Origin of the sequence: Vibrio cyclitrophicus (genome assembly GCA_023206055.1) — a bacterium.
In the GTDB taxonomy this organism is placed as follows: Bacteria; Pseudomonadota; Gammaproteobacteria; order Enterobacterales; family Vibrionaceae; genus Vibrio; species Vibrio cyclitrophicus_A.
On sequence record CP065366.1, the window covers coordinates 2,998,910 to 3,056,580 of the forward strand.

Below are 57,671 nucleotides of genomic sequence, written 5' to 3' on the forward strand. Positions count from 1 at the left end.
CGGTAAACAAGCTGGTGGTATTGACGGTACTTCAGTATACAGCTCAAACGGCACTTCTCTAGAGATCGGTGGTCGTGCTGAAGCTCGTCTATCTATGAAAGATGGCAAAGCCCAAGACAACTCTCGTGTACGTCTAAACTTCCTAGGTAAAGTTGAAATCCAAGACGGCCTATACGGTGTTGGTTTCTACGAAGGTGAATACACTACTGCAGACTCTGACGCGACAGCTACCGACAATGGTTCTGATATCGACCACCGTTACACATACGCTGGTATCGGCGGTACATTCGGTGAAGTAACATACGGTAAAAACGACGGTGCGCTAGGCGTAATCACAGACTTTACCGATATCATGTCTTACCACGGTAACTCTGCAGCAATGAAAATCGCTGTAGCAGACCGCACAGACAACATGCTGTCTTACAAAGGTCAATTCCAAGACCTAAGCGTAAAAGCAAGCTACCGTTTTGCTGACCGTTCAGAAAACGCTGCTGGTGAGTACGTTGATAATGGTGAAGATGGCTACTCTCTATCTGGTATCTACGCAATCGGCGATTCTGGCTTTAAGCTAGGTGCTGGTTACGCTGATCAAGACGATCAAAACGAATACATGCTAGCGGCATCTTACCGCACTGACGCTCTATACTTTGCTGGTACGTTCACAGATGGTGAACTATCGAAAGACAACGGTGATTACACTGGTTATGAATTCGCAACAGCATACACGCTAGATAAAGCTGCATTCACTCTAACGTACAACAACGCGGAAACAGATGGTGATACATCAGCTGACAACGTTGCTGTAGATGCAACTTACTACTTCAAGCCTAACTTCCGTACGTACATCTCGTACAACTTCAACCTTATCTCTGAAGGCGACAAGTTCGGTAAAGCTGATACTGCAGTAAATCTAGGTGCAACTAAAGCACAAGCTGACGACGAGCTAGCTATTGGTCTACGTTACGACTTCTAATTCTGATTATCTAATTGATTAATTAGTTAATTGAGAATCAAAACGCCCGCTATCTAGCGGGCGTTTTTTATATCTGTATACTGAAAACATCAGCCATCCATGAAATCTTCTATGCGCCTTCTATCCACGCTACTTGTATGTAGTTTTTCCATTAGCGCTTTCTCAGTTAACGCTTTCGCTTACGCCCCACTAGATAAATTGCCTGATGGCAGTAGCACCAGTGTTATTTTGGAATCTCTGAGTAGCGATTCAAACAAAATGAATTCCAACAGTGATAGCTTCTATCCACCCGCCAGTACTTTGAAGCTGGTGACGGCTTTAGCGGCTAAATTAGAGCTGGGAAACAACTTTCATTACACCACCAGCATTGTCCATTCTGGCAATGATTCGATCGTTTCATTTAGCGGTGACCCAACACTACAACGTGAACAGCTAAAAAGCCTGCTAGCTCAATACGCTAAGTCGCAATCTAGAACCATCAAGGGCAACTTATACCTCGATAACTCGGCTTATACAGGCTATCAACGTGCCGTTGGTTGGCCTTGGGACATTCTAGGGGTTTGTTACAGCGCGCCTTCGAGTGCGATGACACTGGACAGCAACTGCGCGCAAGCTTCTATTTATACAAAAGATAACGGCAGCACTCGTGTCTATATTCCCGCTCACTATCCGATAGACGTGACAACCACCGCTGCCACCGTAACTCGCTCAGGGCAGAAAGCCACACAATGCGACTTAGAGCTCATTACTACTCCAGACAACACTTACACGCTCTCTGGTTGCTTAGTAGAGCGTAAGAAGCCACTACCGCTCAAGTTCGCGATTCAAAATCCAGAGCTTTATACCTACCAAGTCGTGACCTCGCTTCTTAAAGAGCTGAAAATCCAAGTTAAAGGCGATGTAATTGTTGGTAAAAAAGATAAAGCAGATAAAACCAAGTTAGTCGCGAGCCACCATTCAGAAAAACTTCCTGAACTGCTCGATACCATGCTGAAGAAATCAGACAACCTCATAGCTGACAACCTAACCAAAACACTGGGTGCAACATTTTATGTCCAGCCTGGTAGTTTCAATAACGGTACCGAAGCGATAAAACAGATCTTACTGACTAAGGCTAATATTGACCTCAGTAAAGCGCAGCTAGTGGATGGTTCAGGGCTATCTAGAAATAACCGAATGAGATCGCAAACCATGGCGCAGGTGCTTCGTTATATCTGGGAAAACGACCAACAACTTAACCTGATTGAGGCTATGCCTACATCTGGTACTGATGGAACGCTCAAATACCGTCAAAGCATGCGAAAGGCACCAATCCAAGGCAACATTATCGCCAAAAGTGGTTCTCTATACGGAAGTTACAACATGGCAGGATACGGATTAGATAAGGCGGGAAAACCAAACTCTCTGTTTGTTCAGTTTGTCCGTGATTACTTCCCTGAAGAACAAGATCCAGACAAACCAGTAGAAGCGCCAATCACACAATTTGAACGTGCTTTCTACAAAGATGTGGTCGAATTTAGTCAAACACAAAGCAAATCTAAGTAATGCTTAGCTCTGTGTAAGCATCTACTTAAACAATAAAAATGGCGCTGAAAACTATCAATTTTCAGCGCCATTTTTATTGTTTAAGTTGTATTTAGCTATTTTTATCAGCTTTTAAGCGATTCCTAGGAATGAGTTCACGACAGTGAAGTAGATCCACATTCCTGAGATATCCACTATCGAAGCAAGCACAGGGCTCACTAACACCGCTGGATCAAGCTTAAATAGCCTAGCAACTATCGGTAACCCACCGCCGAGCACGGTAGATATGGTCACCTGAATAAACAGCGCTACCGCAATCGCTAATGCAATCATGTTGATGTCATAACCACCTGTCGATTGGTTGTCACTGAATAGTAAAATACGCCCAATCATCACCAAAGCAATCGCAAATGCCAAGCAAATAGCAACTCTAAACTCTTTCCATAGAACGTTAGCCCATTGGCGTTTTTTCAACTCTCCCGTGGCTAAGGCCCTAATGACCAAAGTCGCGGCTTGTGTTCCGGTGTTACCACCAGCAGCTGCGATTACCGGCATATAGATCGCCAGAAGTACTAGCTGACTAAGAATGTCTTCATACTGAGCAATGATAAGCCCTGAGACAATTCCCAATAGTGCTAACGCAATAATCCAACCGATACGCTGCCTAACATGGCTAAGCACTCCAGTTGAAAGGTAACCCTGTTGAGGCTCCACCTCTGAGTAAATCAGCCCTAGTTGGTGAGCTAGATGTCGAGAGCGCTTCTCAAAGCCCTGCTCTTCTAACTCACTAAGTAAAGTCTGAATCGTACTAAGAGAACATTGCCCTAGCACTAGCACCGCATCTTCGAGCGGCATTCGATTTAAAAGGTTAATTTGTTGCTCACGTCCGTACTGTTGAAATGCATTCGATACAGCTTGGATTTCTTGCTCTGAGTACAGAGCTTCAATAGATAAAAAAGTGTTGTTCATTACCGTCATGGCGAATCTCCCGATTGGCAAAGGTAACGACCATCAAAACAAATAGCATAGATTTATAGATTTATAGATTTATGCGCACCAAGAGCTGAAAGCTACTGGTGTGTCTACTTGTTAGAATCTAGAGTGTGGAAAAGAATGATGGGGAAAAACAAAGATACCCTACCTGAATGGCAGGACAATAGATCAATACCGAGACAGGTTATTCTTCTCCATTCAAACTAGGAGGATGGTCGGTATTGTTCATAAAAATCTCCAGAATTACTGTCAATATGACAGCGCGCACAGTGTAGCAATGCACGCTCAAAAACTTCGTCAACTTTGTGTCAATAAAAAAGGCATCCGTGGATGCCTTTTGTTCAATTATTGATGTGCGTTATTACTTAATAGTAATACGAGCAAACTTACGCTTACCTACTTGGTAAACCGCAGTACCTGCTTCAGGTACGAATCTGCTGTCTTCAATCTTCTCGCCTTCAAGCTTAGCCGCGCCTTGCTTGATCATACGCATCGCATCAGAAGTCGAGTTTACTAGACCCGCTTCTTTTAGAACGTTCGCAATTGGTAGACCTGCTTCGAATTCAAATTCAGGCATTTCATCAGGAACTTGGTTCTTAGCAAAACGGTTAACGAACTCTTGCTCAGCGGCTTCAGCATCTGCTTCACTGTGGAAACGCGCGATGATCTCTTTCGCCAGAAGTACTTTAACGTCACGCGGGTTTTTACCTGCATCAACGCCAGCTTTCAGTTCCGCAACTTCTTCAAGTGGACGGAAAGACAGTAGTTCGTAGTAGCTCCACATTAGATCGTCAGAGATAGACATGATCTTACCAAACATTTCGCTTGGTGCTTCGCTGATACCGATGTAGTTGTGCGCAGACTTAGACATCTTCTTAACGCCGTCTAGACCAACAAGTAGTGGCATCATCAGTACCGCTTGTGGTTTTTGACCTGCAGCTTTTTGCAGTTCACGCCCCATTAGAAGGTTAAACTTTTGGTCAGTACCACCAAGCTCAACATCACTCTCTAGTGCAACAGAGTCGTGACCTTGAAGAAGTGGGTACATAAATTCGTGGATTGCGATCGGTTGACCACCAGCGTAACGCTTTTTGAAGTCATCACGCTCAAGCATACGAGCAACAGTTTGGTTAGAAGCAAGACGAATCATGCCTTCAGCACCAAGCTCAGATAGCCATTCAGAGTTGAAACGAATTTGTGTTTTCGCAGGGTCTAGAATCTTGAATACTTGCTCTTTGTACGTTTCAGCATTCTTCAATACGTCTTCACGGCTTAGCGGTGGACGCGTTGAGTTCTTACCTGATGGGTCACCAACCATTGCAGTGAAATCACCGATAAGGAATGTCACTTCATGACCAAGCTCTTGGAAAGCACGAAGCTTGTTAAAGATAACCGTATGGCCTAGGTGGATATCTGGAGCTGTTGGATCGGCACCCAGTTTAATGCGTAAAGGACGACCTTCTTTTAATTTAGCAATCAGTTCGTCTTCTGGAATCAGTTCTTCTACGCCACGTTTGATCTCGGCTAGTGCAGCTTCAATACTCGCCATTCTTGTTCACTCCCACAGATTTGGCAAAAATACATTAATTAGACATCTTACTTGAATAGCGATGTATTTTGAAACCAGTTACACTATTCCGTCGTCGATTTTCATAATATTTACAGAACGAACCGGAACATGTTGTCTATTTTTGCACGCCTTCCTATTTTGCACCGGGCTTTTATCGCATTTTTTAGTGCCATAATTTTCGTCGCGATTTTCTTACTCCCCGACGTCAGCAGTTTACGTGACGATACGGACGCTTTAGTGGTGGGGAAACATTACCCGCTGACTATCAATGCATCTGCACTTGTTAGCTCAAGTGATGCACCGCCGACAGCTGTGCTCAATTGGGAGAAATACACTGTTCGTTCTGGCGAAAGCACCTCGGTTTTATTTGAGCGTATTGGCCTCTCATATCGCTTGCTGCTCACGCTACTCAATACCAATGACGATATTAAGAAACAACTATCGAATCTAAGACCTGGCGATGTATTGCAGTTCGGCTTCGATGAAAACAACGACCTTATTCAGTTAAAACGACAACTTAGTGCGTTTGAAAGCTTTAAGATCACTAAGTCTGGCGATTCATTCTCCTCTAGCTTCGACAAAAAAGAAGTGGCCTACCAATACAACTATGCCGAAGCCAACATCACCTCTAATTTCTGGAACGCTGGCGTAAGTGCAGGTTTAACCGCAAACCAAATTATGGAACTGGCGGGCATCTTCGGTTGGGATATCGACTTTGCGTTAGATATTCGTAAGAACGACAGCTTCAAAATCTTATACCAAGAAAAAGTAGTTGAAGGTGAAGTGGTTGGTCGCGGTAAGATCATGGCCGCCGTATTCAAAAACCAAGGTGATTCATTTACCGCGGTATTAGATGATAAGAGCGGCAACTACTTCGATGAAAATGGTCGAGCAATGAAGAAAGCGTTCTTGCGCTCACCGATTGATTTTCGTCGCGTAACATCGAACTTTAATCCTAACAGGAAGCACCCAGTAACCGGTAAGGTTCGAGCTCACCGAGGTACTGACTACGCAGCTCCTGTTGGCACGCCTATCTGGGCAGCCGGTGACGGTATTGTTCAGAAGTCGGGTTACAACCAATTTAATGGTAACTACGTGTTCATTCGACACAGCAACACCTACATCACCAAGTACCTGCACATGAAGCGACGCATGGTTAAGGCTGGCCAGCGCGTAAAACAAGGCCAAACCATTGGTACCTTGGGTGGTACAGGTCGAGTGACGGGCCCGCACTTACACTATGAATTTTTGGTCAATGGTGTACATAAAAATGCGCGAACCGTGAAATTGCCTCAATCTAAGTCGTTAACAGGTAAAGCAAAAGCAACATTTATTGCGAACTCAGAGATTCGACTGAATAACCTTGAGCGATACGGCCAGTTGCTCGCGACTAATTAGGTTAAGAACCCTATAAGCCAACGAAAAGAGCGCCCACCAAGGCGCTCTTTTTTATTTCCGTCGAACCTGTACTTATCGTTCATCGTCGTTGCTTTGGAGTATATCGGGTTTATTACCTCGCCCTAGCATCAGCAAACAAGGCGTCAGCACCAAGGTTAGTACCGTTGCAAATGCCAAACCTCCAGCAATAGCCGTAGCGAGTTGCGACCACCATTGCGTGCTCGGTGCACCAAACTCAATTTTTTGGTTAATCAAATCGATGTTCATCTCCAACACCATAGGCATCAAGCCTAAAATGGTGGTAACCGTGGTCAGCATTACTGGCCTTAAACGCTGAACTCCCGTTCTGAGAATCGCATCTCGCTTCTCCAAGCCGCGCTTTATCAGTTGGTTATAGGTATCAATCAACACGATATTGTTGTTTACCACAATTCCGGCCAATGCAATCACCCCAATACCAGACATCACTATACCAAACGGACGTTGGAAGATAAGCAAACCAACAAACACGCCAACCGTTGAGAACAACACCGCACTAAGAATTAAAAACGCTTGATAGAAACTATTGAACTGAGTAATCAAAATCAACGCCATTACCGCCAACGCCACTAAGAAAGCACTTTGTAAGAAGGCTGACGAGTTTTCTTGTTCTTCATTTTGACCACGGATACGAAATTCTACGCTACTCGGTAGCCCCAGTTCACTCAACGCTTGCTCAATCTTTGGCAGTTCGAGCGCAAGGTTATAGCCCTCTTCCATATCAGCCATGATGTTCACGACTCGCTTACCGTCAAGGCGCTTAATCGTATCTTGCTTATGGTCAGGAACAATCTGAGCAAAGTTGGTGATCGGTACTAAGCCTGCTGGCGTTTTCACTCTCAATTGATCAAAGCGTCCAATATCCCTCTTGTCATTCGGATAACGCACCAATATATCGACCTCTTCTGATGAGTCATCAGGCAGGTAATCACCAATCTTGAGACCATTGGTAACGAATTGAACGGTATTGCCTACCAAGGTCGCGTCTGCTGCAAAACGTGCGGCATCGTCACGGCGGATATCCACTTTCCAATCGATGCCATCTTTACTCGCGGTATCACTGATATTGGTCAGTGCTTGATTGCCATCGGCCCAACCTCTCACAATCTTTGCCGCCTGATTGAGTTGCTCAGGTGTTTTAGCCGATAGCTCAATCACTAAGTCATTTTCAACCGGAGGCCCAGCATCAGGGAACTTATATTCAATCTCAACACCAGCGTATTGATCGGTTTGTACCTTCAACTCATCAATGATCGCCTTAACGCTGCGGCGATATTGCCAGTCAACAGGCGTAATTGAGATCAAACCAATCTGGTCGTCACCACCAGTACGCGTGTAAACGGTATCGAACTCATCATGATTGAGCATCATCAGTTCAATATCGCGCATAATGTCATCCTTTTCTTGGATAGACAGATCACCATGAGAACGAACTTTGACGTTAAAGAATGGCGGATCAACTTCTGGGAAGAACTCAGCACCTAGACCCGCTTTTGAATAAGTCAAACCAACCGCAACTGCGAGTAAAATCGCACTGAAGAGAATCTTAAATGGGTGTTTAATCGCAATCGAAAGCGTGTGGTAATACGCCTTGGTTAAACCAGTCGCCTGTGAGAAATCACCATTGTGCAATGCCACCATTCGCGCTTGGCTTTGAGGCGATACGTATTGAGGTTTACCAATCAAACCACCTAGTACAGGGACAAACAACAACGCCATGATCAATGAAGCAGTTAACGTGGCAATCAATGTTAATGGTAGGAACTTCATGAATTCGCCCGTTACATCAGGCCAAAACAGTAACGGAGCAAATGCGGCTAAGGTTGTAGCCGTTGATGCCGTTATCGGCCATGCCATTCGTTTGGCTGCATCTCGGTAAGCGGCTTTGCGCCCTTCCCCTTCTTGCATTCTCCGGTCAGCAAACTCGGTGACCACAATCGCACCATCGACCAACATCCCCACCGCCATAATCAGCGAAAAAAGCACCACGATGTTTACGGTTAAACCAAACACCGATAGAACTAGTAACCCCGTGAGGAATGATCCAGGAATTGAAATTCCGACCAATAGAGCGGTTCGAACACCAAGAATGGCGATGATCACGATCACCACTAAAATGATGGCGGATAAGATATTGTTTTGCAGATCGTTGAGCATGATCTTCACATCTTTAGATTCATCCCAAGTGTATTTGACCAAAAGGTTGTTTGGCCATTCCGCTTGCTGCTGAGCACCTGCCATTACTGCCTTGACTAGCTCAACGGTTTCAATGATGTTTTCACCCGCTCGCTTCTTTATATCCAAGACAACCGCGGATTTGCCATCTAAACGGGCAAAGCTTTCAGGATCTCGAAACGCTCGACGAACCGTGGCCACATCACCAAAAGTCACCACTTGCTTGCCATCCACTTTGATAGGCAACTCAAGCACGTCTTTTAGGGAATTAAACACCGAAGGGACTTTGACAGAGAAACGTCCGTAACCCGTATCCACAAAACCTGCCGCAACGACTCGATTGTTCAGAGCGATCAGATTGTAGATATCCGCTTGATCTAAGCTATAGCTCTCCATCAATAACGGATCGACAATGATCTCAACGATGTCATCGCGATCGCCCGCAATATCGACTTCAAGAATTTGGCGATAGCTTTCTAATTTATCTCCAAGCTCTCGGGCAATTTGCACTATCGTGCGCTCAGGAACGGTACCGAATAGCACAACAGACAGAACAGGTTGCTCCGAAGCAAGCGTCACCTCATTTACGGTCGGCTCATCACTGTCTTCTGGCAGTTTTGGTTTAGCCAGATCAACCGCGTCACGCACATCGGCCATCGCTTTGGTGAGATCGACGCCTACATTAAACTCCAACACAACAGAGGCGTGGCCTTCAGCTGCGGTTGCCGTCATCTCTTTTACGCCCTCAATCGACCTCAGCTCTTGTTCTATCGGCCTAACCAATAAACGTTCTGCATCGGTTGGCGAAATACCTTGGTGTCCGACAGAAACGTAAATAATCGGGATGGTGATATCAGGGCTCGATTCTTTGGGGATCGTGATATAGGTAATAACACCTGCAACAAGAATAAGCGCCAAAAGGGAGAGCATTGTTCGAGCACGAGACAAAGCTGCATCAATAATTGAATACATCGGTAATCTCCTACTCAGCGGTTACATTTGAGAGTTCAGCACCTTGCTCAACAGCAATCACAGAATCACCATCACGCACAAAACCTTGGCCTACGGTTATGATATCGACGCGTTGACCCAGCCCAGTGAGCCAGACTCCATCTTGTTCTGCCTTTACTAATTGGATGCCCACAAACTTCACCGTTGGTGAGTCACTAGCAGAGACCAAGGTTTTGACCCCGAGGTTACCCGCCTCATCTAGTGCCAACATGGCAGGTGTCACTTTGATAGCGTCTCTCGTTTCTAGATTGAGGGTTACTTCAGCACTGACACCGGCAGGTAACAGACCATCGGAGTTATCGATTTCAATCTCGATAGGGAAAGTATTGGTTGAGGCAGAAGAGATTCGAGAGACGTAACGCAGCCGACCCTCCGCTTCTTCTCTTCCTAACAAACGAACCAAAGCGGATTGATTGACTAACAAATGCTGGATATGACGCTCACTGACATCGGCCTCAATAACCAAAGGATCGAGGTCAATCACGCCGGCGACAGGATCGCCAACACCAACGAAATCACCGAGCTCCACCATCAAATCTTGAACCACACCAGAGAAAGGGGAAGTAATTACAGTATTCTTTAGAGCCAATTCCGCATTGCGCATCATGGCTTTTGCTTCTGTTAACGAAGCCTCTGCAGTGGTGTAGGCGATTTCACCTTGCAACCCTCTTTTCTTCAAAGATTGCGCCGCTTTGAACTCTTTTTGCTTTAAACGATATAAAGCCGATGCACGCTCTAACTGTATTTCCAAATCACCTTTATCAATCTGAGCGATAGCTTGCCCTGCTTTAACGGCATCACCTTTCACGACGTTAAGTCGAACAATCTTACCCGCAACTTCCGCTCCTAATCGAGCATGCCTATCGGGCGCCGTTCTTCCATAGAGATCAATCGTTTTAAAGGTCGGTGATGAAGTGAAGGTTTGAAAGGAGACCTTGGCCAACGGAATTTCTGTCGCCTTTTTTTCAGGTGACTCTTCTGCTTGCCCTACTCCTAGGCCAAGCCAAATAGACAACAACATCACTAAAATCAGAGACACCAGCCACGGCTGTTTCAGTTTCTGAAAAAGTGGTGAGTTAGAAAATAGAGTGGGCATAACAAATCCTTTTGTCCGATGTGATTAAGACGCGCTAAATGGCTTAACATTGTCATGTGCAACTTCCTGATACACATAGGTAACCTTAACAGACCAAAACCAAACGAAGTTGGACGCTATCGACAGTTTAAAAAATATGCCGTGTACTAAAAATGACAAAATAGAGGGTTGGAATGGTTTTAAAAGCAATGACTTAATATGTCTTAGCAATTTTGAGGCTGCGTGAAAAACAACAGCCTTGCTCAGAACGGAGCTTTGTTATGAAGAGAAATTTGGGGATATAAAAACAAAAACGCCGAACATAAGTTCAGCGTTTGAAATGTATCTAATGCAGCTTTGAGCTCAAGCTATTTTCAACTCATGCTAGACGCTGAATGATGCGCCACAACCACATGTTGTTGTCGCGTTCGGGTTGTTCACAAAGAAACGTGCGCCTTCTAGGCCTTCTGTGTAATCAACCATGCCGCCCATTAAGTACTGTAGGCTCATAGGGTCAACAACTAGCGTTACACCGCTGTTTACAATCGTAGTGTCGCCATCATTTACTTTTTCATCAAATGTGAAGCCGTATTGGAAGCCACTACAACCACCACCTGTAATGTATACACGTAGTTTTAGTTCTGGGTTTTCTTCTTCAGCAATTAGCGTTTGTACGCGGGTAGCTGCTGCATCAGAAAAAGACAATGGGATATTTACTTCGCTCACGACAACCTCTCTTACCTGTGTCAAAAACAACATGATACAAATCTAATTCGAGACCATAGTTGTTGAGTATTTTCTTATATTCTGATGATTATCTAATACCTGACTGAAACGTTCAAGTATTCACCACCGGATCGGTCCTTTTACTGCTGTAAACTCGCTAATATCTAACAATTAAAACGTGTAACCACACAAAACAACCAGATTCGGGTGATTATCTGGGCGAAAGCATTCCTACTTGGATTGTGGATAGGTACAATGCGTGCCAATTGGTCCGACAGTCAAAAGAGGATATATCAATGACCAAATCAGCAGAGCTATACGAAAAAGCACAGCAAACTATTCCAGGTGGCGTAAACTCTCCAGTTCGTGCATTCAATGGCGTAGGTGGTTCTCCAATCTTCGTTGAACGCGCTGACGGCCCACTTATTTTTGATGCTGATGGTAAAGCGTATATCGACTACGTTGGCTCTTGGGGTCCAATGATCCTTGGTCACAACCACGCTGTTATTCGTGATGCTGTGATTGCAGCAGCTCAACGCGGCCTTAGCTTCGGTGCTCCAACCGAAACTGAAATAAAAATGGCTGAACTTGTCTCTGAGATGGTTCCATCGATGGAACAGCTACGTATGGTGAGCTCAGGTACAGAAGCAACAATGAGTGCGATTCGTCTTGCTCGTGGCTTCACTGGTCGTGACAAGATTCTTAAGTTTGAAGGCTGCTACCACGGCCACGCAGACAGCCTACTTGTAAAAGCTGGTTCTGGCGCACTGACTTTAGGTCAACCAAGCTCTCCTGGCGTACCTGCTGATTTTGCGAAACTAACCCTAACAGCAACCTTCAACAATCTAGATTCAGTACGTGAAATCTTCGCAGCAAACAAAGGCGAGATCGCTTGTATCATCGTTGAGCCAGTAGCGGGCAACATGAACTGTATCCCTCCTGTCGAAGGCTTCCACGAAGGTCTACGTGAAATCTGTGACCAAGAGGGTGCATTGCTAATCTTTGATGAAGTAATGACAGGTTTCCGCGTTGCTGAAGGTTGTGCTCAGGCTTACTACAACATCAAGCCAGACCTAACGTGTCTTGGTAAAGTGATTGGCGGCGGCATGCCAGTGGGTGCTTTCGGTGGTCGTAAAGACGTGATGCAATACATCGCACCAACGGGCCCAGTTTACCAAGCAGGTACGCTTTCAGGTAACCCTGTTGCAATGGCTGCTGGCTACGCATGTTTGAACCTTCTACGAGAAGAAGGCAACGAAAAGCGTCTAGCTTCAAAAACTAAGCAGTTGGCAAAAGGCTTCAAGCAACTTGCTGACAAGCACGGCATCCCAATGCTAGTTCACCAAGTTGGCGGTATGTTTGGTTTCTTCTTCACAGATCAAGAAACTGTGACGTGCTACGAAGATGTAACTAAGTGTGATGTAGAACGCTTCAAGCGCTTCTTCCACCTAATGTTAGATCATGGTGTTTACCTTGCACCTTCAGCATTCGAAGCAAGCTTTACTTCTCTTGCTCATGGTTCAAAAGAACTTGATGCAACACTAGAAGCTGCTGACCGCTCTCTTGCGATCATCGCTGCTGAGAGCAAATAGTCGAAAGCACTTTATAAGTCGCTAACCGATTGAATTTAGGGCTGCATTAAATGCAGCCCTTTTTTATACATAGCGTTCATTAGCTACAAATATGACAGCTTTTTTGGCCGTCGATTAAGGCTAAAGCTGAACCAAAAGCGATTAACGTTCCCAGAAAAGGAAAACCAACAGCATCAAGGTACCAAGGAACATTCTGAACCAAGGGATCTCTTTTTTTGTTTGCTGTTCTTCGTCTTGGCATTTCTTATCTTTATTACAGCATCCCATTATCAAAACTCCTCATTGCTAACTCTCTGTTTTGCAGCCATTATAAACTCAGAACGCAAATATAGAGACCATTAACGTGTCAGAAAAACTCAAAATCAATACCAGCCACTGGGTGATCATCATTGCCCTACTTGCGGCGGCTTATGCTTGTTACCTGCTTATCGAGCCGTACGTCAACTCAATCGTGATGGCCTTTATCATTTCACTATTGATGTTCCCAATCCATGAGTGGCTTGAAAAAAAGCTCCCAAATAAAGAAAACATCGTCTCTCTGCTGTCTTGTGTGATTCTGACTTTCATTATTGTTATCCCTTTATTGGCAGTATTCGCAGCAATTGTTCAGCAAGGTTCTCTGTTCTCTCAAAATACTTACCAATGGGTAACACACGGCGGCATTCAGACTCTGTTTGCTCACCCACTAGTGGTCAAAGCTTTGTCGTTTGTGAATAACTACCTGCCTTTCGACAACATTGAGCCTCAAGCCATCGCACAGAAAGTCGGTGAGTTCGCGACCAGCTTTGGTTCAAAACTGGTTGGTATCAGTGCAAAAATCCTTGGTGATGCGACCAATTTCCTGATGGATTTCTTCTTGATGCTGTTTGTTTTGTTCTTCTTATTACGAGATCACGACAAAATCATCAGTGTGGTTCGTCATATTCTTCCGCTGTCTCGTAGCCAAGAAGACAAACTTCTAACAGAGATTGAGCAAGTATCGAAATCAGCTGTAATGGGTTCATTCTTAACCGCAATAGCACAAGGTTTTGCGGGCGGTTTAGGTATGTGGATTGCCGGTTTCCCAGGCCTATTCTGGGGCACTATGATGGGCTTTGCCTCTTTCATCCCTGTGGTGGGTACCGCATTAATCTGGATCCCAGCTGCAACTTACTTGTTCCTAACTGGTGATACCACGTGGGCGATTTTCCTAACGGTTTACTGTGTAGCGATTGTTGGTTCAATTGATAACTTGCTACGTCCGCTGCTAATGCAAGGCAGTGCCGGCATGAATACCCTAATGATCTTCTTCTCACTATTGGGCGGTATTCAACTGTTTGGCCTAATTGGTCTTATCTACGGCCCACTGATTTTTGCGATTACCATTGTCCTATTCAACATCTACGATGAAGAGTTTAAGGACTTTTTAAATCAGCAAGACAAGAGTTAAACCGCTCTTCAATCACTTACTTGCCGAACGAGTATTAAACACTTCAAGCTTTGGGCGGATTATGCGAAAATCCGCCCTCATTTTTTGCTAACGATTCAACAGAGTGTCCTATGTCAGCTTATATTGCCCCAAGCCAGATTGCTCAACGCCAACTTGCCTACTTTGAAGGCAAACATGTTTTAGTTGCAGGAGAGGCAGAAGACTTGTTCCCTGTTGAGTTAGCCAAGTATTGTGAATCTGTATCTGTATTCACCTCTAATTACAGCTACTACCGTCAGCTTGAAGGTTATAGCAGCATCCAACGCTTTTACGGTGCAGAGTTTACCGAAGAGACCAAAGCCGACTTAGTGATGCTGTACTGGCCAAAAGCCAAAGCGGAAGCAGAATTTTTGTTGGCGATGCTATTTGCCAAGCTAGGCAAAGATACCGAGATCGTCGTGGTTGGTGAGAACCGTTCAGGCGTGAAAAGCATCGAGAAGATGTTTGCTCCTTACGGCAAAGTTGTTAAATACGATTCAGCACGTCGCTGTTCTTTCTACTGGGGCCAATGCTTCGAACAGCCACAAGCTTTCAACCTGCAAGACTGGTTTAAGACCTACACAGTTAACATTGATGAACAACCTCTGACGGTAAAAAGCCTGCCTGGCGTCTTCAGTCACGGTCAGTTCGATGTCGGTAGCCAACTTCTGCTTGATACTCTTCCAAAACTGAAAGGCAAAGTACTCGACTTTGGTTGTGGTGCAGGAGTACTAGGCGCGGTAATGGCATCTCGCAACCCTGACATCGAACTAGAAATGTGCGACATCAGTGCATTTGCCGTCGCATCAAGCCAAGCGACGCTAGAAGCAAATGGTTTAACGGGTAAAGTCTTCGCTTCAGATGTCTATTCTGATACTGCAGAAGACTACCAGTTCATCATCAGTAACCCACCATTCCATTCAGGTTTGGACACTAGCTACAGCGCGACTGAAACCTTACTTGCTCAGGCTCCTAAGCATTTGAAGCGTTCTGGTGAGATGATTATTGTTGCGAACAGTTTCTTAAAATATATTCCAATTATTGAACAGGCGTTTGGAAAATGCGCGACTCTAAATAAGACCACTAAATTCGCGATCTATCACGCAAACAAATAACCTATCTAGCACAGCGCAGGGCATTATCTGCGCTGTCTACTCATGTTTTTGTCAAAACTCTATAAAAATGAGCTTTTGCACACGCTTTAAATACCACTTACTTGTCAAAGTAAAAAAACTCGTTAATTTCGTTAAATTGGAACCCGTTAATTCTATTCTCTGTACTTGTTTTCGCCCCTTTTAGCAGTACATCAAAGGAAAGTAGTACCCAATTTATGTTTAGATTCTATCGTAAGCAGAAGTTTAAGCGCCTTCAAAATACCCTAATGTTGGCATTTCTTGTCCTCAGTATTACCCCAGTGACACTTATCGCGATATTTTTCCTTCAATCGCACAGTCAGGATCTTCAGGAACAAAGCACCTCACACCTTGTTTCGGTCCGTGATACTAAGCAACAGCAAATTGTCGATTACCTGCAAGCTCAAGAATCCCAAGTCATGGGCTTTGTTCGCTCAGAATTGGCCAATGCCAGTGGCGGACGCTTTTATGGTTTGATCAACGCCTTCCAGCGTCTCGGTTTAGATATTGACGAGGCACGCAGCAATGCTCAGCAACGCTACATCCAAGGCTCCGGCGATCAAATTAAAACATCGATTCTTCCAGAATCCAGCAGCTTTATAGGCAGTGAACGTTATCGTCTGCTGCACAAGCGCTACCATAATGCTTACCTAGAGCTGCTGAAACGCTCCGATTTTGACGATATCTTATTGGTTGATATTAACGGCAATGTGGCTTATTCAGTCTTTAAAAATGACGATTACGGCACCAATTTACTGACTGGAAAATACAAAGATTCAAATCTCGGTGTTACCTTTCAACGCTTAGCAAAAGACGTCAAAGACAAACGAAAATCCAACGAAGATTACACGCCCGTTATTGTTTCCGACTTTAAATACGAAGACGGAAAACAAACCGCATGGTTAGGTGCGCCTATCGTACAACAGGGCTATCTACACAGTTATGCGATGTTTAGACTACCGATTAACGGCATTACTAAGCTGATCGCCGATTTAAATAAGCGCTCAAATATTCAAACCCTTTTGGTTGGTGACGATCACTTGCCTCGCAGCCTTGCGCACTCTCAAGAGTCTATTAATTTGAGTTTGGATGTTGTCGATAAGGCACTTGCCGGTGAAACAGCCGTTGGGACGTTTGATAACACTCAAGATCAAGCGATCATCGCGGCCTACACTCCTATTGATCTTAAATACGCAACATGGGCTTTGGTCGTGGAACTTCCAGAAAAAGAAGCCTTTGCTCGTATTCATCAGCTAGAAAAGATCTTCGTGATCGTTATGCTAACAGCGATCATTCTTGTGTTTGTCGCATCGCATTATCTGTCTAACTTTATCACTTCCCCATTACTTAAACTGACGTGGGCTGCTGAGAAAGTCTCGGCGGGAGATCTTGATGAAACCATGATCAATACAGAACGCAAAGATGAAATAGGTCGCTTGGCGGTTAGTTTCGAAAGAATGCAGCGATCGATTCGTGAAAAGATGCAGCTGATCAAGAGCCAAAATGATGAACTAGAAGACAACCTTAAGACCATTCAAAAGCAAAACGAAGAGTTGCAACTGGCCAATAAACTGAAAGATGAGTTCTTAGCCACCACCTCACATGAATTGAGAACGCCATTGCATGGCATGGTTGGTATTGCTGAAGCGCTGATATCTGGTGCGAATGGTCCTATCCCTGCCAACCAGAAATACCAACTGGATATCATCATCAATAGTGGTCAGAGATTGGCAACATTGGTTGATGATCTGCTCGATTATCACAAAATGCGTTATGGCAGCTTGGACATTAAAAAGTCAGCGGTTGACCTGTCGGCTGCCACCAGCTTGGTACTTGAGTTATCTCATCACCTGTTAGGTAACAAGCCAATTCGCATTATCAACCAAGTTCCAAGTGATTTAGGGTTAGTCTCGTCTGATCCTCAACGACTGGAACAAGTGATGTATAACTTGGTCGGTAATGCCATTAAGTACACATCCGAAGGTAAAATTGTTATCTCGGCAAGCGTTATCGACGACAACATTCGTGTACAAGTTGTCGATACGGGCCAAGGCATCCCAGCAGAATACCTGGAACATATCTTTGAACCACTGATTCAAGCAGGGCAAGACTCAAGTAACTATCGCCAAGGTGCAGGGCTTGGGTTGTCCATTAGCCGTCAGCTCATTGAACTAATGGGCGGCTCGTTGTACGTGAGTAGTCAACCAATGCTTGGGACCACATTCAGCTTCACATTACCTCTAGCCACCCAAGAAGAATTGGATAGTTACAATGAATCAGGGAGCTACTCACATTTCCAAGCGCCAGATTTAATTGATAACTCTCAGCAAGAAAACAGTGTTATCAATGAAGACCCTAATGGTCCGTTGTTAGTGATTGCTGACGATGAGCCAGTCAACCTGCGAGTATTAGACAGCTTCTTGAAATTAGAAGGTTATCGAGTACGTACTGCATGTGATGGCCCTGAAACCATTGAACTGATTGAAAAAGAGAAGCCAGATCTGCTTCTACTCGATATCATGATGCCAGGTATGAGCGGCTATCAGGTTTGTGAAGCACTGCGTAAGCAATACGATCATGCACAATTGCCAATCATCATGCTCACAGCTCTTAATCAAGCAGAAGACCGTGTTCGTGGCTTTGAAGCAGGTGCCAACGATTACTTATCCAAGCCGTTTAACAAACAGGAACTGGCCGCTCGAATCACAGCGCATCTATCAGCAAGTAAAGCCGAGCAAAGACGCCTTGAAAACGACCAACTGCAACTGGAACTCAAGCATAGAGCCATGGTTGAAGCTAACCTGTTGGAAACTCAAGGTCGACTGCTAGAACAACTAGAATCAGCCCCTGAAGCCATTATATGTATTCGTAATGACCAACGTATTCGCTTCGCCAACGAAGCGGCAGCGAAACTATTTAGACGTGGGCAAGAACAACTCAAGCGTTCAATGGCCGACGAGATAATAGCGCCTAAATATCTTAAAGTGGAACAAGCCCATTACTGTGGTGATATTGATATCTACATAGATGACACACGTCAGCGCATACCAAGTGATATTCTTAAACTACCGGAAGGCTCAGGGCTCGACACCATGTATATCTTTAATGTGGGTGGTGGTGTTAACTCAAACCGAGTTAATAATCTTGAAACCGCGGTTGAGGCGCTTTCAAGTTATGCTTTTGAAGGCGACAAAGACAAACTGCAACAATTGAAAGAGCTCGGCGGTGAGTTTACTCGCCTTGCTGATAAGGCAACTGGTGAAGGTAAAAACAAACAAGAACTGATGCGTGAAGTACTAGTCGATGTAATGACTAATGCCATCATCTACTGGGAATCGGTGACTGGGGAAACCAAGTTTGCTTTCGCCGAGAAGAGTGGCTTGTGGCGCGTCTATTTAGACCGCAGCACCCTGCAAACTCGAACGCTAGACAAATACCTACGCGTCGAAACCCTACCGAAAACGCCTCGCTGGCGAACGGTACTAAGCTCAATCGAATTCATACTTGAGCACTGTAAAGAACAAACACCAGAAAGAACTCATATTGAGATGCTAAGGGATAAGCTACAGAAGCTACTGACTAGTTAACCTTGAAGTAAGATCACAACACTGTGAATCATGGAGCCCACCTAGCGTGGGCTTTTTTGTGGGTATCATTTGCGATAAAGCACAATAACGTCTACTCAAATACACTTCTTTCACGATATTAAACAAGCAAAATGACACGTTGCTCAAGCTTAAACAATCACCAGTTCAACCGCTATTTTTAAGCTTATTCTTGGCTGCATTTCACTATTCCCCTACTCATTGTTGCAGTTTGAGAAGCGAGTCACAACAGAACGGCAGATTTAATTTTCTAGAGAAATTTAACGTAAAATTAGCAAGTGACCAAGATCTACAATTACATAAAAACCAAACAAACCTATATAATAAAGTACAATTCAAGTAAGTAAGCACTAACAACCAAGTATCACTGCAAATTCAACTGCGAGTCACATCACTCTAACAATTACGCACAAAAAACCATCAAACCACCCTATTTTGACGTTAATGACGTGGGGCTGTGTATTTTTAACGTTTTTGACGGGAAACGAGTTTGATTAATTCATCGATAAGGTGTTTTCTTACTCCTGCCAAAGGCCTACAGGCCACTCTTACCACTTCTCAGAATCAACGATGAATCTGGAGCAACGAAGACAGAGGTAGGCCTTTAACTAGAGTGTGTATCTACTAAACAATTAGCGACAGATAACATTCAATCCATTAGTGAAATGAAAGCAAATAGTAAGGAACAGCTATGCTTGCCAATATAAAAAAAACAGCACTAGCAACAGCAATTATTGCAACTGCTACAACAGGTTTTGCATCAGTAGCAACTGCTGCAGAACGCAGCGAACTGACCGTTCACCCGAAAGAGTACACTACATTCGTACGTAACTTTAACCCGTACCTTGGTGCTACTAACCTACATACTACAACTGACTTCATGTATGAGCCGCTAGTAGTATTTAACGAAATGCACGGTAACACTCCAGTGTTCCGTCTAGCTGAAAACTTCAAGATGTCAGATGATCTGATGAGCGTTGTTTTCGACATTCGTAAGGGTGTTAAATGGTCTGATGGAGAAACTTTCTCTGCTGATGATGTTGTTTTTTCTTTCAACCTTGTAAAAGAGAAGCCAGAGCTTGACCAGTCTGGTATCAACTCTTGGGTAACTTCTGTAGAAAAGCTGAACGATCACCAAGTTAAATTCAGCCTAACAGAAGCAAACTCGAACGTACCTTATGAGATTGCTAAAGTACCTGTAGTACCTAAGCACATCTGGAAAGACATTAAAGACCCATCAACTTTCACTAATGAAAATCCAGTGGGTTCTGGTCCATTTACAGAAATCGATACGTTTACAGCTCAACTTTACATTCAGTGTGAAAACCCGAACTACTGGGATGCTGACAACCTAGATGTTGACTGTCTACGTGTTCCACAAATTGCGAACAACGATCAGTTCCTAGGTAAAGTTGTAAACAGTGAGATGGATTGGACGTCTTCTTTCGTTCCAGATATCGACCGTACATACGCAGCAGCGAGCCCGAAACACCATTACTGGTACCCGCCAGCAGGTACACAAGCATTCATCGTTAACTTCAAGCACCCAGATGCTGCGAAGCATGAAGCATTGAGCAACGTTGAATTCCGTCGTGCTTTCTCTATGGCTCTTGACCGTCAAACTATCATCGATATCGCATTCTACGGCGGCGGTACTGTGAACGATTTCGCATCGGGTCTTGGTTACGCGTTTGAAGCTTGGTCTGATGAAAAAACTCATGACAAGTACAAAGGCTTCAACACTTACAACGCTGAAGGCGCGAAGAAGCTTCTTGCTGACGCAGGCTTCAAAGATGTAAACAAAGATGGTTTTGTTGACACTCCATCTGGCAAGTCTTTCGAACTAATGATTCAATCGCCAAACGGCTGGACTGACTTCAACAACACAGTTCAACTAGCGGTAGAACAGCTAAACGAAATCGGCATTAAAGCGAAAGCTCGTACGCCTGACTTCTCTGTTTACAACCAAGCAATGCTTGAAGGTACATACGACGTAGCATACACAAACTACTTCCACGGTGCGGATCCATACACGTACTGGAACAGTGCTTACAACTCATCACTACAATCTGGTGATGGTATGCCTCGTTTCGCTATGCACTTCTACAAAAACGACAAGCTAGATGGTCTTCTAAACAGCTTCTACAAAACAGCTGACAAGAACGAACAGCTAGATATTGCACATGGCATCCAGCAAATTATCGCTGCAGACCAAGTGACAATCCCTGTGATGTCTGGTGCTTACATGTACCAATACAACACAACTCGATTCACTGGTTGGTGGAACGAAGAAAATCCAAAAGGCCGCCCAAACATTTGGGCTGGTATTCCAGAGCGTCTACTTCATGTACTGGACCTAAAACCAGTTAAATAGGTAATCGTTCAATCTTTGCGGCGTAACTTCTTACGCCGCTTATAAAAATCCCCACACTATCAATTGAAAGTATGGCGCTAGTCGTCAGGGGATTTTTCGTTCCAAATTTCGCTAGGAGCGACCTGAATCCAGAAACAGGGAAACAATCTGGGTGAGTAAGGTGTGAGTTATGGGTTATTTTTTAAGACGTTTGTCATTTTATTTTGTCGCGCTATTAGTTGCAGCGACGTTAAACTTTATTATTCCAAGAGCAATGCCTGGTGACCCAGTTACCATGATGTTTGCGAACGCTTCTGTTCAAGTTACTCCTGAACGTATTGCTGCAATGAAAGAATTATTAGGCTTCGTTGATGGCGGCTTATTAGTTCAATACGTGGCGTACATGAAGAACATTCTTAGCTGGGAGCTTGGTACATCAATCCAATTCTACCCACTTTCAGTAAATACACTGCTGGGTGGTGCATTCGGTTGGTCGCTTTTCTTAGCTGGCACCGCGGTTATTCTTTCTTTCTCTATTGGTTCAATCCTAGGTATTTTCGCAGCATGGAAACGCGGCAGTAAATACGATGCATTTGTAACTCCAGGGATGCTGATTCTCCAAGCTGTTCCTCAAGTTGTTATTGCCATGATTGCGCTGTTTACCTTCGCAATCGGCTTGAAATGGTTCCCAACCGGCTACGCCTATACCGCAGGTACGATTCCGGATTGGACAAGCTGGGCATTCATTAAAGATGTCGCTTTCCACGCCTTCTTACCTTTGCTATGTGCATCTATTGTTCAAATTGGTGGCTTCCTAGTAAACATGCGTAACAACATGATCAACCTGCTAGCTGAAGACTACATCACCATGGCGAAAGGCAAAGGCTTGAGCGAAAACCGAGTAGTTTTCAACTACGCAGCTCGTAACGCGATGCTACCAAGTGTGACGGCACTTTCGATGTCACTAGGTATGGCAATCGGTGGTCAGTTGATTATCGAAATCATCTTTAACTACCCTGGTCTTGGCAGCGTACTTTTCAACGCAATTAACGCTCGTGACTACCAAGTACTGCAAGGTCAACTGCTTATCATGACGCTATTCATGCTGTTCTTTAACTTAGTTGCAGACATGCTTTACGTTGTTCTTGACCCTCGTCTTCGTAAGGGTGGTAAATAATCATGAAAGATATTCTAAAACTCATTTGGCGTAACCCGATGGCCCTAACAGGCGTCATCATCCTAAGTATTTTTATTCTTGGTGCTATTGCGGCTCCATTGATCACAAAACATGTGCCAGACAAGCGTACAGGTAATCCACACGAATACCCTGGCTTCGTGGTTAAGTCTGCACAAACTAACCCTGATGGCTGGGTTGCTCAAAACCTAGCAGACGATCGTCGTACGTTGATAATGTCTAAGAAGGCAGACCACGTACTGGGGACAACTCGTATGGGTCGTGACGTTTGGTCACAAGTGGTATACGGCGCACGCGTATCTCTTGCTGTAGGTTTTGGTGCGGGTCTTACCGTATGTTTACTCGCAACAGTGATCGGTGTTTCTGCGGGTTACTTTGGCGGACGTGTCGATGATGTTCTGACAGCCGCAATGAATATCATGTTGGTTATTCCTCAATACCCATTACTGTTCGTCGTTGCAGCCTTTATCGGTGAGGCAGGGCCACTCACCATAACCTTGGTTATCGGCTTTATGTCCTGGGCTTGGGGTGCGCGTGTTGTTCGTTCCCAAACCTTAGCACTGCGCGAAAAAGAGTTTGTAAAAGCCGCTGAAGTTCTGGGTGAATCTTCATTCCGTATTATCTTCGTAGAGATTCTTCCAAACCTTATCTCTATCGTTGGCGCGAGCTTCATCGGTTCGGTGATGTACGCAATCATGATGGAAGCAACGATTTCGTTCCTAGGTCTTGGTGACCCGAACACAATCAGCTGGGGCATCATGCTTTACAACGTTCAAACCTCTTCATCAATGCTGATTGGCGCTTGGTGGGAACTATTGGCTCCTTGTATCGCACTGACACTACTTGTAACTGGTCTTGCTCTACTTAACTTCGCTGTCGATGAAATTGCCAACCCGCAACTGCGTTCTCACAAAGGCATGAAGCGTTGGAAGAAATTAGCAGCACAAGACAAAGAAGAACGTGAACCAGAACTACCACCACAAAATGCACTTTGGAGCGGAGATAAATAATCATGTCTGAACCACTAATTTCTATCCGCAATTTATGCGTGGATTACATCACAGAGTCTGGCGATGTTCGTGCGTGTAACAACGTAAGTTTCGACATTGCTCCAGGTGAAGTATTCGGCCTAGCTGGTGAGTCTGGCTGTGGTAAATCAACCGTTGCTTTCTCTCTTATGCGTCTGCATAAGCCGCCCGCTTACATCAGTGGTGGTGAGGTTATCTTCAATGGTGAGAACATCCTTGAATACAGTGATGACCGTATGCAAGCGTTCCGTTGGAGCGAGATGTCGATGGTATTCCAGAGTGCGATGAACGCACTCAACCCAGTATTACCAATGGAAGAGCAGTTCTGTGACGTAATTATGCGTCACACCAACATGACTCGTGAGCAAGCTAAGCAACGCGCTGAAGGTTTACTTGAAATCGTAGATATTCACCCAAGCCGATTGAGTGACTACCCTCACCAATTCTCTGGCGGCATGCGTCAGCGCTTGGTTATTGCTATCGCGTTAGCATTGAATCCAAAGCTGATCATTATGGATGAGCCAACGACCGCGCTTGATGTGGTTGTTCAGCGCGAAATCCTACAAAAGATCTATGCACTGAAAGAAGAATTTGGCTTCTCGATTCTGTTCATCACCCATGACTTGTCATTGATGGTCGAGTTCTCTGACCGCATCGGCATCATGTATTCAGGTGAACTTATCGAGGTTGCTAATGCTCAAGATATTCTAGAAAACCCTTACCACCCTTATACCAAAGGGCTGGGAAGTTCTTTCCCTCCACTAACAGGGCCAAAGACAAAACTAGCGGGCATTCCGGGCAACCCTCTGAACTTGTTAGAGATTCCTGAAGGGTGTCGTTTCCAAGCTCGTTGTGACCGTGTACATGAAACGTGTACCAAGGTACCAACCAAGCTGCGTTCTATCGACCCGGGGCATTTGTCTAACTGCCACCTGTACGGTGACCCAATAGTACAAAGGAAGCTATAGCTTGCACGCTGATTCAGCGTGAATAACGAATAAGGCGGCTCGACCGCCGAAATGCAAGCAAAGCGAATAAGGATTCTGGAGACAATTATGAGCAAAGATTTCGGTCAATTATTGGTAGAAGGCAAGAATGTCGTAAAAGACTTCCCAATAAGCAGTACCACAATTCAAACCCCAATGATGCGTGCGATTAACGACGTGTCATTCAAGATGTACAAAAGCCGCGGCCTAGCTGTCGTTGGTGAGTCTGGTTCAGGTAAATCAACAACAGCAAAAATGATCGCAAAAATGTACGCGCCTTCGGGCGGTACGATCGAATACAAAGGCCGTGATATCCAAGAGATCTCAAGCAGAAAAGATCTTATGCATTACCGTGAAGGCGTGCAAATGGTATGGCAAGACCCGTTTGGTTCCCTAAACCCAACACATAACATCTTCCACCATATTGCTCGACCATTGTTGATCCACAAAAAAGTATCTCCAGGTAACAAGAAAGAGTTACAGGAGCGTGTGTACGATCTTCTAGAGCAAGTTGGCTTAGTACCACCACAAGCAACGGCAGAGAAGTACCCTCACCAACTCTCTGGTGGTCAGCGTCAACGTGTCAACCTAGCTCGTAATATCGCAGTAGGTGCAGAAGTTGTATTAGCCGATGAACCTACGTCAATGCTTGATGTATCGATTCGTGCTGGTGTTTTAAACCTAATGGAAGAGATGAAATTTGAGAAGCAAATGTCTCTTCTTTACATCACTCACGATATCGCAACCGCTCGTTACATCGCTGAAGATCTTTCAGTGATGTACGTAGGACACATGGTGGAATGGGGCGATACCGATGACGTTATTGCTAACCCTCAACACCCTTACACTCAGCTATTGGTTTCGGCAGTTCCAGATCCTAAGAAATCGATCCACGAGAAACTGGCAGGTAACAAAGGGGAAATCCCTCTTTGGACACCAGTCTCAGCGGGTTGCCCATTTGCAGGTCGTTGTACTCATGCCATGGATAAGTGTAAAGAGCAGTTACCAGGCGTGACTCAATTAGCCGATAACCACTTTGTTCGTTGTTACCTACACGAAAGCTAAACATTAAGACTGAGTTAGGGTCTGCGGGCCCTAACTATTTATATCCAAACCAATTCAGGTACCTAGCCAAAAGAAACTAGGACCTTTGGAGAACATTGATGCTGTTATTGACCAACCATATTGGCTACGAATCTTCGGCTCCCAAGCAGGCGATCTTACAAACTAAAAAGGCTCGTTTATCGAGTACGACTGCACTTTTGGTGTGTGCCGACAACCACATTACTGTGGGCAACTTTGATGTTGTAAAACAAGGCCGCGTAGCAAACTGGCATCAAGGACAATTCTTCACAATCGATTTCAGTTCATTTACCGAATCCGGTCGCTACTACCTGCGCTTTGATAACCTACGCTCAGAAGTGTTTGAGATTGGCAGCAACCTACTAATGAACCACACCTTTTCTGATGTGCTTCATTACTTCAAGTCTCAACGTTGTGGCGGCACTTTTGACAAGAAAGATCGACAAGCACAAATTCTCGGCACCGACAGATACGTCGATGTCCACGGTGGTTGGTACGATGCATCAGGTGATGTAAGCAAGTACTTTAGCCACCTGTCTTATGGCAACTACCTCAACCCACAACAGATTCCTATGGTTGTTTGGAACATGCTTAAAAGCGTGCGCTTAACTAGCGACAATTCAGACTTCCCTAAATTCTCCATGACTCGCCTAACAGAAGAAGCGCTATTCGGTGCTGATTTCTTGGTTCGTATGCAAGACGCGGCTGGATACTTCTATATGACAGTATTCGACAAGTGGAGTAAAGACATCAACCAACGCGACATCTGCGCGTACGCCACTCAAGAAGGCCATAAGTCAACAGACTTACAAGCAGGCTATCGACAAGGTGCAGGTGTTGCTATTGCTGCATTAGCCGCAGCTTCCGAGCTTGAGGTTTCAGGTAGCTACTCTAGCCAAACCTATCTTGATACCGCAACCAAAGGTTACTGGCATCTCAAAGAATACAACCTGCAATACCTAAACGATGGTGAAGAGAACATCATCGATGAGTATTGCGCCCTACTCGCAGCCAATGAGCTGTACCGAGTAACACAAGACGGACAATATCTTTCAGAAGCAAGAACTTGGGCGAATCGTTTAATCTCTCGCCAACAGTCAGATGACTCATTTGAGCACTTCTGGTCAGCTAACTCTGATGGCTCTCGTCCCTATTTCCATGCAGCTGAAGCTGGCCTTCCAGTGATTGCGCTATGCGAATACATAGATAATGAAACCGATACAGAGCTGAAAGAACGAGCTCGCACGGTTGTTGAACAAGCCTGTCAATTCGAAATCAATATTACCGACAAAGTCATCAATCCATTTGGCTACCCAAGACAATACGTTAAGTCTGTCGATGGTGATAAGCGTGATGCCTTCTTTGTCGCTCAACAGAACGAAACAGGCTACTGGTGGCAAGGTGAAAACGCTCGTCTTGGCTCAATTGCGACCATGGCATACTTAGTTCAACCACACATTAAAGATGCCGATCTTCAAAAGCGCTTAATCCAGCTTTCACAAAACAGCCTTGATTGGATTTTAGGATTGAATCCTTACCATATGTGTATGCTCGATGGTCATGGCCATAACAACCTAGATTACCTACCTCAGCTTGGTTTCTTTAATGCGAAAGGTGGGGTCTGCAACGGCATCACGGCGGGCTTTGACGATGAACAAGACATCGCATTCAATCCACCGGCTCAAATAGATGACATGCTACAAAACTGGCGTTGGGGTGAACAATGGATCCCTCATGGGGCGTGGTATTTGCTAGCAACGGCTGCGCAGTTCAACTTCCTAGCGCAAAGTAAGGAGCAATAATCATGACTCTTTACTACATAGGTATTGATGGTGGAGGCACTTCTTGCCGAGCTCGAATCAGAGATGACCAAGGCAACCTGATTGGTGAAGCTAAGAGCGGTAGTGCCAACATCCTTTTGGGTGTTGATGTGGCGATGAACTCTATTATTGATGCGATTACTCAAGCGGCTCAGCAAGGGCAACTAGACTCAAATCATTTTTTAAATATGCATGTCGGCCTTGCACTGGCTGGCGCTGAGCAAAAATCGGCATGGTTCGACTTCATGGTTCAATCACACCCTTTCGCAAGTATGACGCTCAACACTGACGCTTACGGTGCTTGTATTGGTGCCCACAATGGCCAAAACGGCGCGATCATGATTGGTGGAACTGGCTCATGCGGCATCTACCTACAAGATGGTGAGCAGCACGTCGTTGGTGGTCGTGAATTCCCAATTTCAGACCAAGGCGGCGGTGCAGTGATGGGCCTTCGCTTGATTCAACAAGTCCTGTTAGCAGAAGACGGTATTCGCAGCAAAACCCCACTGACTCAGCATGTTATGAATCACTTTAATAATGATGTGGATGCGATTGTGGCGTGGTCGAAAGGCGCGATTCCAAAGGATTACGGTCAATTCTCACCTGTCATTTTTCAACTCGCTAACGAAGGCGATGAGCTGGCTATCGAGATGCTCAAGCAAACCGCAGCTGATATCGAAATGTTTGTACTAGCACTGCATAGCAAAGGTGCGGACAAGGTATGCCTGATGGGCAGTATCGCTGAGCGCATTCTCAACTGGCTATCACCACCAGTACAACAATGGATCGTTGAACCTCAATTTGACGCTATTGAAGGCGCATTGATGTTTGCCGGAAAACCACAACACAACTTGTATCAACAGGCTTAGCAGGGAAGTTATATGAATTATCGCATCGACTTAGCTGTTCTTTCTGAACAAAAAAATAACTGCCGATTTGGCCTTACGGTACATAACTTAAGTGACCTCGACGTAAAAGATTGGTCTCTGCACTTTGCGTTTGATCGATTCATCCTTCCAGAGAGTTTATCGCAAGGCGAACTGACTCAAGTTGGCAGTTTTTGTTCGTTCAAACCAAGTTCGTCAGTGTTAAAAGCGAACAACCATTACTACCTTGAATTCAGCATTCAAAGCGCCCCATTCCGTTTTTATTCTGACGGTCTAAACGATGCCTTTATCCAAACGCATCACAAAGGCGAAACGTCAGTGTTACCTGTCGCGATATCACCGATAGTTCTAGCTTCACCATACCGTGAACGCAATCAGATACCTAAAGTGAATGCTGCTGAGGTTGCATTGATTCCTCAACCGAACCAGATCGAAATTAAGCAAGGTAGCTTCGCACTAAACAGCGAATGTAAGATTGAGGTTCAATCTCACCTTGCAGATAAAGCCGTCTCTTGGCTGCAACAAGAATTACTTTCTACCTTTGAACTGTCGATTTCGAATCAGCTTTCAACTGAATTTTCAAAAGACGAAAGCGGCGATATTCTATTTCGCAGCAACCCGACGTTAGACGAAGCCGAGTACAAGCTCACCGTCACAGCACAGCAGATCATGGTTGAATCAGGCAGCCAGTCTGGCTTCACACACGCCGTGGCAAGCTTGATTCAGTTGGTACAACAACTGGATGCCGAGAACTTCTCTATTCCATGTTGCAAAATCGCCGATCAACCTCGTTTCAAATACCGAGGCATGATGTTGGACTGCGCTCGTCACTTCCACTCTGTAGAGCAAGTTAAGCGTTTAATCAATCAACTGGCACACTACAAATTCAACGTATTTCATTGGCACCTAACTGACGATGAAGGTTGGAGAATTGAGATTAAGAGCCTGCCTCAGCTGACGGATATCGGCGCTTGGCGTGGCCCTGACCATGCATTAGAACCGCAATACACACACCTTGCTGACAACTATGGCGGCTTCTACACGCAACAACAAATTCGTGAAGTCATTGAATACGCAGGGCAGCGCAGTATCACGGTTATTCCTGAAATCGATATCCCAGGACACTGCCGCGCCGCAATAAAGTCACTGCCTAACATGCTAGTAGAGCAAGCAGACACCACACAATATAAGAGTATTCAGCACTACAACGACAACGTGCTAAATCCAGGTTTACCAGGTACTTACCAATTCTTAGATGCGGTTATTGAAGAAGTCGCAGAACTATTCCCTAGCGAATTGATTCACATGGGCGCAGACGAAGTACCACCGGGCGTGTGGACTAACAGCCCTGCCGCTCAAGCGCTGATGAAAGAGCACCAATACCAAGACAGCAAAGACTTGCAAGGTCACCTATTCCGCTATGCCGAAAATAAGCTTAAACAACTCGGAAAACGCATGGTGGGCTGGGAAGAAGCACAGCACGGCGACAAGGTGAGTAAAGAGACCATCATCTACTCGTGGCTCAGCGAAGAAGCCGCTGTGAACTGTGCTCGCCAAGGCTTTGATGTGGTACTGCAACCGGCACAGTTTACCTATCTCGACATGACCCAAGATTATGCACCGGAAGAACCGGGCGTCGATTGGGCTGCCGTTATCCCATTAGAACAAGCTTATACCTACGAAGCGCTTGCTGAGATATCCGACACCGACCCAATTCGTAAGCGGATCCGCGGAATTCAGTGTGCTTTATGGTGTGAGATCGTCACCAACCAAAAGCGTATGGATTACATGGTATTTCCAAGAATTAGCGCTTTAGCTGAAGGATGTTGGACACATAAAAACAACCGAAACTGGCTAGATTACCTGTCTCGCCTAAAGGGTCACTTGCCGCTACTCGACAGGCTCAATGTCGATTATCGCAACCCTTGGAAAGCTGAATAAGACAAAACCACAGCACACTTCCATCAAGTGATTGCTGACTCAAATTAAGGTGCTCAGTCTAATAAAACTCAGCATCACTATTTAAAAATTAGCTGCATAGATGCAGTTTGTTAAAAAGGAAATGACAATGAAATACGGCTATTTCGATAACGACAATCGCGAATACGTCATCACTCGCCCTGATGTACCAGCACCTTGGACCAACTACCTAGGTACTGAAAAGTTTTGTACCGTGATTTCGCACAATGCGGGCGGTTACTCGTTCTACAATTCTCCGGAATACAACCGTGTTACTAAATTCCGTCCAAACGGCACCTTTGACCGTCCTGGACACTATGTTTACCTGCGTGATGATGAGACCGGTGATTACTGGTCTATCTCTTGGCAGCCTGTGGCAAAAAGCCTAGATGAGGCGAATTACGAAGTTCGTCACGGCCTGTCTTACTCAAAGTTCAAATGTGAATACAGCGGTATTACCGCGACCAAAACACTATTCGTACCTAAAGGCGAAGATGCAGAAGTTTGGGACGTTGTACTAAAGAACAACACTGATAAGCCACGTACTATCAGCACATTCTCATTTGTTGAGTTCTCATTCAGCCACATCCAATCGGATAACCAGAACCACCAGATGTCTTTGTACTCTGCGGGCACGTCTTACCAAGAAGGTGTTCTTGAATACGACCTGTACTACAACACCAACGACTTTGAAGGCTTCTACTACCTAGCATCAACCTTCTCTCCAGACAGCTACGATGGTCAGCGTGACAACTTCCTTGGCATGTACCGTGATGAAGCGAACCCAATTGCGGTTGAGAACGGTAAATGTTCTAACAGCGCTCAAACCTGTTACAACCACTGTGGTTCTCTGCACAAGCAATTTACCATTCAGCCAGGTGAAGAAGTTCGCTTTGCTTATGTACTAGGTATCGGTAAAGGCAACGGTGAACGCCTACGTGAGAAGTACCAAGACACAGCCAACGTAGATGCGGCTTTCAAAGGTATCAAAGATCACTGGGACGAGCGTTGCAACAAATTCCAAGTTAAGTCTCCAAACGAAGGCTTAGACACCATGATCAACACATGGACGCTATACCAAGCGGAAACCTGTGTTGTTTGGTCTCGCTTTGCATCCTTCATTGAAGTGGGTGGTCGTACTGGCCTTGGTTACCGTGATACAGCGCAAGATGCCATCTCAGTGCCTCATGCCAACCCACAAATGACCAAGAAACGTATTATCGACCTGCTTCGTGGCCAAGTGAAAGCGGGCTACGGTCTACACTTGTTCGATCCAGACTGGTTCGATCCAGAAAAAGCAGACGTTGAGCCATCTAAATCACCAACGGTTGTTCCAACGCCGTCAGATGACGACAAGATCCACGGCATTGACGATACCTGTTCTGATGATCACTTATGGATCGTACCAACCATCATCAAATACGTGATGGAAACCGGTGAACACGATTTCTTTGACGAAGTGATTCCATATGCAGATGGTGGCGAAGCAACGGTTTACGAACACATGAAAGCCGCACTTAACTTCTCTGCAGAATACGTAGGTCAAACCGGTATCTGTAAAGGTCTACGTGCTGACTGGAATGACTGTTTGAACCTAGGTGGCGGTGAATCGTCAATGGTTTCATTCCTACACTTCTGGGCTCTGCAAGAATTCTTAGACTTAGCTAAGTTCCGCAATAACGACGCTGACGTTGCGAAATACACTGAAATGGCTGCGAATGTTCGCGAAGCGTGTGAAACACACCTTTGGGATGATGAAGGCGGCTGGTACATCCGTGGTCTAACAAAGAATGGCGACAAGATCGGTACCGCTCAACAAACTGAAGGTCGAGTTCACCTTGAATCAAACACGCTAGCGGTTCTATCTGGCGCGGTATCTCAAGAACGTGGCGAGAAAGCGATGGACGCAGTTGACGAGAACTTATTCTCTGAATACGGCTTACACCTAAACTCTCCATCGTTCGCAACACCAAACGACGATATCGGCTTTGTGACTCGCGTTTACCAAGGCGTTAAAGAGAACGGCGCTATCTTCTCTCACCCGAACCCATGGGCTTGGGTAGCCGAAGCGAAGCTAGGTCGTGGTGACCGTGCGATGAAATTCTACGACGCACTCAACCCATACAACCAAAACGACATGATTGAAACACGTTACGCAGAACCATACTCGTACGTGCAGTTCATCATGGGTAAAGACCATCAAGACCACGGCCGTGCAAACCACCCCTGGTTAACCGGTACTTCTGGTTGGGCTTACTTTGCGGTAACCAACTTCATTCTTGGTGTTCGCACAGGCTTTGAAGGTTTAACCGTCGATCCTTGCATTCCGACTGACTGGCCAGAGTTTGAGGTTACTCGTCAATGGCGCGGTGCGACTTACAACATCACAGTGCAAAACCCGAATGCAGTAAGCAAGGGCGTTGCCTCTATCACTATCAATGGTGAATCAGTTGAAGGCGCAATCCCAGTACAAGCAGAGGGCAGCGTGAACGATGTTGTCGTTGTTCTAGGCTAGTCACTCAATTTGATGAACAGCTCTTGTCTCAAGTTTTTACGAGCTTGAGACAATGAGACTAAAAGGATTTTCTAATGATTAAATTTGGTACAGGTGGCTGGCGCGCTTTCATTGGTGAAGAGTTCACCAGAGACAATGTTCGCTTGGTGGCACAAGCGCTCGCTAACATCATCAATAATGAAAATGCCGCAAAGAACGGGTTTGTGATCGGCTATGACCGCCGCTTCCTTTCAGATAAAGCAGCATGTTGGTTTGCAGAAGTACTTGCGGCGAACAACATCAAAGTAAGCTTCATCGATAAGTTTGTTCCAACACCTATCGTGATGTTCCAAGCAAAAGAGATGGGATGCACCTACTCAGCGTGTATCACCGCTTCTCACAACCCAGCAGACTACAATGGCATTAAGGTGTTCATTGAAGGTGGCCGCGATGCCGATGAGATCATCACAGAGAAGATCGAACAGCAAATCGCAACACTGACCAACGAAGACGTTATCCGAGTCGATTTCGAACAAGCGTTGAATGACAAAGAAATCGAGATCATCAACCCGATGAACGACTTTGTTGATTCGATCATCAACTTCATCGATATCGAGTCGATCAAAAAAGCCAACCTACGCGTGCTTATCGACCCAATGTTTGGCGTAGCGAAAAATGCTTTACAGACTGTCCTGATCAACGGTCGATGTGATGTCGACGTCATCAACGATGGCAAAAACCCAGATTTTGGTGGCTTGATGCCATCGCCAAATGCCGCAACGCTCTATCGCTTGAAGCACTTAGTTGCAGCAGAAGGCTATGACATTGGTATTGGTACTGATGGCGATGCCGATCGTCTGGGTATTATTGATGAGAAAGGTCACTTCATTCACCCTAACGAAGTACTACTCCTGCTTTACTATTACTTGCTGGAATACAAAGGCTGGAAGGGCTCTGTCGTTCGTAACATCGCAACCACACATCTACTGGATAAAGTGGCGGCAGATCATGGTGAGAAGAGCTTTGAGGTTCCTGTAGGCTTTAAGCACATCAGCTCGCAAATGGAGGCCGATGACTCTCTGATTGGTGGAGAAAGTTCGGGTGGTTTAACCATTCGTGGTCACATCAAAGGTAAGGATGGCGTATTTGCTTCAAGCTTACTCGTTGAGATGATCAGTGTGACAGGCAAGAAGCTGTCTGAACTGCTTGATGAGATTTACTCTAAATATGGCTATGCCTATACCGCAGAAGGCGATTGTAAGTTTAAACCTTCAGAGAAAGAAGCGCTCTACACTAAGATCTACGTCGAGAAGCAACTACCTGAATTTGAATATGAAATTGAAAAAGTCAGCTATGAAGATGGTGCCAAGGTGTACTTCAAGAATGGCGGTTGGGTAATTGCTCGTTTCTCAGGAACAGAGCCGTTACTACGAATCTTCGCAGAAATGGAAGATAAAGACACTGCAGAACATGTTCTTCAAAAAGTGAAAGACTTCCTATCTCTATAGGCTTATAGAGCGCAGCAGTCTTGTATGGGACTTAGCAAATCACTGCCTTGTTAGCCCTATAGATGAAGAACTTTTGCCCAGTACTTTAGATTAAAGTGCTGGGCTTTTTTATGATTCATCGAGAATTAACGGTACTATGAGTTGTACCTAGTTAGAAAGCTAATACGCCTTTGGTATCGACTTTTACGTTGACCGGCATACCCACTTCAAGTGCTTCTGACGAGGTTGCTAACAACTTCTGACCATGCGCTTCGATTACATAACGACAGTGATCGCCCATAAATTGCTGTTCTAGCACTGAAATGGCACTATCTTGCTCGTAACTTGCTTGGATATGCTGGGGTCTTAACAGAAGTTCACACGTATTACCGAATTCAATCTCCGTTTGTGGTTTGGCTTCAACCATACCCAAACTGGTTTCAAATTCATGCTCTGAAATACGCTGTGCATTAAGGTAGCTACCGCCGCCCAAAAAGTCTGCAACGAACTTACTCGAAGGATGGAAATACAACTCAGAGGCCGAACCATACTGCTCAATCACACCGTGGTTCATTACTGCCATCTTATCTGCAAATGCGAACGCTTCTTCACGACTGTGAGTAACGAAGATAGCTGTAACACCCTGCTTCTTAAAGATCTTACGAATCTGAGAAATCAGCTCATGACGAACCTGAGTATCGATGTTTGAGAATGGTTCATCTAACAGCAATAAGTCTGGCTTGTACGCTAAAGAACGAGCAATTGCGACACGTTGTTGTTGACCACCTGAAAGTTGGTGCGGGTAGCGGTCACCAAACTCACCCAAGTGAACCAGCTCCAGCATCTCTTGAACCTTGTCTTTCTTTTGCTGCTCAGCAAGGTCTTTCAAGCCAAAGCCAACATTCTGGTTTACCGTCAGGTGCGGAAACAGGGCGTAATCTTGGAAAATCATACCAATGTTACGCTGCTCTGGTGGCAACCAATTCTTGCCATCATCAATGGTTTGACAGTTTAAACTCATCACACCGCTACTCAATGGAAGTAAGCCGGCAATCGCCTTAAGTAAGGTCGTTTTACCGCAACCACTAGCACCAAGAAGACAAACAATTTCACCATGCTCAACTTCTAACGAGAGCGCTTCCAAAATGGTTTGCGACTCATACTTACAAGTCAGATCTTTAATTGATAATGCACAACTCATTAGTTTTTCTGCTCCAAGGAACGGTTTACGATGATCAGAGGAATTAAACCCACCAACACTAATAATACAGCAGGCATCGCCGCCAATTCTAGGTGCTCATCTGAGGCATAGTTATAAACATAAGTCGCCAATGTTTCGAAGTTAAAAGGACGCAGCAGCAATGCCGCATTTAACTCTTTCATTGATTCGATAAACACCAGTAAGCCAGCGATCAATGCGCCACGTTTAATCAAAGGTAAATGAACACGGCGTAACATCTGGTTGGTATTGCAACCCATGGTTTTGGAAGCCATATCCAATGAAGGGGAGACTTTACTCAAGCTACTTTCAATACTGCCAATTGCCACTGCCGAGAAGCGCACGACCATGGCAAAGATTAGCGCGAACATGGAACCAGAGAAGATCAAACCAGGTCGTCCCCACTCCATCACTTTCGCAATGTCATTGACTAAGTGATCCATGAACAAAACAGGTACCATCACACCAATCGCTAACACGGTGCCTGGAACGGCATAGCCCATAGAAGCGAGGCGCATATAAGCCTGATTTTTCTTGCTCGGGCTAACGCGTTGATTGAAGTTAACAATCATCGCGATAATCACGCCAATAATCGCAGCAACCACCGACACATAAAGGCTGTTAACGGCATACTCTCTGAATTCAGGGGTCCAGCTTTGAGCAAAATATTTGTAGGCATAAATAATGAGCTGACCAAGAGGGAACAAGAACGCAACGCAAACTAATCCCCAGCACCAAAATAGTGCCAGCCATTTTTTCCAACCAGAGAGGTTGTAACGAAAATCTTCACGGCTGCTAAATTGATTCTGGAATAGCTTCTGCTTACGGCGACTGTATCGCTCTGAGCTCAATAATAGGATCACGATAACCAGCATAATTGCCGATATTTTCGCTGCTGCCGTTAAGCTTGAGTAGCCTAGCCAAGTATCATAAACCGCAGTCGTTAAAGTATTTACCGCAAAGTAACTCACGGTTCCAAAGTCACCGATGGTTTCCATAGCAACAAGCGATAAACCGACCGCCATTGATGGACGAACAAGTGGTAAAGAGATACGACGGAAGCTTTCCCAAGGTGAGCATTTTAGCAAACGAGCGGATTGCAATAAGGAGACGTTTTGCTCCATAAATGCCGCGCGGCACAGCAAATAAACATAAGGATAGAGAACGAGAGACAAAACTATAATAGCGCCGGATAAGGTTCTAATATCCGGGAACCAATACTCTCCGGGCCCCCACCCAGTAAGGTCTCGCAGTAGCACTTGAACAGGACCAGCAAAGTCGAACCAATCAGTAAAGATATACCCAACAATATAACCTGGCATTGCTAATGGCAGGACGAGTGCCCACTGCAAAATGCGCTCTCCAGGGACACGACACATTGCCATAACCCAAGCTGACGGAATACCAAAAACTAAAGACAGGGACATGGTTCCTATGACTAAAACCACCGTATTGTAGGTATAGGCAGGCATCACTGTGGACATCAGATGAGAAAATAGCTCATCTGTTTCTCCAACAGCCGTCATAAAAATCGCTAAGATCGGTAAAACCAGTAATACAGCAATAATGCCACTACTGGTGTTCCATAAATAATTCTTTTCTTTCATCGCCTAACTACAACGAGGCTTAATGAAACACAAATGCACTTGCAAATACATCTCATATCCTTTTAATGGTGGGGTTATTTATACCCATATACTCTAATGACTTCAAGGTGAGATACTAATAACTCAAGGGATCAACGGAGTGCTTTGTATCAAAAAGTGATTTTCCAATAACAAACAACCCCAAGTAGCCAAAATGGCGACTTGAGGTTGTCATTTTACTTAGGCCGAAGCCTACAGTAATAAATTATAGATCGAACTTAACTTCGTCTAATAGCTTGATTGCAGCCGCGTGGTGGTTTGCAATTTCATCTAGAGAAATAGTATCCGCTTTGAACTCGCCCCATGAAGCAACAAGCTCAGAAGGTTTAACATCTGCTTTCACTGGGTATTCGTAGTTCACTTCTGCGTACATGCTTTGCGCTGTGTTACCAGATAGGAATTCCATCAGCTTAACGGCATTCTCTTCATTTGGAGAGTATTTAGCCATTGCCATACCAGAGATGTTTACGTGAGTACCTGTAGTCTCTTGGTTAGGGAAGTTAATGTAAACAGAGTCAGCCCAAGCTTTTTGCTCTTTATCATTAACCATTTTACCTAGGTAGTAGCTGTTACCAAGAGCAACATCACATAGACCTTCTTTAATCGCTTTAACTTGCGCGCGGTCGTTGCCTTGAGGCTTACGTGCTAGGTTTGCTTTTACGCCTTCTAGCCATTCTTTCGTTTCAGCTTCACCTTTGTGAGCAATCATCGAAGATACTAGAGAAACATTGTATGGGTGCTTGCCGCTACGAGTACAGATTTTGCCTTTAAACTCAGGCTTAGTTAGATCTTCGTAAGTGAACTCTTCACCTAGACGACCAACACGGTCACGTGAAGAATAAACGCTACGTGTACGAGTTGTTAGAGCGAACCACTCGTTGTCTGTATCTTGGTATTGAGCTGGGATGTTCTTTTCAAGTACATCGCTCTCTACAGATTGAACCAGACCTTGTTTAGTTAGCTCAGATAGACGGCTGATATCGACAGTTAAGACAACGTCAGCTGGGCTGTATTCGCCCTCTTGAGCCAGCTTCTCTGCTAAACCTTTTTTAGCAAACTTAACGTTTACTTTAATGCCAGTCTCTTTTGTGAACTCTTTGAACATTGGCTCAACAAGGAAAGGTTGACGGTAAGAGTATACGTTTACTTCTTCCGCAGCCATTGCTGTCGGGGCAATTACACCACACGCTAGAGCTGAAAGTGTTAGCAGTTTTTTCATGGTAAAATCCTTTATATCGAAATGATAATCTATATCAGTTGCGTTATTATATTCATCAGTAACATAATTACAATGACGACCAACAAAAAATCCGTCTACTCAGACCATTTAAACCCTCACTTTTGTAACAAACCATTTCAACTTTGTGTCTTGTCATTCCCCTTAAACAATGAGCCTAACTTCAACGCTCGTGTTTATATATTGTGCAAGCGTAAATACAACAAAGCCCCGCAACAAGAGTTGCGGGGCTTTCTTTGTCCAACCTAACCCATTCAGATTAGGCGACGACTGTTGATTATTTTACAGAAACAAACTCAGGGTAAGCGCCGACACCACAATCGTGCATGTCCATACCTTCAAGTTCTTCATCTTCCGTTACTCGGATACCGATTGTTGCTTTAAGCACTGCCCATACTGCTAGGCTCGCACCGAATACCCATGCAAAGATTACTGCTGCACCCATTAGTTGAGCACCAAACGTCGCATCAGCGTTGCTTAGTGGCACAGCCATTAGACCGAAGAAACCACATACACCGTGTACAGAGATAGCACCTACTGGATCATCAATCTTAGCTTTGTCTAGAGCGATGATGCTGAATACAACCAATGCACCAGATACCGAACCAATCGCTACAGCAAATAGAGGTGATGGTGATAGAGGGTCTGCAGTGATTGCTACTAGGCCAGCTAACGCGCCGTTTAGAATCATTGTTAGGTCTGCTTTACCCCAAGTTGTTTTACATACTAGTAGTGCTGCGATTGCGCCAGCTGCTGCTGCTGCGTTGGTGTTAAGGAAGATTTGACCTACTGCTGTTGCGTTCTCAAAATCCGAAACCATCAGTTGAGAACCGCCGTTGAAACCGAACCAACCGAACCAAAGGATAAATGTACCTAGCGTTGCAAGTGGCATGTTTGAACCAGGAATAGGGAAGATTTCACCATTCTTACCGTATTTACCTTTACGAGCGCCGAGTAGTAGAACACCAGCCAACGCTGCTGCTGCACCAGCCATGTGCACGATACCTGAACCTGCGAAGTCACTGAAACCCGCTTCTGATAGGAAACCACCGCCCCAAGTCCAGTAACCTTCAACTGGGTATATGAACGCTGTTAGTACTACAGAGAAGATTAGGAATGACCAAAGCTTCATACGCTCAGCAACCGCACCAGAAACTACAGACATTGCTGTTGCAACGAATACTACCTGGAAGAAGAAGTCTGATTCTAGAGAGTGGTCTGCACCTTCACCTTGTGTACCAATTAGAGTACCAAATGATGGCAACCAACCGCCTTCACCGTTGTCGACATACATGATGTTGTAACCAACCACTAAGAAAGCTGTACAAGCAATCGCGTACAAGCAGATGTTCTTAGTTAAAATTTCTGTGGTGTTCTTTGAACGAACTAGGCCAGCTTCTAACATCGCGAAGCCTGCTGCCATCCACATTACCAACGCACCTGAAATGAGGAAGAAAAAAGTGTCTAGTGCGTAACGTAGTTCCGTTACTGTTGTTGTAAGTTCCATATTAAAATCTCCAGTCCTTGTAATTCTTTAAAGTGCTTCAGCATCCATTTCACCAGTACGAATTCGTACGGCTTGGCTTAAGTCATACACAAAAATTTTGCCATCGCCGATTTTTCCGGTGTGTGCCGCTTGGCTAATCGCTTCAACAACTCGGTCAACATTTTCAGCTTGGGTAGCAATCTCTAGTTTCACCTTTGGTAGGAAATCCACTTGGTACTCTGCACCGCGATACAATTCAGTGTGTCCCTTCTGACGACCAAAGCCTTTCACTTCAGAAACAGTCATACCTTCAATACCCACATCAGAGAGCGCTTCGCGTACATCATCTAATTTGAATGGCTTAACAATGGCATTTATTAATTTCATATTCGTTCCTTAAATTCTTACTTAATCCGTTAATTCTCTTATTACAATCCAAGTAGCGTGCCAAAAAGTTAAGTGACTGATTTTAAACTATATAAACATAATAAGGTCGTAATAAAGAAAAAGACCGCACCAATATGGTGCGGCCTTTTCACTATCTTAATGCGTGATGCTCTTATTGCTCCAGTTTTGGGCAACAGAGCATTCAAAGCTCTAAATAACTAACAAATAGGTGTTCAAGACTAGTAACCTAAAAAATCCATCCAGCGTTCTATGAGCCGTTCGAAATCCTCGATTCCACAGCTTGCTTGGCTTTCACAATTATAGAAGTCGAACTCACTGCCCTCTTCCATCTCTTGCTCATGCGTTAATACGTTTTCTTGAATCGTTACTTCATCTTCATTAATCGCAAGACTGATCTCTTTGCCAAGCAACGTCACTTCATTGCTCAGATCCTGTCGAGATTGCTCAATTAACGCCATCACATGATCTAATTTCTGCCTATCTTTACCGATCTCTTCTTGAAGCCAACGGCCAACAATCTCATGGTCCATGCTGCATTTCACATAGTATTCACCCATTAGAGTGTTTCTAGTAAATTCGAATTCCATAAGGCTCCAAAGCTCTAATAAAAAGAGGTTCAATAAAAGGGTTGTTGCAAAAATGAGGCGAGAGTATATAGCGAAGTTATCAAGAGATCGAGTCGCTCGTCGTCAGCACTCAGACATAAAAAACGCCTTCTACGAATAGAAGGCGTTCAATCAGTTACTTAGTCAGTCAAGCGATTACGCTGGCTCTTGGAAGATAACCGTGTCCGCTTTTTCCGTGTACTGACCCATTTTATGGAAGTTCAGGTAACGGTATGTATCAGCAGCCGTTGCATTAATCTTCTCAGCGTACTCTAAGTACTCTTCTTTCGTTGGGATACGACCTAGAATCGCGCCAACAGCAGAAAGCTCAGCAGAAGCCAGATAAACGTTCGCGCCATTACCTAAGCGGTTCGGGAAGTTACGTGTTGACGTCGACATAACCGTCGAAGCATCAGCAACACGAGCTTGGTTACCCATACATAGTGAACAGCCCGGAGTTTCGATACGTACCCCAGCACGACCGAAGATGCCGTAATAGCCTTCTTCTGTCAGTTGGTCTTTATCCATCTTCGTTGGCGGAGCGACCCATAGGCGAGTATTTAGCGAGCCGTTAAACTCTTCTAGCATCTTACCTGCAGCACGGAAGTGACCGATGTTCGTCATACAAGAACCGATGAATACTTCTTGAATCTCTGTGCCTTGAACGTCAGAAAGAAGACGAGCATCATCTGGATCGTTTGGTGCACATAGGATTGGCTGATCGATGTCAGCAAGATCGATCTCAATAACATGAGCGTATTCCGCATCTGAATCAGCAGATAGCAACTCAGGGTTCGCTAACCACTCTTCCATTGCAGTGATACGACGCTCAATCGTACGAACATCACCGTAACCTTCAGCAATCATCCACTTAAGCATAACGATATTCGAGTTCAGGTACTCATCGATAGACTCTTGAGATAGCTTAACCGTACAACCTGCAGCAGAACGCTCAGCAGATGCATCAGAAAGCTCAAATGCTTGCTCAACAGATAAGTGCTCAACACCTTCAATTTCGAGTACACGACCAGAGAATTCATTGATCTTACCTGCTTTCTCTACCGTTAGTAGACCTTGCTTGATACCGTAAAGAGGAATGGCATGTACTAGGTCACGTAGCGTGATACCCGGTTGCATTTCACCTTTAAAGCGAACCAAGATAGATTCAGGCATATCAAGAGGCATAACGCCTGTTGCCGCAGCAAATGCTACCAAGCCAGAACCCGCAGGGAACGAAATACCTAGAGGGAAACGAGTATGCGAATCACCACCTGTACCTACAGTATCAGGAAGAAGCATACGGTTTAGCCATGAGTGGATAACACCATCACCCGGACGAAGTGAAACACCCGCACGGTTCATAATGAAATCAGGTAGCGTATGGTGAGTATTTACATCGACTGGTTTAGGGTATGCAGATGTGTGACAGAAAGACTGCATTACAAGGTCAGCAGAGAAACCAAGACACGCCAGATCTTTAAGCTCATCACGAGTCATAGGGCCGGTAGTATCTTGAGAACCGACTGTAGTCATTTTAGGTTCACAGTACTGACCAGCACGCACACCTTCAACGCCACATGCTTTACCAACCATCTTCTGAGCTAGCGTGTAGCCTTTATCAGATGCCGATGGGTCGATTGGTTTAGCAAACAGATCCGTTTCTTCTAGACCTAGTGCGTCACGAGCACGACCCGTTAGACCACGACCGATGATCAGTGGGATACGGCCACCAGCACGCACTTCATCAAGAAGTACTTTGCTTAGCTCAAAGCTTGAAATCACAGAACCGTTCTTGTGAACAACACCTTCGTACGGGTAGATATCAATGATATCGCCCATGTTCATGTCTTGTACGTTCAGTTCAATGGGTAGTGCGCCTGAATCTTCCATTGTGTTATAGAAGATTGGTGCAATTTTACCACCAAGACAAACACCGCCAGTACGCTTGTTTGGGACGAATGGGATATCTTCACCCATGAACCAAAGTACTGAGTTTGTTGCCGACTTACGTGAAGAACCTGTACCAACAACATCACCAACGTAAGCCAGTGGAATGCCATCTTTTTGCATTTCTTCAATTTGATTGATTGGACCAACGCTACCCTGTTCATCAGGAGTAATACCATCACGTTCCATCTTCAGCATCGCTTTTGCGTGTACTGGGATATCAGGGCGTGACCATGCATCAGGCGCTGGAGATAAGTCATCGGTGTTCGTTTCACCGGTAACTTTAAATACTTTAACGGTGATCTTTTCCGCTACTTTGTTTTTCGCTGTAAACCATTCAGCATCAGCCCAAGATTGAAGCACTTGTTGCGCAAATGCATTGCCAGCTTTCGCTTTCTCTTCTACGTCATAGAACGCATCGAACATCAGTAGAGTATGAGATAGCGCTTTAACAGCGATTGGAGCAAGCTCTGCATCGTCTAGTAGAGATACTAGAGATTCGATGTTGTAACCGCCTTGCATAGTACCAAGCAGTTCTGCAGCTTTTGCTTTGCTCACTAGTGGAGAAGTTACTTCACCTTTAGTGATAGCCGTAAGAAAGCCAGCTTTTACGTAAGCAGCTTCATCTACACCCGGTGGAATGCGATTTTCGAGAAGGTCAAGAATGATTTCTTCTTCACCTTGAGGTGGATTCTTCAGAAGTTCAACTAGGCCAGCGACTTGCTCAGCATCTAGTGGTCTTGGGACAACTCCCTCGGCAGCACGTTCTTCGACGTGTTTACGGTAGGCTTCAAGCACGACTTTTTTCCTCTCATTGCGGTTCACTTCTTACCTTCATAATTATTAGTAAAATAAAGAAGTGAACATCCTTGGAAACTTGGCTCTCCATTGCCATTTTTGTCATTCAATTTGTATTGATGAGCGGCATCATAGAGGCCAAACTGTGGGCGGTAGAATAGCAAATTTAACGTTAAATTAAAATCTTATCATTTTGACCAACATAGCAAGTTAAGACGAAAGTCCCACTATTTTTGCCTAATTACGCACTTAAATGGCGACTCTACGCATGATTATTTGTAGGAAGTACCTACAATCAGATACACCGAATCGAAGTTATCTTCAGTTCGGCCATAAGCTAAAATGATCGGCCCGATTGGCGAATCGACACCCGCGAAAACAGAACCCGCGGTGTACATTGGCGCCTCATCAATACTCAAATCATTGTTCGACCAAACGCCACCATGCTCAATGGATGCACCCACGTAGAATGGTGATTCAAAGAGGCCGAAGTCATTTTCAAACCACTTATAACGATAGATAAGGCTGGTATAGGCCAAGTTCTGACCTATCATACTATTCCTTGGAATACCTGACAGGTTTAAAAAGCCACCGAGTTCTTTAGGGGCAACAGGAAAAATCGAGTTTTTACTTTCTACAATACCGTAATCAAGCTTTGCGACTAAAGTATGCTTATCGATACTCTTTGCAGCCATTAAATTAGCCGAAAACTCATAAACAGTATCGCTCTCAGACGTCAACTCTGTTTCGTTAATAGAAGTATCATTCTGAAAGTCATCATGAGAAACAAGGTACTCTAAATCGACAAAGTAACCCTTGGTCGGTAAGCTGAAATTATCCAAAGTATCCAATCGGTAACCCATGAAGCCACCAATACGCTTGTAACCACCATTGCCCAATGAAGGTAACGAAGAAACCTCAACATCCCCATCAGTATAACGAACACCAAATTTCAGCTCCTGCCACAAGGTCGGTTGATAGCCTAATGCCAATTCACCGACATATTCACTATACGTCATAGGGAGATAATCTTTCGTTACGTCCAGTGTCGGCTCTTCAATATCATCAATATTTGCGGGTAGGTTTCTGTTCTCTTTGCTGTAAACAACCGATGCCGAAGTAAACAGCTTTTGACTCGAAAAGAATGGCGAGTAAAGTTCCGCTTCAATTCGTTTGTCCGTTCCCATCTCGATATTGGTTCTTAACTCTGCACCATGCTTATTAATATCAGTAAAGTTGGCTGAAACACCGATCGAGTACTGACTGGTAGTAGAGAAATCATCTTCAAGAAAGAATCGAAAGTTGAGATAGTTTGGACCCCAAGATTTTTCGTTCACATCGACCTTTAGTTGATCCTCGCCATCCACGGTGTCAAATTCATAAGTCACCAACTCGAATCTATCTAACGCATAGAGGTCTTGCACTTTAGATTCAATTTCACTGGTCTTTAAGATCTTACCTGAATCAAGGTTTAAGCGATTTTCGAGCAACTTATCTGAGTAGTGGGTATTGTTGTTGATAACAACCCGGTCAACGACGGTCTTATCGCCGTGTTTTAGCTGTCTGCGTGCTTTTTGTTTATCCTCTATATAATGTTGATAATCGGCATTTGAGAGCGATAGCTTGGAAAGTTCATCAGTATGCTGCTTGGCGGCTTCATAACCAGCTAGGAAAGCCGATGGCATTTTATCAAAGTCAGTCGTCTCCATTTCCCCAACATCAGGGCGCAGGAAGACGTCATCGTCTGTTAGTGTTTCAGCTTGCTCTTGGGTGCTGCGTTGAACAAGATAATTAGAGAGTTGGTCAGCTGCGGCAAGAAAATTCGTAAAATCATCTTTGCCTTTGTAGTTGGTACTGATATCCACCGCAATGACGATGTCTGCTCCCATCGCTCTGGCAACGTCGACTGGCATGTTATTGGTGACACCACCATCAACTAGCATTCGACCATCTAGGGCATAAGGGGGAAGAGCTCCAGGAACTGACATACTGGCCATCATGGCATCAACAAGGTGACCATGGTCGATGACCACCTCTTCAAGTTCTATGATGTCGGTTGCGACAGAACGGTATGGGATAGCAAGGTTGTCGAAAGAGTCGAAAGAAGATAGATTTCCGGTGGTCTCACGCAAAATACGCAACATATTCTGGCCTTGAACCACACCTTTTCTCGCTTTGATTTCACCCCAACCTAAACCGAGGTCGGTGTTCAATTGATAGCGATCTTCATACTCTTTATCACGCACACGGCGATCACTACGGTTAACGCGATCGCGATAGCCGCGATTCCAATCCACCGTATAGATAAAACTTTCAATCTCGTCCGCGCTCATCCCTGTCGCATAAAGACCACCAACGTAGGCGCCCATACTTGTACCAGTGATGTAATCGACCGGGATTTGCATCTCTTCTAACGCTTTAAGCACACCGATGTGGGCAGCACCTTTCGCTCCCCCACCAGCAAGAACGACAGCGACGGTTGGCCTTTTATGAGCTTGTGCAAGTTCAACGTGTTCTGATGAATCAACCTTCGCCACAGTTGCTGCAAACAGTTGAAAACTGATCACTGTACCGACAACACCTAAGCTGCTCACTAACCAACGAGAAATCATTCTTTAAACTATCCTTGTCATTGTTTTCTGTTATGACTTTACCACTGAAAAAGCTTCTTTAGCCACTGTTTTGGTTGACTTTCACAGCCCTTTTTAATGTTCCCGCCTTCATCCCAAACTGGCAATTTAACGGTACCATCACAGTCAAACTCTAAAGCGCCTTCGGGAGTTCGAGTAAAGCTGGCGGTCGCAATCCCTGTCGGCCAAGGCAGCAATAACTGTTCTGGTGTTCTTTGCTTCAAGTAATCGGCATAGACACGCAGCGCACCACTAGAACCTGTCAGTTTAGTCGGTTTATTGTCATCACGCCCGAGCCAAATCGTCGTCACTTCACGACCATCGACACCAACAAACCAACTATCGCGACTGTCGTTACTGGTGCCCGTTTTACCGGCTAACCCTGCCCATGCAAACTGACCTTGTAGGAAGCGTCCAGTGCCTTCCGACACACCACGTTTCATCGCATAGGTTGTTAGCCAAGCGGCTTGTTGATCAACACTTTGCGATACGCGAGGGATTGATTGATATAAAACCTCACCATCGTTATCAACCACAGAGCGAAGCGCAGACAACGGGGCAATACGCCCAGAGTTGGTGATTGTTTGGTACATCTGTGCAACTTGGAACGGAGTCAGTGAGAATGAACCCAAAAACATCGATGGCACTGGGCGAATCTCATTTTTATCGACACCCAGTTTTCCAATCGTGTCTGAGACACTATCAATACCTAACTGCATTCCCAATCGAACCGTTGGCACGTTATAAGATTTCGAAAGCGCCACATACAAGGGCACATCGCCACGGAACTTACGATCGAAGTTTCTTGGGCTCCATACGCTACCTTTACTGCCTTTCAAGCTCAGTGGAGTGTCCTTCAATGTTGTCGCCAACGTGTATTTCTGGGGCTGTTCCAATGCGGTTAGGTAGATTGCAGGCTTAACCAAAGAACCAATAGGACGACTCGCGTTCAAGGCACGGTTAAAGCCATCGTAGCCAGTACGCTTACCACCGACCATCGCTCGGATTTCACCGGTATTTCTATCCACGGCAATAGCCGCAGCTTCCAGTTTGTTACCTGCGGTTTTCGATAAATCAGGCACCTTGCGAGCAATCGACTTCTCTAACTTATCTTGAGACACCGGATCCAGAGAGGTGAAGACTCGAATCCCTTTTTTCGCCTCAAATCGGTCGCCGACATACTTCTTAAGCTCAATATTTACTTGTTGGAAGTAAGCTGGCTGACGGCTAGCAATGCGTGGGTTGTCTTGAATATCCAAATCACGACTCGCCGCCTCTTCGTATTGTCGCGGAGTTAATATGTCTTGCTGCATCAACAAGCGAAGAACCAGATCTCGTCGAGTCTTAGTACGCTCAGGATAACGAACCGGATTGTAATACGATGGCCCTTTCACCATACCAACAAGCAGTGCTAGCTGATCGATGCGGAGCTCTTGAATTGGCTGTCCGAAGTACAAGCGAGATGCTAAACCGAAACCATGGATCGCTTGCCCACCATTTTGCCCAAGATAAACCTCGTTTAAATAAGCCTCTAGGATACGGTCTTTGCTGTAACGATGGTCCAAAATAAGTGCAATGTAAGCTTCACGAACCTTACGCCACAATGTACGTTCACTCGACAGGAACAGGTTTTTTGCCAGCTGTTGTGTCAGCGTACTACCACCTTGTACCGTTCGCCCGGCTTTGACGTTAACGACCATTGCACGAGCGATGGCCAGTGGCGACACACCATCGTGTTGATAGAAGTTTCGGTCTTCGGTTGCTAATAAGGCATCAACCATCACTTCTGGGAATTGATTACGTTTTAAGAACAGGCGCTGCTCATCGTTACTTTTCTCAAGCATGCCAAGCATTTTCGGTTCAACACGCAGATAACCCATGTCGCCTTTCTTCTCTAGCGACTGAATACGAGTTAACTCATTACCGTTGAAATGCAGCATCACATGACGATCCGCTTCCGGTCCATCGACAAACTCGAATGGACGACGAATCATTTCAATCTTAGTTGAAGAGGAAGAGTATTCGCCAGGGTGACGAGGAGCATTCACCTTACGATAATTAAGTACATCGAGCTCATTCTTAACCTGTACCAAACTTACCGGAGTTCCCGGAGACAGGTCTAGCACTCGCGCATAAACGACCGTTGGCAAATCAAACAATTGACCTTCAAAACGCTGTTTGACCACAGAATCAAGATAAATGCCGACGAACAACAGCAATGCCGCGAGCGCCAAGCCCGCTTTCCAAGAAATGCCCCATAGGATCTTCAACCAACCTCTTTTGCCTGTTTTCTTAGCCTTAGGTTTGGTCTTTTTCGCAGCCGATCTTGGTTTTCTTGGCTTGGCTTTGGTCGCTGGTGACTTCTTTGCTGGCGCTTTTTTAGGTGGTGCCTTTTTTGGCGTTAACATTTTGGTCATCATCGATTCAACTGTCGTTTGGTTTTAGTGGTTGCTACATGGTTAGCAGGGTCATCCGGCCAAGAATGTTTTGGGTAACGGCCTTTCATTTCTTTTTGTACTTCTTTGTACGCGCCAGCCCAAAAGCCGGCTAAATCTTGAGTAATTTGCAGTGGTCGCTGTGCTGGAGAAAGTAGCTCAAGCACTACTTTTTTACGCCCTTGCGCGATCAATGGCGAGTCTTGTTCTCCAAAGACTTCCTGCATTCGCACTGAGATCACTGGTTCAGACTTATATTGATAACGAATAGCCTTCTTACTGCCTGTCGGCATCAGATAGTGCGTTGGCAGCCATTGGTCGATTTCTTGATTCAAAGGCCAACCAAGATAAGCAGACAATGCCTGTTCAATCGAAACACTAGCCAGCCCTTTTGCCGATTTAATGCCATTCAGATAGGGTGATAGCCACTCATCAAGGTGTTCAATTAAACTCGCGTCATCCATCGCTGGCCAATCATGCTCTGGCATCCAAAGTTCTGCACAGCGTACACGCTCAACCAACTGCTTAGCCGAAAGTGTCCAATGTAAGCGATCCAATCCGCATCGAGCGACATAATTGAGCAGCGCTTGGCTCACCTGATTCGCATCGGGATCGGGTAAAGCTTTGGTACTGATAATCAACTTACCCAAAGACACTCGCTGCTCGGCAACTAAACGGCCACGTTTCTCATCCCAATCGGCGTAATCGGAACGCACAAACAGTTTTGGAAATTCAGATTCTAACTGCGAGATATCAACCGCAATGGCTAAGAAAATTTGACTGGCTCGCCCTGTACTGCGCATTAAATCAATCACTACGACATAGTCATTGTTCGCCAATGGGTCATCGTCACGAACCTCAGCGCCATGACCATTCGCCAGAAGGAAAGCATTGCTGGTCGCGCTTCTCACTTGTGCAATCCGATCTGGAAAGGCAAAACAAAGCACTAATGGTAGCAATGATTCGTCGACTTGTGACAAATCTAAGTGATGATTGAGTTTGCTCGCGAGACTTTTCGCTCGCTGCATCACCACGCTATTTTTCGAGTGTTTTCTTTGCTTAAGTCGATGCAAAGAGTGCTGAATATCGGTGACGTTGCGTTCAGGCTCTTCAAGCAAAGCTGCGGCTACAATCGCGACATTCAATAAAGCAGGACTGCTTTGCTGCGCTTTAACCAACATGCTGGCAATACGAGGCTCTAAACCTAAACGTTGGGCCTGTTTTCCTAATGCCGTAAATTGACCATTATCGTCTAACAATTCAAGAGTCTGTAAGAGTTGCTTGGCTTGTCCAATAGAAGCTTTTGGTGGAACGTCTAACCATTGCAGATCATCGGCACTCACAGCCCCCCATTGCGTCAATTCAGACACCAACGAAGAGAGATCTGAATGTAGAATTTCAGGCTCAGGTACAGCAGGTTGCTGCATTAACTGCGTTTCGCTGTACAAGCGAACACACAGACCTTCTTCAATTCGACCTGCACGGCCTGCACGCTGCTCAGCGGAAGACTGCGAGATTTTCACTTGCTCAAGCTTAGTAATGCCGGTTTTAAGATCGAATTTCGCCACACGTTCGAGCCCGGAATCGACCACTAATCGAATACCTTCAATCGTCAAAGAAGTCTCAGCAATATTGGTCGCTAACACCACCTTTCGACGCCCTTTCTCTGATGGCGCGATTGCTTTCTGCTGTTGAGAAAAGCTGAGTTGGCCATACAAAGGACACACATCGATATCGCTAGCGAGTTGTTCCAGTTGAGATTCGACTTGCTTAATCGCAGAAACGCCCGGTAAGAAGGCTAAAAGTGAGCCTGACTCTTTCTCCATCAGAGAGCGAATCACGTTGGCCATTTTAGGAGCTAGATATTCATTGGCAGTCAAAGGCTGGTAACGGAAATCGACCGGAAAAGTACGACCTTGTGATTCAACGTATTTGGCATTCGGTAGCAAAGATTGCAGCGCTTGTTGATCTAAAGTTGCCGACATCACAACCACTTTTAGATCGTCACGCAACGCATCTTGGATCTCTAAGCTAAAGGCCAATGCGGTATCTGCATGAATACTGCGCTCGTGAAATTCATCAAAGATCACAATATCAACGCCAGTCAATTCAGGGTCGGTTTGGATCATTCTGGTCATGATCCCTTCGGTGACGATTTCCAAGCGAGTTGAACTACTGGTTTTAGATTCACCACGAACTCTAAAACCAATGCTCTCTCCCACCTTTTCTCCCAATTGATTCGCTAAGTAAGTAGCAATATTCCTTGCCGCCAAACGCCTCGGTTCAAGCATGATAATTTTACCTTGAACGGCGTTGGTCTTAACTAACTGTAAAGGGAAGAATGTTGACTTACCCGCACCGGGAGCGGCCTTTAGAATAAGTTGAGTGTGTGTTTCTACGCCAGCGAGCAGATCTGGCATCACAGCTTCTATGGGCAGTTGTGGCAATGGGAGAACCTTGTGGTGTAATGTTGGCAACATTGTACATAAAAACCTACCTGTCTAAATAAGTAATATGCACTTCAATCCTCCATTAGAGTCAGCGACTCTTATTAAACGCTATAAACGCTTTCTCACTGACATCCAACTTCCTGACGGCAGCGAGCGTACTATTCACTGCGCTAACACTGGAGCGATGACAGGATGTGCGACTCCTGGCAATACGGTGTGGTACTCAACATCCGATAATGCAAAAAGAAAATACCCAAACAGCTGGGAGATCTCAGAAACAGAGAAAGGTCATCGTATTTGCGTAAATACTGCGCGGGCAAACCAGCTAGCAGTGGAAGCAATTGAAAATGGGACTATAGTTGAACTCTTAGGTTATAACGCGTTACGAACCGAAGTGAAATATGGCAGTGAGAATAGTCGCATTGATATTCTGCTTGAAGATAACGAAAAGCCACCTTGCTATATCGAAGTAAAAAGCGTCACCTTGCTCGACGAGCAGCAAATATCAACTAAACAACAAGCGTCAACCGAAGGGCAAGGTTTTTTCCCTGATGCGGTTACAACCAGAGGTCAAAAACATCTGCGCGAACTCACAAAAATGGTCGAATCTGGCAATAGAGCCGTACTTTTATTCACTGTTTTACATTCAGGTATTGAAAAAGTGTCTGCGGCACACCATATAGACGCCAAATATTCGTTATTACTAAAACAAGCACAAGACGCTGGAGTTGAAGTGCTTTGCTATAAAGCAGAGCTCAGCAGTACTCAAATACAACTAAAACAAGCTGTTGAATTTATCAATAGCTAAGCAAAGATGCTGAACTAATCACATTGATTGCAAGTTTTAGTAAGAGTATTTGCCACCATTCGTTCTTTCTGCTATAGATACCCGCCTTAAAATTAGCTGCTTTGCAGTTGACTAGGTGTAAATAGGAGATGCTGTATGCCAGAATCTAAGAAAAAAGCGCTAGGCATCCTAGCCATCGCAGGTGTTGAACCGTACCAAGAAAAGCCAGGTGAAGAGTACATGTCACCTGAGCAAACGGAACATTTTACAAAAATTTTAGCAGCTTGGCGCAACCAGCTCAGGGAAGAAGTTGATCGTACTGTGCACCACATGCAGGACGAAGCAGCGAATTTCCCAGACCCAGTTGACCGTGCTTCTCAAGAAGAAGAATTCAGCCTAGAGTTACGTAATCGTGACCGTGAGCGTCGTCTTATCAAAAAAATTGAGAAGACATTAGACAAGATCGAAGAAGACGATTTCGGCTTCTGTGATTCTTGCGGTATCGAGATTGGCATTCGTCGCCTTGAAGCTCGTCCAACTGCTGATCTTTGTATTGACTGTAAAACACTTGCAGAGATCAAAGAGAAACAGATGCAAGGTTAATTCTTGCAGATGTAAAGAAAGGGAGCCTTGGCTCCCTTTTTTGTTTGTTATCCAAGCGAAGTATTTCACACGCTTGATAGTAAATAGCAGCTTTAAGCCTTTGTTCTATACATCAAACCTTGTTTATAGAGATTGAAGCTTAGTTCTACGTATTAAAGCTCTTGTTAAACGTCTTAAGAATCGGCTACTGCGGTACCATTTAGATTAGGTTGTTCACTCATGAATTATATCGGGCGCTTTGCACCATCACCGTCAGGTCCTCTTCATTTTGGCTCACTTGTTGCTGCTCTTGGTAGCTACTTTCAAGCGAAATCTAACCAAGGAAAATGGTTAGTTCGTATGGAAGACCTAGATCCACCAAGAGAAATGGTCGGCGCTGCAGACCTCATTCTTAAGACACTTGAGGCTTATCACCTATTTTGGGATAGTGAAGTCGTCTATCAGAGCCAACGTCATGGCTTGTATCAAGCTCAAATCGATCAATGGGTCGCCGATAAACAAGCCTACTACTGCCAATGCACCCGCAAGCAGATAAAAGCTTTGGGTGGCTTTTACAATGGTCATTGTCGAGATGCAGGCTTAATTGATTCAGGTGAACAGGCAGTTCGCTTGTGCATGGACTTTCCAGTAGAGTCGTTTGACGATGTTCGTCACGGTACAATCCAGATACCTAAAGCATTAGCTGAAGAAGATTTTATTATCAAACGCCGAGATGGATTGTTTGCTTATAACTTGGCGGTTGTCCTTGATGATATCGACCAAGGTGTAACCGAAGTTGTTAGAGGCGCAGACCTAATCGAACCAACAGGTCGACAAATCAGTTTGTATAAGACACTCAAGAAAAAAACAGTGAGCTACTTGCACTTACCATTGGCAACCGATGGCTTGGGGAATAAACTGTCAAAACAGAACCATGCCACCGCGATAGATCTCGACAACCCAAAACCAACGTTACTCAACGCTATGCGATTTTTAGGTTTTGATATCCCAACAGCCCTTTGTGAGGCTTCAATGGATGAGATTTTATTGTGGGGCAGCCTGCAATGGAACGTCAGTCAGTTACCTGATAGTTTACAAAAAGAGCACTGTAATTAGCTCGAAAATCACGGCAAATAGCAAAAACGACACATAAAAATGCCATAACCAACCACAGTGGTTAAGCAGACGATGTTCTCAAATGGCTCGCGCTAAGCTATTATTAGCCGCAATTAAACTCTGCACTACCACTTTGGACTAAGAGAAAAACAAAGTTGGCGATACCTACTTTGTTCTAAACTAATGAATACAAACGACAATACCCCAAGCGAACAACGCGGATTCCACGAATTAGCACTGAATATTTATACTCGTCAAGAGCACAATATTTCACGCAAGCAGATCAGTGACAACGCACTAAAAGTGTTATATCGCCTGAATGGTGCGGGTTTTGACGCGTTTTTAGTCGGTGGTGGTGTACGCGATATCTTATTAGGCTCTCAGCCAAAAGATTTTGATATTGCGACCAACGCAACGCCAGAACAAATCAAACACCTATTTAGAAACTGTCGCCTTATTGGTCGCCGTTTTCGATTAGCACATATCATGTTTGGCCGAGACATCATTGAAGTAGCGACTTTCCGTGGCCACCATCAGGAACCATCGAAAAACGTTTCTGCCCAATCAGAAGAAGGCATGTTGCTACGCGATAACGTATACGGCAATGTTGATGAAGATGCAGAGCGTCGTGACTTCACTATTAATGCGATGTACTACAACATTGCAGACTACAGCATCCACGATTACGCTGGTGGTGTAGAAGATTTAGAAGATAAACTGATACGCCTGATTGGCGATCCAGAAACGCGTTACCGCGAAGACCCAGTACGTATGCTACGTGCAATGCGCTTCGCCGCTAAACTGGATTTTGATATCGAAGAAGATACTGCCGACCCTATCGAAGAGTTAGCGCATCTTCTAAAAGATATCCCAGCAGCACGCCTTTACGAAGAGTCTCTGAAGTTACTGCAATCAGGCCACGGTTTAGAAACCTACCACTTGATGCGCGAGTACAACCTGTTTCAACAGATGTTCCCATCAATCGCTGAGCACTTTACAGAGAGTTACGATTCTCACACAGAACAGATGCTTGACTTGGTGCTCGACTCTACCGACCTTCGCATCGAAGATGGCAAACGAGTAAACCCTGCGTTTATGTTTGCTGCGATCCTTTGGTATCCAATGAACAAGTTGGCAGACAAGCTAGTCGCAGAGCAAGGCATGGCGCACTACGATGCGATCATGGAAGCAAGCAACATCATCCTTGACCAGCAAGTAAAATCTATTGCCATCCCTCGTCGTCACACAGCAACCATTCGTGAAGTTTGGCTGCTGCAATTACGACTGCCTCGCCGCAACGGTAAACGCGCCGTTCGCCTAATGGAGCTGAACAAGTTCCGTGCAGGCTACGATTTCCTAGAAATGCGTGGTGAGATTGAAGGTGGCGAAACCAAAGATCTAGCGAAATGGTGGGAGCGCTACCAAACAGCCGGTCGCAATATGCGCCAAGCTATGGCTAATGACGTAGCAGCACCAGCAAAGTCGGGCAATCGTCGCCGTAAGACTTACCGAAACAAAAAGAGTAAGCAATCAGAATGATCACTGCTTACATTGCGGTCGGCAGCAACCTTGCCGACCCAGTTAGCCAAGCAAATTTGGCTATCGAAACGCTAAAAAACCTACCGCGATCAACGTTTGTTGCGACCTCACAGCTATATAGTAGCACTCCAATGGGGCCACAAAATCAACCGGACTACATCAACGCGGTAGTGGCAATCCAAACCGAATTAACGCCAATTGAACTGCTTGATTGCACTCAAAAAATCGAGCTAGAGCAAGGGCGCGTCCGTAAAGACGAGCGTTGGGGGCCAAGAACCTTGGATCTCGACATTGTGTTATACGGCAATGAGGTGATCGATTCAGAGCGCTTAATCGTTCCTCATTACGGAATGAAAGAACGAGAGTTTGTACTCTACCCGCTTGCTGAAATCGCACCAAGTTTACAACTCCCTGATGGGACTGAGCTGACAGAACTACTCAAAATAGTAGATAAGAACGGGCTCAATGTTTGGCAGCAATAGCCAAACGCATTAAGGAAAACCAATGAAAAAAGTAACCATTAACGACCTTATCAAATGCAAAACTGAAGGCCGTAAATTCGCGACTTCGACAGCTTACGATGCGAGCTTTGCTCAATTATTCGAAAGCCAAGAAATGCCAGTGCTGCTTGTCGGTGATTCACTGGGTATGGTTCTACAAGGCCATAACGACACTCTACCAGTTACCGTTGAAGAGATTGCTTACCATACGCGCTCAGTGCGTGCAGGTAGCCCTAACTGCCTTCTTATGGCTGACATGCCTTTCATGAGCTATGCAACTCCAGAGCAAGCTTGTGAGAGCGCAGCAACCTTAATGCGTGCTGGCGCGAACATGGTAAAAATCGAAGGCGGAAGCTGGTTGGTTGATACTGTGAAAATGCTAACAGAGCGTGCTGTACCAGTATGTGCACACTTGGGTTTAACGCCTCAGTCTGTGAACATCTTTGGTGGTTACAAGATTCAAGGCCGTGACGACGAGCAAGCCGATAAAATGGTTGCTGATGCTCTAGCATTGCAAAATGCAGGCGCACAAATCGTTCTACTTGAATGTGTACCAGCTTCATTGGCAAAACGAATTACAGAAGCTTGTGACGTACCGGTTATCGGTATCGGCGCAGGTAACGTTACCGATGGTCAGATCCTTGTTATGCATGACATGTTCGGTATTTCTGCGAATTACATGCCGAAATTCTCTAAGAATTTCCTAGCTGAAACAGGTGATATGCGTAAGGCTGTAGCTCTATACAAAGAAGAAGTAGAGAGCGCGCGCTTCCCTGATGAAGCTCATACAATCGCTTAGGAGTAAGTATGCAAACTTTTGCTGAAATAGCGGCTCTTCGTGAGCAGATTAAACAGTTTAAGCGTGATGGACGTACGGTTGCTTTTGTTCCGACAATGGGAAACCTGCATGAAGGCCACCTAACTCTGGTAAAGAAAGCTCGCGAGCTGGCTGACATTGTTGTGGTAAGCATCTTTGTTAACCCGATGCAGTTTGACCGTGCCGACGACCTAAACAACTACCCTCGTACGTTAGAAGCTGATTTAAGCAAACTAACAGGCGAAGGTGTTGAACTGGTATTTACACCAACGCCAGAGGTAATGTACCCAGAAGGATTAGACAAGCAGACGTTTGTTGAAGTCCCGGGAATATCTCACATGCTTGAAGGTGCTTCTCGTCCGGGTCACTTCCGCGGTGTCTCAACGATTGTCACTAAACTGTTCAACATCGTTCAGCCAGATTTTGCATGCTTCGGCGAGAAAGATTTCCAACAACTTGCTGTTATTCGCCAGATGACGACTGACTTAGCGTTAGACATTGAAGTTGTGGGTGTCGCGACGGTTCGTGAAATGGACGGTTTGGCAATGAGCTCTCGCAATAGCAACCTAACCATTGATGAGCGTCAACGTGCTCCCGTTCTAGCGCGTACCATGCGTTGGATCAGCAGTGCAATTCGCGGCGGTCGTGATGATTACGCATCAGTGATTGAAGATGCAACTGACCAGCTTCGCGCAGCCGATCTGCAACCAGATGAGATCTTCATTTGTGATGCTAGGACGCTACAAGCCATCACTTCAGAATCGACTCAAGCAGTGATTCTTATGTCAGCTTTCCTAGGTAAGACTCGTCTTATCGACAACCAAGTTCTTGACTTGGTAACGGAAACAAAAGAAGAAGTGAAAGAAGAAACGGCTGAGTAATCGCGTTCTTCTCTTTGCGTAAACCAGCTTCTAAC

At 45.1% G+C, this 57,671-nt stretch carries 39 protein-coding genes (1 of these 39 cut by a window edge); 24 read left to right on the forward strand and 15 right to left on the reverse strand.

Going from position 1 to position 57,671, the window contains the following annotated elements; all coding sequences use genetic code 11:
• Together ITG09_13185 and dacB are read left to right on the forward strand one after the other, a co-directional pair.
• Positions 1 to 973, forward strand: partial view of a porin gene (locus ITG09_13185; protein UPR51641.1) — the 3' portion only. 68 nt of this gene lie to the left of the window's left edge; only the last 973 of its 1,041 coding nucleotides appear in the window; the start codon falls outside the window, past its left edge; the stop codon is at positions 971 to 973.
• A gap of 111 nt (positions 974 to 1,084) precedes the next feature.
• On the forward strand, positions 1,085 to 2,518 hold the full coding sequence (dacB, locus tag ITG09_13190; protein ID UPR51642.1) for a serine-type D-Ala-D-Ala carboxypeptidase: 1,434 nt from the start codon (positions 1,085 to 1,087) through the stop codon (positions 2,516 to 2,518).
• 111 nt (positions 2,519 to 2,629) lie between these two features.
• Here dacB and ITG09_13195 read toward each other — a convergent pair whose 3' ends face one another.
• Both ITG09_13195 and ITG09_13200 read right to left on the reverse strand, forming a co-directional pair.
• On the reverse strand, positions 2,630 to 3,475 hold the full coding sequence (locus ITG09_13195; protein ID UPR51643.1) for a magnesium transporter: 846 nt from the start codon (positions 3,473 to 3,475) through the stop codon (positions 2,630 to 2,632).
• 376 nt (positions 3,476 to 3,851) lie between these two features.
• Positions 3,852 to 5,039 carry a tyrosine--tRNA ligase gene (locus tag ITG09_13200; protein UPR51644.1) on the reverse strand — a complete coding sequence of 396 codons (1,188 nt, stop codon included), beginning with the start codon at positions 5,037 to 5,039 and terminating at the stop codon, positions 3,852 to 3,854.
• A 129-nt stretch (positions 5,040 to 5,168) separates the two neighbouring features.
• Here ITG09_13200 and ITG09_13205 point away from each other — a divergent pair, with 129 nt between their 5' ends.
• Complete coding sequence (locus ITG09_13205) at positions 5,169 to 6,458, forward strand: peptidoglycan DD-metalloendopeptidase family protein (protein UPR51645.1); 1,290 nt, start codon at positions 5,169 to 5,171, stop codon at positions 6,456 to 6,458.
• 72 nt (positions 6,459 to 6,530) lie between these two features.
• Here the strand turns inward: ITG09_13205 and ITG09_13210 are convergent, their stop codons facing one another.
• The 3 genes from ITG09_13210 to erpA all read right to left on the reverse strand — a co-directional run bounded on the left by ITG09_13210 (position 6,531) and on the right by erpA (position 11,484).
• Entirely contained in the window at positions 6,531 to 9,644 is a 3,114-nt protein-coding gene (locus tag ITG09_13210) for an efflux RND transporter permease subunit (protein ID UPR51646.1), read from the reverse strand.
• Positions 9,645 to 9,654: 10 nt separating this feature from the next.
• Positions 9,655 to 10,779 (reverse strand): efflux RND transporter periplasmic adaptor subunit, encoded by a 1,125-nt coding sequence (locus ITG09_13215; protein ID UPR51647.1) that lies wholly within the window; start codon positions 10,777 to 10,779, stop codon positions 9,655 to 9,657.
• Positions 10,780 to 11,142: 363 nt separating this feature from the next.
• Complete coding sequence (erpA, locus tag ITG09_13220; GenBank protein ID UPR51648.1) at positions 11,143 to 11,484, reverse strand: iron-sulfur cluster insertion protein ErpA; 342 nt, start codon at positions 11,482 to 11,484, stop codon at positions 11,143 to 11,145.
• 296 nt (positions 11,485 to 11,780) lie between these two features.
• Here erpA and hemL point away from each other — a divergent pair, with 296 nt between their 5' ends.
• From hemL to ITG09_13290, 14 genes are all read left to right on the forward strand, one after another.
• Positions 11,781 to 13,076 (forward strand): glutamate-1-semialdehyde 2,1-aminomutase, encoded by a 1,296-nt coding sequence (hemL, locus tag ITG09_13225; protein ID UPR51649.1) that lies wholly within the window; start codon positions 11,781 to 11,783, stop codon positions 13,074 to 13,076.
• A gap of 343 nt (positions 13,077 to 13,419) precedes the next feature.
• Positions 13,420 to 14,505: an AI-2E family transporter gene (locus tag ITG09_13230; GenBank protein UPR51650.1), complete on the forward strand. Its 1,086-nt coding sequence runs from the start codon at positions 13,420 to 13,422 to the stop codon at positions 14,503 to 14,505.
• A 110-nt stretch (positions 14,506 to 14,615) separates the two neighbouring features.
• Positions 14,616 to 15,638 (forward strand): 16S rRNA (guanine(1207)-N(2))-methyltransferase RsmC, encoded by a 1,023-nt coding sequence (gene rsmC, locus ITG09_13235; GenBank protein ID UPR51651.1) that lies wholly within the window; start codon positions 14,616 to 14,618, stop codon positions 15,636 to 15,638.
• A 215-nt stretch (positions 15,639 to 15,853) separates the two neighbouring features.
• On the forward strand, positions 15,854 to 19,243 hold the full coding sequence (locus ITG09_13240) for a response regulator (protein ID UPR51652.1): 3,390 nt from the start codon (positions 15,854 to 15,856) through the stop codon (positions 19,241 to 19,243).
• Between the two features lie 709 nt (positions 19,244 to 19,952).
• Entirely contained in the window at positions 19,953 to 21,635 is a 1,683-nt protein-coding gene (locus ITG09_13245) for an ABC transporter substrate-binding protein (protein UPR51653.1), read from the forward strand.
• A gap of 169 nt (positions 21,636 to 21,804) precedes the next feature.
• On the forward strand, positions 21,805 to 22,791 hold the full coding sequence (locus ITG09_13250) for an ABC transporter permease (GenBank protein UPR51654.1): 987 nt from the start codon (positions 21,805 to 21,807) through the stop codon (positions 22,789 to 22,791).
• 2 nt (positions 22,792 to 22,793) lie between these two features.
• Positions 22,794 to 23,819: an ABC transporter permease gene (locus ITG09_13255; GenBank protein ID UPR51655.1), complete on the forward strand. Its 1,026-nt coding sequence runs from the start codon at positions 22,794 to 22,796 to the stop codon at positions 23,817 to 23,819.
• Between the two features lie 2 nt (positions 23,820 to 23,821).
• Complete coding sequence (locus ITG09_13260; protein ID UPR51656.1) at positions 23,822 to 24,805, forward strand: ABC transporter ATP-binding protein; 984 nt, start codon at positions 23,822 to 23,824, stop codon at positions 24,803 to 24,805.
• An 87-nt stretch (positions 24,806 to 24,892) separates the two neighbouring features.
• Positions 24,893 to 25,888 (forward strand): ABC transporter ATP-binding protein, encoded by a 996-nt coding sequence (locus ITG09_13265; GenBank protein ID UPR51657.1) that lies wholly within the window; start codon positions 24,893 to 24,895, stop codon positions 25,886 to 25,888.
• A 98-nt stretch (positions 25,889 to 25,986) separates the two neighbouring features.
• Positions 25,987 to 27,708 (forward strand): glycoside hydrolase family 9 protein, encoded by a 1,722-nt coding sequence (locus tag ITG09_13270; GenBank protein UPR51658.1) that lies wholly within the window; start codon positions 25,987 to 25,989, stop codon positions 27,706 to 27,708.
• A 2-nt stretch (positions 27,709 to 27,710) separates the two neighbouring features.
• Positions 27,711 to 28,595 (forward strand): N-acetylglucosamine kinase, encoded by an 885-nt coding sequence (locus ITG09_13275; protein UPR51659.1) that lies wholly within the window; start codon positions 27,711 to 27,713, stop codon positions 28,593 to 28,595.
• A gap of 12 nt (positions 28,596 to 28,607) precedes the next feature.
• Positions 28,608 to 30,554, forward strand: a complete 1,947-nt coding sequence (locus tag ITG09_13280) for a beta-N-acetylhexosaminidase (protein UPR51660.1) — start codon at positions 28,608 to 28,610, stop codon at positions 30,552 to 30,554.
• A gap of 127 nt (positions 30,555 to 30,681) precedes the next feature.
• A complete protein-coding gene (locus ITG09_13285) occupies positions 30,682 to 33,087 on the forward strand; it encodes a N,N'-diacetylchitobiose phosphorylase (protein ID UPR51661.1) in 2,406 nt (801 codons plus the stop codon).
• 74 nt (positions 33,088 to 33,161) lie between these two features.
• Positions 33,162 to 34,574, forward strand: coding sequence for a phosphoglucomutase/phosphomannomutase family protein (locus ITG09_13290; protein UPR51662.1), 1,413 nt, complete (start codon positions 33,162 to 33,164; stop codon positions 34,572 to 34,574).
• Positions 34,575 to 34,725: 151 nt separating this feature from the next.
• Here ITG09_13290 and ITG09_13295 read toward each other — a convergent pair whose 3' ends face one another.
• From ITG09_13295 to hrpB, 10 genes are all read right to left on the reverse strand, one after another.
• Positions 34,726 to 35,754, reverse strand: a complete 1,029-nt coding sequence (locus ITG09_13295; GenBank protein UPR51663.1) for an ABC transporter ATP-binding protein — start codon at positions 35,752 to 35,754, stop codon at positions 34,726 to 34,728.
• Positions 35,754 to 37,379 (reverse strand): iron ABC transporter permease, encoded by a 1,626-nt coding sequence (locus tag ITG09_13300; GenBank protein ID UPR51664.1) that lies wholly within the window; start codon positions 37,377 to 37,379, stop codon positions 35,754 to 35,756. Before ITG09_13300 ends, ITG09_13295 begins: the two co-directional genes overlap by 1 nt.
• Before the next feature lie 244 nt (positions 37,380 to 37,623).
• Positions 37,624 to 38,637 carry a Fe(3+) ABC transporter substrate-binding protein gene (locus ITG09_13305; GenBank protein ID UPR51665.1) on the reverse strand — a complete coding sequence of 338 codons (1,014 nt, stop codon included), beginning with the start codon at positions 38,635 to 38,637 and terminating at the stop codon, positions 37,624 to 37,626.
• 295 nt (positions 38,638 to 38,932) lie between these two features.
• Positions 38,933 to 40,162 carry an ammonium transporter gene (locus tag ITG09_13310; GenBank protein UPR51666.1) on the reverse strand — a complete coding sequence of 410 codons (1,230 nt, stop codon included), beginning with the start codon at positions 40,160 to 40,162 and terminating at the stop codon, positions 38,933 to 38,935.
• A 27-nt stretch (positions 40,163 to 40,189) separates the two neighbouring features.
• On the reverse strand, positions 40,190 to 40,528 hold the full coding sequence (gene glnK, locus ITG09_13315) for a P-II family nitrogen regulator (GenBank protein ID UPR51667.1): 339 nt from the start codon (positions 40,526 to 40,528) through the stop codon (positions 40,190 to 40,192).
• A gap of 239 nt (positions 40,529 to 40,767) precedes the next feature.
• On the reverse strand, positions 40,768 to 41,136 hold the full coding sequence (locus ITG09_13320; GenBank protein ID UPR51668.1) for a YacL family protein: 369 nt from the start codon (positions 41,134 to 41,136) through the stop codon (positions 40,768 to 40,770).
• A 174-nt stretch (positions 41,137 to 41,310) separates the two neighbouring features.
• Positions 41,311 to 43,899 (reverse strand): bifunctional aconitate hydratase 2/2-methylisocitrate dehydratase, encoded by a 2,589-nt coding sequence (acnB, locus tag ITG09_13325; GenBank protein ID UPR51669.1) that lies wholly within the window; start codon positions 43,897 to 43,899, stop codon positions 41,311 to 41,313.
• A gap of 272 nt (positions 43,900 to 44,171) precedes the next feature.
• Positions 44,172 to 46,511 (reverse strand): patatin-like phospholipase family protein, encoded by a 2,340-nt coding sequence (locus ITG09_13330; protein UPR51670.1) that lies wholly within the window; start codon positions 46,509 to 46,511, stop codon positions 44,172 to 44,174.
• 38 nt (positions 46,512 to 46,549) lie between these two features.
• Positions 46,550 to 48,949, reverse strand: a complete 2,400-nt coding sequence (gene mrcB / locus ITG09_13335) for a penicillin-binding protein 1B (protein UPR51671.1) — start codon at positions 48,947 to 48,949, stop codon at positions 46,550 to 46,552.
• The gene (hrpB, locus tag ITG09_13340) at positions 48,946 to 51,444 is read right to left on the reverse strand and encodes an ATP-dependent helicase HrpB (GenBank protein ID UPR51672.1); all 2,499 of its coding nucleotides are present in this window, start codon (positions 51,442 to 51,444) and stop codon (positions 48,946 to 48,948) included. The genes mrcB and hrpB overlap by 4 nt, the downstream gene beginning before the upstream one ends.
• A gap of 34 nt (positions 51,445 to 51,478) precedes the next feature.
• On the opposite strand from hrpB, the gene sfsA reads away from it, so the two are divergent.
• The 7 genes from sfsA (at position 51,479) to panC (ending at position 57,636) form a co-directional block, all read left to right on the forward strand.
• On the forward strand, positions 51,479 to 52,222 hold the full coding sequence (sfsA, locus tag ITG09_13345) for a DNA/RNA nuclease SfsA (protein ID UPR51673.1): 744 nt from the start codon (positions 51,479 to 51,481) through the stop codon (positions 52,220 to 52,222).
• A gap of 135 nt (positions 52,223 to 52,357) precedes the next feature.
• A complete protein-coding gene (gene dksA, locus ITG09_13350; GenBank protein ID UPR51674.1) occupies positions 52,358 to 52,804 on the forward strand; it encodes an RNA polymerase-binding protein DksA in 447 nt (148 codons plus the stop codon).
• A 219-nt stretch (positions 52,805 to 53,023) separates the two neighbouring features.
• Positions 53,024 to 53,899: a tRNA glutamyl-Q(34) synthetase GluQRS gene (gene gluQRS, locus ITG09_13355; protein ID UPR51675.1), complete on the forward strand. Its 876-nt coding sequence runs from the start codon at positions 53,024 to 53,026 to the stop codon at positions 53,897 to 53,899.
• A 183-nt stretch (positions 53,900 to 54,082) separates the two neighbouring features.
• Positions 54,083 to 55,438 carry a polynucleotide adenylyltransferase PcnB gene (gene pcnB, locus ITG09_13360; GenBank protein UPR51676.1) on the forward strand — a complete coding sequence of 452 codons (1,356 nt, stop codon included), beginning with the start codon at positions 54,083 to 54,085 and terminating at the stop codon, positions 55,436 to 55,438.
• Positions 55,435 to 55,920 carry a 2-amino-4-hydroxy-6-hydroxymethyldihydropteridine diphosphokinase gene (gene folK, locus ITG09_13365; protein ID UPR51677.1) on the forward strand — a complete coding sequence of 162 codons (486 nt, stop codon included), beginning with the start codon at positions 55,435 to 55,437 and terminating at the stop codon, positions 55,918 to 55,920. The genes pcnB and folK overlap by 4 nt, the downstream gene beginning before the upstream one ends.
• 22 nt (positions 55,921 to 55,942) lie before the next feature.
• Positions 55,943 to 56,737: a 3-methyl-2-oxobutanoate hydroxymethyltransferase gene (panB, locus tag ITG09_13370; protein ID UPR51678.1), complete on the forward strand. Its 795-nt coding sequence runs from the start codon at positions 55,943 to 55,945 to the stop codon at positions 56,735 to 56,737.
• Positions 56,738 to 56,745: 8 nt separating this feature from the next.
• Positions 56,746 to 57,636 carry a pantoate--beta-alanine ligase gene (gene panC, locus ITG09_13375; GenBank protein UPR51679.1) on the forward strand — a complete coding sequence of 297 codons (891 nt, stop codon included), beginning with the start codon at positions 56,746 to 56,748 and terminating at the stop codon, positions 57,634 to 57,636.
• Positions 57,637 to 57,671 lie beyond the last annotated feature (35 nt).

Excerpts from the sequence above, each read along its gene's own strand:
- dacB (UPR51642.1), top strand. The coding sequence starts at position 1,085 with ATGCGCCTTCTATCCACGCTACTTGTATGTAGTTTTTCCATTAGCGCT.
- ITG09_13195 (UPR51643.1), bottom strand. The coding sequence starts at position 3,475 with ATGACGGTAATGAACAACACTTTTTTATCTATTGAAGCTCTGTACTCA.
- ITG09_13200 (UPR51644.1), bottom strand. The coding sequence starts at position 5,039 with ATGGCGAGTATTGAAGCTGCACTAGCCGAGATCAAACGTGGCGTAGAA.
- ITG09_13205 (UPR51645.1), top strand. The coding sequence starts at position 5,169 with ATGTTGTCTATTTTTGCACGCCTTCCTATTTTGCACCGGGCTTTTATC.
- ITG09_13210 (UPR51646.1), bottom strand. The coding sequence starts at position 9,644 with ATGTATTCAATTATTGATGCAGCTTTGTCTCGTGCTCGAACAATGCTC.
- ITG09_13215 (UPR51647.1), bottom strand. The coding sequence starts at position 10,779 with ATGCCCACTCTATTTTCTAACTCACCACTTTTTCAGAAACTGAAACAG.
- hemL (UPR51649.1), top strand. The coding sequence starts at position 11,781 with ATGACCAAATCAGCAGAGCTATACGAAAAAGCACAGCAAACTATTCCA.
- rsmC (UPR51651.1), top strand. The coding sequence starts at position 14,616 with ATGTCAGCTTATATTGCCCCAAGCCAGATTGCTCAACGCCAACTTGCC.
- ITG09_13240 (UPR51652.1), top strand. The coding sequence starts at position 15,854 with ATGTTTAGATTCTATCGTAAGCAGAAGTTTAAGCGCCTTCAAAATACC.
- ITG09_13245 (UPR51653.1), top strand. The coding sequence starts at position 19,953 with ATGCTTGCCAATATAAAAAAAACAGCACTAGCAACAGCAATTATTGCA.
- ITG09_13250 (UPR51654.1), top strand. The coding sequence starts at position 21,805 with ATGGGTTATTTTTTAAGACGTTTGTCATTTTATTTTGTCGCGCTATTA.
- ITG09_13255 (UPR51655.1), top strand. The coding sequence starts at position 22,794 with ATGAAAGATATTCTAAAACTCATTTGGCGTAACCCGATGGCCCTAACA.
- ITG09_13260 (UPR51656.1), top strand. The coding sequence starts at position 23,822 with ATGTCTGAACCACTAATTTCTATCCGCAATTTATGCGTGGATTACATC.
- ITG09_13265 (UPR51657.1), top strand. The coding sequence starts at position 24,893 with ATGAGCAAAGATTTCGGTCAATTATTGGTAGAAGGCAAGAATGTCGTA.
- ITG09_13270 (UPR51658.1), top strand. The coding sequence starts at position 25,987 with ATGCTGTTATTGACCAACCATATTGGCTACGAATCTTCGGCTCCCAAG.
- ITG09_13275 (UPR51659.1), top strand. The coding sequence starts at position 27,711 with ATGACTCTTTACTACATAGGTATTGATGGTGGAGGCACTTCTTGCCGA.
- ITG09_13280 (UPR51660.1), top strand. The coding sequence starts at position 28,608 with ATGAATTATCGCATCGACTTAGCTGTTCTTTCTGAACAAAAAAATAAC.
- ITG09_13285 (UPR51661.1), top strand. The coding sequence starts at position 30,682 with ATGAAATACGGCTATTTCGATAACGACAATCGCGAATACGTCATCACT.
- ITG09_13290 (UPR51662.1), top strand. The coding sequence starts at position 33,162 with ATGATTAAATTTGGTACAGGTGGCTGGCGCGCTTTCATTGGTGAAGAG.
- ITG09_13295 (UPR51663.1), bottom strand. The coding sequence starts at position 35,754 with ATGAGTTGTGCATTATCAATTAAAGATCTGACTTGTAAGTATGAGTCG.
- ITG09_13300 (UPR51664.1), bottom strand. The coding sequence starts at position 37,379 with ATGAAAGAAAAGAATTATTTATGGAACACCAGTAGTGGCATTATTGCT.
- ITG09_13305 (UPR51665.1), bottom strand. The coding sequence starts at position 38,637 with ATGAAAAAACTGCTAACACTTTCAGCTCTAGCGTGTGGTGTAATTGCC.
- ITG09_13310 (UPR51666.1), bottom strand. The coding sequence starts at position 40,162 with ATGGAACTTACAACAACAGTAACGGAACTACGTTACGCACTAGACACT.
- glnK (UPR51667.1), bottom strand. The coding sequence starts at position 40,528 with ATGAAATTAATAAATGCCATTGTTAAGCCATTCAAATTAGATGATGTA.
- ITG09_13320 (UPR51668.1), bottom strand. The coding sequence starts at position 41,136 with ATGGAATTCGAATTTACTAGAAACACTCTAATGGGTGAATACTATGTG.
- ITG09_13330 (UPR51670.1), bottom strand. The coding sequence starts at position 46,511 with ATGATTTCTCGTTGGTTAGTGAGCAGCTTAGGTGTTGTCGGTACAGTG.
- mrcB (UPR51671.1), bottom strand. The coding sequence starts at position 48,949 with ATGATGACCAAAATGTTAACGCCAAAAAAGGCACCACCTAAAAAAGCG.
- hrpB (UPR51672.1), bottom strand. The coding sequence starts at position 51,444 with ATGTTGCCAACATTACACCACAAGGTTCTCCCATTGCCACAACTGCCC.
- sfsA (UPR51673.1), top strand. The coding sequence starts at position 51,479 with ATGCACTTCAATCCTCCATTAGAGTCAGCGACTCTTATTAAACGCTAT.
- dksA (UPR51674.1), top strand. The coding sequence starts at position 52,358 with ATGCCAGAATCTAAGAAAAAAGCGCTAGGCATCCTAGCCATCGCAGGT.
- gluQRS (UPR51675.1), top strand. The coding sequence starts at position 53,024 with ATGAATTATATCGGGCGCTTTGCACCATCACCGTCAGGTCCTCTTCAT.
- pcnB (UPR51676.1), top strand. The coding sequence starts at position 54,083 with ATGAATACAAACGACAATACCCCAAGCGAACAACGCGGATTCCACGAA.
- folK (UPR51677.1), top strand. The coding sequence starts at position 55,435 with ATGATCACTGCTTACATTGCGGTCGGCAGCAACCTTGCCGACCCAGTT.
- panB (UPR51678.1), top strand. The coding sequence starts at position 55,943 with ATGAAAAAAGTAACCATTAACGACCTTATCAAATGCAAAACTGAAGGC.
- panC (UPR51679.1), top strand. The coding sequence starts at position 56,746 with ATGCAAACTTTTGCTGAAATAGCGGCTCTTCGTGAGCAGATTAAACAG.